General features: G+C 53.5%; 50 protein-coding genes and 3 pseudogenes. 34 read left to right on the forward strand and 19 right to left on the reverse strand.

What is annotated here, in order from left to right; all coding sequences use genetic code 11:
- The 4 genes from CNE01S_RS18480 to CNE01S_RS18495 form a co-directional block, all read left to right on the forward strand.
- Positions 1-313, forward strand: a 313-nt coding sequence (locus CNE01S_RS18480) for an SEN1982 family lipoprotein (RefSeq protein ID WP_500784345.1), incomplete at its 5' end; no start/stop codon positions are given.
- Positions 314-323: 10 nt separating this feature from the next.
- A complete protein-coding gene (locus CNE01S_RS18485) occupies positions 324-599 on the forward strand; it encodes a hypothetical protein (RefSeq protein ID WP_061277710.1) in 276 nt (91 codons plus the stop codon).
- A gap of 310 nt (positions 600-909) precedes the next feature.
- On the forward strand, positions 910-1,152 hold the full coding sequence (locus CNE01S_RS18490; RefSeq protein WP_061277711.1) for a hypothetical protein: 243 nt from the start codon (positions 910-912) through the stop codon (positions 1,150-1,152).
- A gap of 3 nt (positions 1,153-1,155) precedes the next feature.
- On the forward strand, positions 1,156-1,632 hold the full coding sequence (locus CNE01S_RS18495; RefSeq protein WP_439645713.1) for a RipA family octameric membrane protein: 477 nt from the start codon (positions 1,156-1,158) through the stop codon (positions 1,630-1,632).
- A 147-nt stretch (positions 1,633-1,779) separates the two neighbouring features.
- On the opposite strand, the gene mobQ is transcribed toward CNE01S_RS18495, so the two are convergent.
- Positions 1,780-3,195 (reverse strand): MobQ family relaxase, encoded by a 1,416-nt coding sequence (mobQ, locus tag CNE01S_RS18500; RefSeq protein WP_061277713.1) that lies wholly within the window; start codon positions 3,193-3,195, stop codon positions 1,780-1,782.
- Positions 3,196-3,930: 735 nt separating this feature from the next.
- Here mobQ and CNE01S_RS18505 point away from each other — a divergent pair.
- The 3 genes from CNE01S_RS18505 to CNE01S_RS18515 all read left to right on the forward strand — a co-directional run bounded on the left by CNE01S_RS18505 (position 3,931) and on the right by CNE01S_RS18515 (position 6,419).
- Positions 3,931-4,188, forward strand: a complete 258-nt coding sequence (locus CNE01S_RS18505) for a hypothetical protein (RefSeq protein WP_061277714.1) — start codon at positions 3,931-3,933, stop codon at positions 4,186-4,188.
- Positions 4,185-4,466, forward strand: a complete 282-nt coding sequence (locus CNE01S_RS18510) for a conjugal transfer protein TraD (RefSeq protein WP_061277715.1) — start codon at positions 4,185-4,187, stop codon at positions 4,464-4,466. Before CNE01S_RS18505 ends, CNE01S_RS18510 begins: the two co-directional genes overlap by 4 nt.
- 189 nt (positions 4,467-4,655) lie before the next feature.
- On the forward strand, positions 4,656-6,419 hold the full coding sequence (locus CNE01S_RS18515) for a type II secretion system protein (RefSeq protein WP_061277716.1): 1,764 nt from the start codon (positions 4,656-4,658) through the stop codon (positions 6,417-6,419).
- Positions 6,420-6,587: 168 nt separating this feature from the next.
- Here CNE01S_RS18515 and CNE01S_RS18520 read toward each other — a convergent pair whose 3' ends face one another.
- From CNE01S_RS18520 to CNE01S_RS18535, 5 genes are all read right to left on the reverse strand, one after another.
- Complete coding sequence (locus tag CNE01S_RS18520) at positions 6,588-7,397, reverse strand: trypsin-like peptidase domain-containing protein (RefSeq protein WP_061277717.1); 810 nt, start codon at positions 7,395-7,397, stop codon at positions 6,588-6,590.
- Positions 7,398-7,572: 175 nt separating this feature from the next.
- Positions 7,573-8,811, reverse strand: a complete 1,239-nt coding sequence (locus tag CNE01S_RS18525) for a tyrosine-type recombinase/integrase (protein WP_061277718.1) — start codon at positions 8,809-8,811, stop codon at positions 7,573-7,575.
- Positions 8,812-9,069: 258 nt separating this feature from the next.
- Positions 9,070-9,408 (reverse strand): DNA-binding transcriptional regulator RamA, encoded by a 339-nt coding sequence (locus CNE01S_RS18530; protein WP_061277747.1) that lies wholly within the window; start codon positions 9,406-9,408, stop codon positions 9,070-9,072.
- Between the two features lie 359 nt (positions 9,409-9,767).
- Positions 9,768-9,875, reverse strand: a complete 108-nt coding sequence (locus CNE01S_RS26015) for a MipA/OmpV family protein (RefSeq protein WP_281258523.1) — start codon at positions 9,873-9,875, stop codon at positions 9,768-9,770.
- Entirely contained in the window at positions 9,868-10,557 is a 690-nt protein-coding gene (locus CNE01S_RS18535; RefSeq protein ID WP_255212430.1) for a MipA/OmpV family protein, read from the reverse strand. The genes CNE01S_RS26015 and CNE01S_RS18535 overlap by 8 nt, the downstream gene beginning before the upstream one ends.
- Before the next feature lie 125 nt (positions 10,558-10,682).
- Here CNE01S_RS18535 and CNE01S_RS18540 point away from each other — a divergent pair, with 125 nt between their 5' ends.
- Both CNE01S_RS18540 and CNE01S_RS18545 read left to right on the forward strand, forming a co-directional pair.
- Positions 10,683-11,381: a response regulator gene (locus CNE01S_RS18540; RefSeq protein ID WP_061277719.1), complete on the forward strand. Its 699-nt coding sequence runs from the start codon at positions 10,683-10,685 to the stop codon at positions 11,379-11,381.
- Positions 11,378-12,565 carry a sensor histidine kinase gene (locus tag CNE01S_RS18545; protein WP_061277720.1) on the forward strand — a complete coding sequence of 396 codons (1,188 nt, stop codon included), beginning with the start codon at positions 11,378-11,380 and terminating at the stop codon, positions 12,563-12,565. The genes CNE01S_RS18540 and CNE01S_RS18545 overlap by 4 nt, the downstream gene beginning before the upstream one ends.
- Before the next feature lies 1 nt (position 12,566).
- Here CNE01S_RS18545 and attM read toward each other — a convergent pair whose 3' ends face one another.
- A complete protein-coding gene (gene attM / locus CNE01S_RS18550) occupies positions 12,567-13,349 on the reverse strand; it encodes an AttM family quorum-quenching N-acyl homoserine lactonase (protein WP_061277721.1) in 783 nt (260 codons plus the stop codon).
- 152 nt (positions 13,350-13,501) lie between these two features.
- On the opposite strand from attM, the gene CNE01S_RS18555 reads away from it, so the two are divergent.
- Complete coding sequence (locus tag CNE01S_RS18555; RefSeq protein ID WP_061277722.1) at positions 13,502-14,389, forward strand: LysR family transcriptional regulator; 888 nt, start codon at positions 13,502-13,504, stop codon at positions 14,387-14,389.
- A 4-nt stretch (positions 14,390-14,393) separates the two neighbouring features.
- Here the strand turns inward: CNE01S_RS18555 and CNE01S_RS18560 are convergent, their stop codons facing one another.
- Positions 14,394-16,700: a molybdopterin-dependent oxidoreductase gene (locus CNE01S_RS18560; protein ID WP_061277723.1), complete on the reverse strand. Its 2,307-nt coding sequence runs from the start codon at positions 16,698-16,700 to the stop codon at positions 14,394-14,396.
- Between the two features lie 421 nt (positions 16,701-17,121).
- Here CNE01S_RS18560 and CNE01S_RS18565 point away from each other — a divergent pair, with 421 nt between their 5' ends.
- From CNE01S_RS18565 to CNE01S_RS18585, 5 genes are read left to right on the forward strand one after another with little or no spacing between them, the layout of a single operon-like run.
- Positions 17,122-18,102 (forward strand): sugar ABC transporter substrate-binding protein, encoded by a 981-nt coding sequence (locus CNE01S_RS18565; RefSeq protein WP_061277724.1) that lies wholly within the window; start codon positions 17,122-17,124, stop codon positions 18,100-18,102.
- Between the two features lie 32 nt (positions 18,103-18,134).
- Positions 18,135-19,640, forward strand: a complete 1,506-nt coding sequence (locus CNE01S_RS18570) for a sugar ABC transporter ATP-binding protein (protein WP_061277748.1) — start codon at positions 18,135-18,137, stop codon at positions 19,638-19,640.
- The gene (locus CNE01S_RS18575; RefSeq protein WP_061277725.1) at positions 19,637-20,626 is read left to right on the forward strand and encodes an ABC transporter permease; all 990 of its coding nucleotides are present in this window, start codon (positions 19,637-19,639) and stop codon (positions 20,624-20,626) included. The genes CNE01S_RS18570 and CNE01S_RS18575 overlap by 4 nt, the downstream gene beginning before the upstream one ends.
- On the forward strand, positions 20,626-21,633 hold the full coding sequence (locus CNE01S_RS18580) for an ABC transporter permease (RefSeq protein WP_061277726.1): 1,008 nt from the start codon (positions 20,626-20,628) through the stop codon (positions 21,631-21,633). The genes CNE01S_RS18575 and CNE01S_RS18580 overlap by 1 nt, the downstream gene beginning before the upstream one ends.
- Before the next feature lie 7 nt (positions 21,634-21,640).
- Positions 21,641-22,585 carry a carbohydrate kinase family protein gene (locus tag CNE01S_RS18585; protein ID WP_061277727.1) on the forward strand — a complete coding sequence of 315 codons (945 nt, stop codon included), beginning with the start codon at positions 21,641-21,643 and terminating at the stop codon, positions 22,583-22,585.
- A 32-nt stretch (positions 22,586-22,617) separates the two neighbouring features.
- Here CNE01S_RS18585 and CNE01S_RS18590 read toward each other — a convergent pair whose 3' ends face one another.
- From CNE01S_RS18590 to CNE01S_RS18600, 3 genes are read right to left on the reverse strand one after another with little or no spacing between them, the layout of a single operon-like run.
- Positions 22,618-23,646, reverse strand: a complete 1,029-nt coding sequence (locus tag CNE01S_RS18590) for a 2-hydroxyacid dehydrogenase (RefSeq protein WP_061277728.1) — start codon at positions 23,644-23,646, stop codon at positions 22,618-22,620.
- Complete coding sequence (locus CNE01S_RS18595) at positions 23,643-25,139, reverse strand: FGGY-family carbohydrate kinase (protein WP_061277729.1); 1,497 nt, start codon at positions 25,137-25,139, stop codon at positions 23,643-23,645. The genes CNE01S_RS18590 and CNE01S_RS18595 overlap by 4 nt, the downstream gene beginning before the upstream one ends.
- Positions 25,140-25,182: 43 nt before the next feature.
- Complete coding sequence (locus tag CNE01S_RS18600) at positions 25,183-25,794, reverse strand: methylthioribulose 1-phosphate dehydratase (RefSeq protein WP_061277730.1); 612 nt, start codon at positions 25,792-25,794, stop codon at positions 25,183-25,185.
- 248 nt (positions 25,795-26,042) lie between these two features.
- Here CNE01S_RS18600 and folE2 point away from each other — a divergent pair, with 248 nt between their 5' ends.
- Genes folE2 through CNE01S_RS18630 form a run of 6 tightly spaced genes read left to right on the forward strand, consistent with a single transcriptional unit; the run spans position 26,043 to position 31,665 of the window.
- On the forward strand, positions 26,043-26,972 hold the full coding sequence (gene folE2, locus CNE01S_RS18605) for a GTP cyclohydrolase FolE2 (protein ID WP_061277749.1): 930 nt from the start codon (positions 26,043-26,045) through the stop codon (positions 26,970-26,972).
- Positions 26,962-27,522: an LbetaH domain-containing protein gene (locus tag CNE01S_RS18610; RefSeq protein ID WP_039301689.1), complete on the forward strand. Its 561-nt coding sequence runs from the start codon at positions 26,962-26,964 to the stop codon at positions 27,520-27,522. The genes folE2 and CNE01S_RS18610 overlap by 11 nt, the downstream gene beginning before the upstream one ends.
- A 2-nt stretch (positions 27,523-27,524) precedes the next feature.
- On the forward strand, positions 27,525-28,316 hold the full coding sequence (locus CNE01S_RS18615; protein ID WP_061277731.1) for an ABC transporter ATP-binding protein: 792 nt from the start codon (positions 27,525-27,527) through the stop codon (positions 28,314-28,316).
- 19 nt (positions 28,317-28,335) lie between these two features.
- Positions 28,336-29,286 (forward strand): ABC transporter substrate-binding protein, encoded by a 951-nt coding sequence (locus tag CNE01S_RS18620; RefSeq protein ID WP_061277750.1) that lies wholly within the window; start codon positions 28,336-28,338, stop codon positions 29,284-29,286.
- Entirely contained in the window at positions 29,286-30,284 is a 999-nt protein-coding gene (locus CNE01S_RS18625) for a FecCD family ABC transporter permease (RefSeq protein ID WP_061277732.1), read from the forward strand. The genes CNE01S_RS18620 and CNE01S_RS18625 overlap by 1 nt, the downstream gene beginning before the upstream one ends.
- A 31-nt stretch (positions 30,285-30,315) precedes the next feature.
- On the forward strand, positions 30,316-31,665 hold the full coding sequence (locus CNE01S_RS18630) for a dihydroorotase (RefSeq protein WP_061277733.1): 1,350 nt from the start codon (positions 30,316-30,318) through the stop codon (positions 31,663-31,665).
- Here the strand turns inward: CNE01S_RS18630 and CNE01S_RS25380 are convergent.
- The 4 genes from CNE01S_RS25380 to CNE01S_RS18645 all read right to left on the reverse strand — a co-directional run bounded on the left by CNE01S_RS25380 (position 31,662) and on the right by CNE01S_RS18645 (position 34,290).
- A complete protein-coding gene (locus tag CNE01S_RS25380) occupies positions 31,662-31,811 on the reverse strand; it encodes a hypothetical protein (RefSeq protein WP_156479839.1) in 150 nt (49 codons plus the stop codon). The genes CNE01S_RS18630 and CNE01S_RS25380 overlap by 4 nt on opposite strands.
- 99 nt (positions 31,812-31,910) lie before the next feature.
- Positions 31,911-32,699 carry an SDR family NAD(P)-dependent oxidoreductase gene (locus tag CNE01S_RS18635; protein ID WP_061277734.1) on the reverse strand — a complete coding sequence of 263 codons (789 nt, stop codon included), beginning with the start codon at positions 32,697-32,699 and terminating at the stop codon, positions 31,911-31,913.
- 172 nt (positions 32,700-32,871) lie between these two features.
- On the reverse strand, positions 32,872-33,321 hold the full coding sequence (locus CNE01S_RS18640; RefSeq protein ID WP_061277735.1) for a winged helix-turn-helix transcriptional regulator: 450 nt from the start codon (positions 33,319-33,321) through the stop codon (positions 32,872-32,874).
- Positions 33,322-33,387: 66 nt separating this feature from the next.
- The gene (locus tag CNE01S_RS18645; RefSeq protein WP_061277751.1) at positions 33,388-34,290 is read right to left on the reverse strand and encodes a LysR family transcriptional regulator; all 903 of its coding nucleotides are present in this window, start codon (positions 34,288-34,290) and stop codon (positions 33,388-33,390) included.
- 74 nt (positions 34,291-34,364) lie between these two features.
- Between CNE01S_RS18645 and CNE01S_RS18650 the strand changes: the two genes are divergently transcribed.
- Together CNE01S_RS18650 and agp are read left to right on the forward strand one after the other, a co-directional pair.
- Positions 34,365-35,246: an HARLDQ motif MBL-fold protein gene (locus CNE01S_RS18650; protein WP_061277736.1), complete on the forward strand. Its 882-nt coding sequence runs from the start codon at positions 34,365-34,367 to the stop codon at positions 35,244-35,246.
- 95 nt (positions 35,247-35,341) lie between these two features.
- On the forward strand, positions 35,342-36,586 hold the full coding sequence (gene agp, locus CNE01S_RS18655; RefSeq protein ID WP_061277737.1) for a bifunctional glucose-1-phosphatase/inositol phosphatase: 1,245 nt from the start codon (positions 35,342-35,344) through the stop codon (positions 36,584-36,586).
- A 35-nt stretch (positions 36,587-36,621) separates the two neighbouring features.
- Here the strand turns inward: agp and CNE01S_RS18660 are convergent, their stop codons facing one another.
- Both CNE01S_RS18660 and wrbA read right to left on the reverse strand, forming a co-directional pair.
- The gene (locus CNE01S_RS18660) at positions 36,622-36,849 is read right to left on the reverse strand and encodes a YccJ family protein (RefSeq protein WP_008455653.1); all 228 of its coding nucleotides are present in this window, start codon (positions 36,847-36,849) and stop codon (positions 36,622-36,624) included.
- 10 nt (positions 36,850-36,859) lie between these two features.
- Entirely contained in the window at positions 36,860-37,456 is a 597-nt protein-coding gene (gene wrbA, locus CNE01S_RS18665) for an NAD(P)H:quinone oxidoreductase (RefSeq protein ID WP_061277738.1), read from the reverse strand.
- A 377-nt stretch (positions 37,457-37,833) separates the two neighbouring features.
- On the opposite strand from wrbA, the gene CNE01S_RS18670 reads away from it, so the two are divergent.
- From CNE01S_RS18670 to rutR, 7 genes and pseudogenes are all read left to right on the forward strand, one after another.
- Positions 37,834-38,007: a con-10 family general stress protein gene (locus CNE01S_RS18670; protein WP_061277739.1), complete on the forward strand. Its 174-nt coding sequence runs from the start codon at positions 37,834-37,836 to the stop codon at positions 38,005-38,007.
- A 225-nt stretch (positions 38,008-38,232) separates the two neighbouring features.
- A pseudogene (locus tag CNE01S_RS24655) lies at positions 38,233-38,322 on the forward strand (type VI secretion system tube protein Hcp); the annotation flags it as partial.
- A 41-nt stretch (positions 38,323-38,363) separates the two neighbouring features.
- Positions 38,364-38,432 (forward strand): annotated as a pseudogene (locus CNE01S_RS25845) (STM2901 family protein); the annotation flags it as partial.
- Positions 38,432-38,763: pseudogene (locus tag CNE01S_RS18675) on the forward strand (DUF1493 family protein). The pseudogenes CNE01S_RS25845 and CNE01S_RS18675, both read left to right, overlap by 1 nt.
- A gap of 82 nt (positions 38,764-38,845) precedes the next feature.
- On the forward strand, positions 38,846-39,178 hold the full coding sequence (locus CNE01S_RS18680; RefSeq protein WP_061277740.1) for a DUF1493 family protein: 333 nt from the start codon (positions 38,846-38,848) through the stop codon (positions 39,176-39,178).
- 105 nt (positions 39,179-39,283) lie between these two features.
- Positions 39,284-40,219 (forward strand): DMT family transporter, encoded by a 936-nt coding sequence (locus CNE01S_RS18685; protein WP_061277752.1) that lies wholly within the window; start codon positions 39,284-39,286, stop codon positions 40,217-40,219.
- A 37-nt stretch (positions 40,220-40,256) separates the two neighbouring features.
- A complete protein-coding gene (gene rutR / locus CNE01S_RS18690) occupies positions 40,257-40,898 on the forward strand; it encodes an HTH-type transcriptional regulator RutR (RefSeq protein ID WP_061277741.1) in 642 nt (213 codons plus the stop codon).
- A gap of 6 nt (positions 40,899-40,904) precedes the next feature.
- Here rutR and CNE01S_RS18695 read toward each other — a convergent pair whose 3' ends face one another.
- Complete coding sequence (locus tag CNE01S_RS18695; protein WP_061277742.1) at positions 40,905-41,297, reverse strand: lysozyme inhibitor LprI family protein; 393 nt, start codon at positions 41,295-41,297, stop codon at positions 40,905-40,907.
- Positions 41,298-41,358: 61 nt separating this feature from the next.
- A complete protein-coding gene (putA, locus tag CNE01S_RS18700) occupies positions 41,359-45,321 on the reverse strand; it encodes a trifunctional transcriptional regulator/proline dehydrogenase/L-glutamate gamma-semialdehyde dehydrogenase (protein ID WP_061277743.1) in 3,963 nt (1,320 codons plus the stop codon).
- Positions 45,322-45,747: 426 nt separating this feature from the next.
- On the opposite strand from putA, the gene putP reads away from it, so the two are divergent.
- The 4 genes from putP (at position 45,748) to efeB (ending at position 50,738) form a co-directional block, all read left to right on the forward strand.
- Positions 45,748-47,256, forward strand: coding sequence for a sodium/proline symporter PutP (putP, locus tag CNE01S_RS18705; protein ID WP_038473827.1), 1,509 nt, complete (start codon positions 45,748-45,750; stop codon positions 47,254-47,256).
- Between the two features lie 167 nt (positions 47,257-47,423).
- The gene (efeU, locus tag CNE01S_RS18710; RefSeq protein WP_061277744.1) at positions 47,424-48,257 is read left to right on the forward strand and encodes an iron uptake transporter permease EfeU; all 834 of its coding nucleotides are present in this window, start codon (positions 47,424-47,426) and stop codon (positions 48,255-48,257) included.
- A gap of 64 nt (positions 48,258-48,321) precedes the next feature.
- Positions 48,322-49,446, forward strand: a complete 1,125-nt coding sequence (gene efeO, locus CNE01S_RS18715; protein WP_061277745.1) for an iron uptake system protein EfeO — start codon at positions 48,322-48,324, stop codon at positions 49,444-49,446.
- A gap of 5 nt (positions 49,447-49,451) precedes the next feature.
- Complete coding sequence (gene efeB, locus CNE01S_RS18720; RefSeq protein ID WP_061277746.1) at positions 49,452-50,738, forward strand: iron uptake transporter deferrochelatase/peroxidase subunit; 1,287 nt, start codon at positions 49,452-49,454, stop codon at positions 50,736-50,738.
- Positions 50,739-50,805: the final 67 nt, after the last annotated feature.

A 50,805-nucleotide genomic window follows, 5' to 3' on the forward strand; every position in this document is an offset into this window, starting at 1 on the left:
ACAGGGCCTGATGGCCTTTGTTAAAGGCTGGGATAACAACACGCTTGGGATAACAGATGAAGGCAAACAAGCCAAAATCTGGGATGCCAAAGAAGGTGTTTGTATTGGTCGCCGGGTTGTTGATGAAGTTAAAGAATGGACTGAACCGGGTAAAGGAAACCAGCAGGTTGTCCGGGTATCCTACTCATGGAAACTGGTTGATGTGCCGGGCTGGGTCGATAAAGAGGCGTTTTCCAGCGTCAAGGGGATGAATGAACCTGCTGATGGTGCCATGACGCTTGTTAAAACCAATAACGGCTGGAAAGCTAACTAAGGATACGATCATGGAAAACAGTGCCATTCAGTGTCCTTTCTGTTTCAAAGAAAGCCAGCGTGGTGTTCATGTCTGTACGGGGTGTCAGGCTTCTGTTTTATATGGAGCCTTTCCACAATGGTATGCTGTTGTAGTTATCTTCCTGTCTTTTGCATTATCGGTCCTGATAGGGATGTCTGCAGGAATGGCTGGCGCTACTATCAGCCTACCGATAATTGCAGTTGTGGGTTTTGTGGCTGGGAAGGTGATTTTCTCTGATAATGTTGTTTTCAGACGAAGAATGTAATCAGCCTTACTACAGAAAACCATACTTTTGATTTATCAGGGTATGGTTTTTTTGTGGGTAAGGGGAAAAGAAAATCTGAAATCGATATTGAGCTGACACTTTTGTAACTCAGGACAATGTTTTACCTTACCGAGAGCTAGATGCCAGCAACGGACATAGGTAAAACCATATAATCAATAGCTTAGCCCATATTTACTTTATGGCATGATTGAATCAAAATCTTTTGAGGTAATGATTAGATACTTTATTTCTTTTCTGCAAACCGATGTTGTAGAATAACATTTCTTAGTCAATTACATGGAAATTTCCTATGGAATCTTCTCCGGGCAACGTTAGAGAACCTGTAGATAGTAGAGGCATTTCACAAAATTTAGTCGTGCATTTTAATCTATATCGAGATTATTTCAATAAGCTTTTAAATAAAGACTTCAATAGCACTAATACTTTCTTTACGGTAGAGGATAAAGAAAAAATAAAAGAAGCTTACGAAAAAGCTCATCACATCAGGGAGTACGAAATAAACCTTTATTGGTCCCGATTAAATTATCTATAAGCTATTACAGCAGTTCTCTTCACTGGTTGGGGAGTGATGCTAAATAGTATGATTAATCCTGAAGAAGGTCATTTAATCAATGGGTTACAATATTTTACTTTATTTTTCATTTCGATTTTTGGTGTGGCATTGACAACAGTTTCAAGGTTGATTACAAAAGCGGGCAAGCATTGGCAACAGGTATGGGAATATCATTTAATGGCTTTAGAACCTTTTCAATCGGGTAGCCTTTACAGATTAAAATTCAAGAGTTATCGAATCGACTTGCCTTCGATCAGTCAATCTGTCAGCCTCTTTCATGTTTTTTTGTTGCTTATGTGGTGCGGTTCAGCATTGCTATCAGCTATTATTCCATTTTTTAAAGATGACCATGCTTTCCTTATTGTTGAAGTCGTAGTGCTCATATTAATATATCAGATATATAAACGTATTAATAAATACGTTTTGAAATCATCTAATATTGATCTTACATTAATGTAGTACTTTAGGTTTTTTTAAAAACATTCTGGCCCCAGCACATCAATTTCTCATTGAGTGCTGCTGGTGTCGCTTTTGTTACTGATGTTTTTAGCCATAGCGTGTGTTATCTCTGAGATTAAGTCTGAGCCAATGCTCATAAACACAGTGTCATTCATAATCACGATTATGACGATAACCCGGTGGCCTCAACTTGGGAGCACGATTTTTTCCTGCATATTCTGGTGGCATTGATGGCGTGAAAGACATACTGTTATCAGCATCAGTTTTATCTTTCTCTGGACGACTTGGGAAACGCCTGACCTCATCAGGTGTTGGACTATAAGTGTCACTGTTAAACCTTGCACGTCTTTCATGCTCTGCGCGTGAAACATAGATCCCCTGAACCTCATCAAAGACATAGTTCTCAGCGATACGCTTATCGTGTTCAATATCAGGAGCAACAGCAACAGGCTTCTTCTTGGCCCAGACAAACTTCTCTCTAACATATTCGACTACCAGAAGGGTAAAGCGCTTAAAGATGCCATCCTTACGAGGTTTAACATATTTCCTTTTAGATTTAACTGGAGCGCGTTTACCCGCTCTGGCTGTTGAAGATACAGGCGCTTTCAGTTTAGTGCGTGTATGAGGTGCAGGAGCAACCAGAACAGGTTTTTGGTTTTCTGACGACGAAGACTGTGAACCTGTTTCAGGTAATACAATTTCAACGGGTTCAGGAAGCTCTGTCACGGTGAAACTTCTGAGGTCAACAACGATCTGAAGATCCAAATCTTTAAAGACACCATATGTGGCCTGTGCTTCAAGTTTCATCTCATCACGAAGTGCCTGCTCTGCTGCGCGTTGCTCCTGAGCATCCTGATTTTTCCATTTACCACGATGGATACGTGCCATTGGCCGGCGACTGGTTAATGTTGCCTTGGCAAGCCATAATGCTTTTTCTTCTGTATCTAAGGTAATAGCGGCGTTTTCAATCGCTTCATTATATTGGGTATCAATGGAGCGGTGATCGATACGTTCCGGCACCCCTGACGTTTCAAGATAACGATTGGCAAGCGTAGCCCATGATTCACGCCACTGGATCGCATTTTTTTTATCGTTCCAGCTTCTTTCTTTTTTGCCAAAGCCATCAGCAGTGATCGGTTTTAATGTCAACATCACATGAGCGTGAGGGTTTCTACCATCAAGATCATGAAAAACGATATCAGCAATCATGCCTTTATCAACGAAATTGTTCTGGCAGTATTCAGCTACCAGTTTGATTTTCTCCTCATGATTAAGCTCACAGGGAATAGCAACATCAAAATAACGAGCTGTTTGACCGTCTTTCTGACGCTCAACTTTTTCTACTTCATTCCATAAGGCGGCAGAACTTTCAATAATATGAGCAGGAGCGGAAACAGGCGATAATATCATATGGTGAAATAAATCTTTTCTGTGGCTGAAATCATAGGTATTACCTGTGCGGTCATCTGTTATTCTGCAACGCGCATGATAAGCTGCCTTCCCACAGGAAGACATACCCTCAGAACGTTTCACAATTTTAAACTCCAGATGAAATATCGCCATTAATACACATAATCTCAAATATAAAATATAACTATGCTGCCTTTAGTTTTTCGTAAAAAAAACTTTGTGGTTGACGTTGACTTTGTTTTCCAGAGGAAAACGGTTCTGGTTTTAGCCTGCGGCAGCAACCGTCGGTAGACCCCACACGCTCACGAAGTGAGTGTATAAGTGGGCATTGTTTTTTAAACAATGTAAAAACCGCTTACTTAATTAATACGAAATATATTAATGCCTGTAAAATTAACAACAAACAAAACGCCAAATTAAGCGGCGCTATCTGGATGAAAGGGCGAAGTGTCCCGCGATATTACATGAATGGGTTTTGATAGTGTCCGAAGGACAGAAAAAGTATTAATTTATCCCGCCGTAAGGCGGGGAAGTGCTAAAGCAAGAAAATAGGTGAGCTTATCGGTAGTTTTCCCTGTTGCACAATTCACAGGTTAGGACATGAAATGCAATATCAAATCTAACAGATAAAATGAAAACCACTAAAAGACAAAAATAAGTAACGCGGAGAGGTCGGGGTTCTAAAGGGAGGGGTATTTTTGATACTCCGTTTGTAATTTTCATTTTTAACCTATTGTTATCTTCTTAATGATAATTTCATGGTTTGTTTTGTAATTTTGGGGATCACTGTTGACCTGATGAGTTTATATTTAATAAAATATCTTTATTGTCTTGATAATTATCTAAAATATGGTAAAGGATAATTGTTAACAACAGTAAGGAGGTGTGATGTATAAAAACAACGATGAGGCTATTGACTGGGAAACGAAGAGACTTCTTGATGAAGGAGTCTATACCGATACAGAACAAGCCTATTTGGAAGCGGAAAAAATAGTAAACCGGATAAGGGAACAGGCAAAGCAACGACAGATTAAGCAGCAGTTTAGATTGAAGGTTAGATCAATTAAGAAACAACTGAATAATGGTTATGATTATGCAAATATCCCTTACGCTAAAAATAAAAAACATTGGGGGGATGACATATGACAACAAAAACAATCAAACAACAAATTGCTTCCGCACAGGAACGTTTATATTTTTTGGAAGCTAAAAAGAAACAACAAACTAAAAAAGAAAATACACGTCAGAAAATTATTTTCGGCGCAGAGGTTGCCAAAGTCTTGAGGTGTGATATTGATTATGTAGATAAGGAACTGGTCTTTGGGGTTCTACTTGATATCCCTAATCTACATGAGAGTGATATCGAAGCTTACAGAGCACGAGGCCAAGTCTATATCGACACAGTTATAAATAAATCCAAATAATAAATTTCCTTTTTCACGTCCGAACGGTGAGCCGATCTGAAACTTGTTTTCAGGTCGGTGAACTGTTTATCAAGCCTGAAGGCGCGATAGTCAATTTTTATCTTCTTTGCCTTATTTTTCATGTTTCCAGTTGACTACTTTTTTATTCTTGTTAATTGATGATTACGTGAAATAAAAAGGACAAGAAAAATGATTAAACATAATAAAGGGTTTTCCCTGTTAGAACTGATACTGGTTTTAGGTGTCGGTACGGCAATAGCTTTCATTAAATTTCAGGATATGAAAGGTGAACAGGAAAACATGACTGCCAGTGCTGTTGGTTCACAAATTAAACAGGTAGGGGAAGCGGTTAACCGTTATATTAGTATTCGCTTTGATAAGCTTTCAACACTTTCTACAAGCAGCAATCAGAGCAGCGATCCGGGGCCAAGAAACTGCTCAACTGCCAATAATAGCTGTACTATTACCTACCAGACACTGATAAATGAAGGCTTATTACCAGCATCGTACAATGGCATAAATGTCAATCGCTCCGCTTATTCGATTGTTCTCAGACGCTCTGGCAATGCGCCAGATTATGTTATTAATGGGTTAGTTATGACCACCGAACAATGGAAGGAAGGAGATAGGATACGTTATGATTTATTGGGTAAGTCTATGCAGACTGCTGGTATTGACAGTGGCGTAAGTAAGTTGACCTCGACGGTCTCCGGGTATGGAGGACAATGGTCAGAAAAAGCTTCTGATTATAACAACATTACGTCAACTGGTTTGCTGGCGTATCGTGTGGGTTATAACAGTGCTATGTATTCAGTTTATCTTCGCCGTGACGGAACCCTGCCAATGACAGGTGATCTGAATATGGGAACTAAAAATATTTATAATGCGGATAACATAACAGCATCAGGAAAAGGAACTTTTGGTGGTGAGGTGGAAGCAGGTGCTTGGGTTCATGCCAGAAATGGATACGGGGATTTACTGAGTATTGGTGGTGATGCATTAGCCAATGATTATGAAATAAGAATGGACGCAGATAAACCGTTAGGTATCCATATGAAAAGCAACCGATCTGATATTACAGTATTAAAAATTACAGGTGGTGTGGAGGTTGTCGGAGAGCTTAATACAACAGGGAATATTACATCGGGTAGAAATATAGCGGCTGGAAACTGGCTTATTGCTCATAATGGTGGTGGAAACACTATGTATATCGGTGGTGATGCTTCTGGAGTGGTTAACGGGACTGCTGGTAATGATTATGAGATAAAAATGGATACAGCTAAACCTTTAACTATATGGAATACTGCAATGTCAGACAGAACTCAAAATATGTTAGAGGTCTGGGGAACGCAGCAAATAACGGGTAATTTATCAGTGGCAGCTTCTGGTGATGCTAATGGTACCATTACCGCGTCTGGAAATATCACATCTAATAATACTGTTTACGGTAAATACCTTAGTCCAACAGAAAACGTAGCCGTTGGTGATAGCTGTGCGGAAAATGGACTTATTGGTAAAACTTCGGCAGGTAGAACGGTATCATGTATAAATAATATCTGGAAAAACCAAATAAGTATTATTGATTATCAAGAAATAAATGCTGTGAATGTAGCGGATAGGCCTGCATATGCTGGATGTGCAACTGCAATTGTTAATGCTTCTAAAGTATATACTACTACAATTAATACGACGACAGAGGAAATTTTTTCAACCTCTTTAAATGGTGGCGGTGCGGACAAAACGCTTAATCCTGATAGTAAAAATAATTTGGCTCTCTGTGTTTTTGTTAATAATGCATTATGCTCAGCTGATACAAATATAAAAGGATATGCATCTGGTAATGCAAGTTGTATAAAAAAATTAAATAAAGGCACTAACACTATCACATGGGTTGTAGGGCATACATATGGGCTTTCCCGATTTTTAATCCAATACACAAGGTTTCAGTATTAAAAAATATAGTGTTTTTATGATTTCTGAAAAGGTGTGCCTTGTATTGTTCCACTTTCAATCAAGATCAAAAGCCCGGAAGTAAGGGTTATAAATGGTGATTATCTTTGAATGGTGCTTAATTAGATACTTTTACGGTGCAAACTCAGATTGTCTGACCAAACTTTACTATTAGCTGTGTGATTCAATCAGCGCATTGACCTCATCTGCAAAATCAATAAAGGTTGCTCCTACTAGGTAATTTCCTCTTTTCGCTCGGTGCTCTTTAAATATACCAGCAGCCAGAAGGGAGAACTCACCGCTCGTGCGGTGCATAACGATCTGAGCAATAACACCTCCACTCATACCCGCCAGTGAAGGTATGGATGTAGTACTGCTTATTGGTTCAAAAGTGATATTTTTATTTTTTCCATCAGGTACAAAATGGAAGAAAATATCTTCGGTTTTCCGCTCATAGTAGAAATGGTGGAAGGTTAAGTTAAAAGGAGTCAGCCCCTTCTCTGGACGCAGTAAGTGTAGTTTATTGAGCTTTGCGGGATAACCAATGATAACAAAAGATGATGTTTTTATTTCGCAATCATCATGAACTGAAGTGAATACTTTGCTGTAGGGGATATCCATAGCAATTTTTCTCGGCAGCGGAATTACTGCATAGTCTTGCTCATCATTGAAAAATATTTCGAGTTTTCCAAACGGGAATTTAACGCCATCGATTGAGATAAAAGGTGAAACACTTTTACGCATCTCAGTAATGACATGTGATGCCGTCACAATGCAGGGCATCTTCCCATCGCATAAATAAAGAAATCCACTACCGACCAGAAAAGCTTCTTGGGGGTTGAACTCTTTTCTAACAAAAAATGATACCAGTGCGCTACGCCAGTCCAGTGCAAGCGCCGATGTCTTATTTTTTTCTATCCAGTTCGGAACAAAGACACTAACAGGCAGAAAAGGATATATTAGAGTGGAATCAGACAGCATGCTATCCCTTGAAAATTACTTGAATGAAAATTATAAAAATATTAATTAAAAGAAAGTTCAATTCAACCAAAAATTTTACTCGCGGCACTTTCTCTCTGCTCTTTACCAACTGTCAGATTTAATCGTGCTTTAACATCGACACTGCCAGATCAAGTCTGAACTAATACAATTCACGCTACACCTCTGAAACGCTCTCACCCACACAATACCCCGCCCAATCCCTCATGAGAGCCACACGCTTTGGCCATAGCGTTCCCCGCTGGTAGGCTGCTTCAGCTTTATCAGCCAACTGGTGAGCCAGCGCATGTTCGATAACTTCCCTCTGGTGTGATGTAGTTTCACCCGCCCATTCGCGGAAGGTTGATCGAAAGCCATGCTGTGTTAATCCTGAGTGGTTCATTCGCTTTAATACTGCCAGCAAAGACATATCTGATAGCTGTCCACCACGTGGGGCAGGGAACACAAGGTTATTGTCCTTGAAACGTGGTAAAGCCTTTAACAAAGCTACTGCCGCTTCTGATAGCGGAACACGATGCTCTTTACCGGCTTTCATTCGGTTGCCGGGGATTGTCCATGTTTTTTCTTTCAAATCCATTTCATTCCATTCAGCGCCGCGGACCTCACCAGAACGAGCAACGGTTAGGATTGAAAACTCAAGTGCTCGTGCTGAAATGCCAGCTCGTTTGCGTAGATCGGACATGAACGAACCGATTTCACTATAGGGCAGTGCAGCGTGATGTTTTTGTTTCTGAACCTTACTTGGCATTGGCAGGAGGGGCTTGAGCATCCCTTTCCATGCCGCTGGGTTATCACCTTCAAAATATTCTCTGGCTTTGGCGTAATCAATGATGGTTTCGATACGTCCACGCAGGCGGCTGGCGGTTTCGTTTTTTGTTAACCAGATAGGTTCAAGGATGGTTAGCAGATCGGCTCTGGTGATTTCACTGACAGCTTTTTGACCAATAACCGGGTAGGCATAGGTTTCCAGAGTGGAACGCCACTGCGCGATATGTTTCTGATTCTTTAGTTCCTTGGACTTAATTTCGATGACATCTTCAGCACAATCAGCAAACGTTTTTTTCTTATGTGCCTGCTTCTCCTGATGCGCTTTATGGATGTGTTTTTCTTCCAGCGGATCGATACCATTACGGATCTGCTTACGTAGCGCACGAGCTTTGTCACGCGCTTCTGCTAAAGAAACTTCAGGGTAGGGGCCAAGACCTAAGTTTAAGCGTCTGGGAACGGTTCTTCCTTGTCCGTTAACTCTGACTCCCATCGCTACGCAAAGGATCCATGAACGGGATTGCCCTCTGTTACGCAGATATAAGCCATCAACCCCACCAACTGCAAAAGAACCTTCTTTTTTTAGTTTTGATACGGCAAGTCCTGAGAGTTCTTTGGCTTTCTTTGGCATATGTTAAATCCTGTCGTACAAACCGCCATGCATAAGGTACTGCATAAAATGTCAGATTTTTCCGCGCCTCGCAATACCTCTCCGAACAAAGGGTTTTGACAACATATTGTTTATTAATAGAAAAAATATACTTTCCCTGACGATTTCGGACATTATTATGGCGGACTGCGCTTCCGCCAACATTCGAAGGGGTTGCCGAAAGGCAGCCCCTTTTGCTTTGGTCCAGACGCGGCATGTCGAATGTGCAGATTTTGTACATCATCCCTGCGTACCTTTAGCCTTCCTGTAAGTTCCTGGCGACATCTTAAAGCTGCGGGTAAACAGCCGGTTAAAACTCTGCTGTGAATCAAAACCGTACTTTACCGAAATATCTACGATTCGTTCCTGGGTATTTTTGAGATCTTGTGCCGCCAGCTGTAATTTCCTGATTCTGATGTAGCGGCCTATACTTTCGCCTTTGTGATATAAAAAAATCCTCTGGAAGTGCCATTTGGAATAACCAGAATAGCGAGCAATATCCTCTATTCGTAATCGTCGGTGAATATTGTTATCGATCCACCCGGTGATGGTTTCAATAACTTTGGCGGAAATTTTCATGCTTTTATCTCTCTGTGTTAGCAAACGCTTATTTACGCATTGAACGCTGCAGAAGTGACTTAATGAAATGTCGAAGGTGGCAAGATAAAAAATAATGATCGAGATCTTTGGTTTTATCTGTATGACAACGCTTGATGTTGTTTTTATATAAGGGTGGTTTCGTATGGTGTGTTGAATGTATGTTTTTAACGTATGTATTATTGCAGACGTTAAAATCACCCTTTTCGTACAGGCATGCTTTAAAATCATGGACTCCCGTTGAGGAGGGAGGTGCCGCGAAGATAAAAACCAGACTAAGAGCGATCTTCATCACTGAGCTTCGGCCTGCTGTTTTAATCAACACGCGATGGCATAAGAAATCAGAAGGTATAATTGACGGCAAGCATGCCGGTTGTGCCGTCTTTTCTCATGACGATGGGGCTGTTGGATGCCTTCTTATTAAGCCAGGCGTAGCCCAGGCTAAACAAGCCTCCCCCAGTGTTCGCTGAACTGATGGGTCAGCGTCAGGCTGGTGTCCGTGCCGTAAAACCCACCGGCGCTGCTGTAGCGCGAGAAACCGGAACGGCTGTGCTGCTGCTCATTGACCCCATACCAGGTATTCATATAACGGGCATCGCCGAACAACGCGCTGGTCTGAAATGTCAGCGTATTATCCTCGTTCATAATAGGAATATAATTAATTGATGTGGAATAAGACACGCCCTGGCCATCATTCAGCGGTAGCGTTGTTTTTCCTTCGAATACCAGCCACGGGGCCAGTGCCCAGCCGAGTGCAATACCCGAATTAACCGTAGATGAAATATCGCCCATGCCTTTAAGTTTATCGGAGCCTTTGCGCCAGCCTGAATTTTTATCCGTGCGGCCGGAGTCATAACCTAGTGTGGGTTCTATATATAAACCATTATCGCTTTGAAGATGTATGCCAAGCCCATTCATCGAATCAAAGAAAATATTGTCTTTCTGGATGTGAATCAGCGGAATAATAGTGGAACTCTGCTCATTGGCGCCGCTATAGCGCGGAGAAGACATGGCGCCCAGACCAAAAGTAATAGTGGTTTCATCAGCATTAAATTCACTTGCATACGCAGATGAAATACCGGAGATTAGCAGCGGTGCGATTAGGTATTTTATGCTTTTCTTCGTTAACATTATGATTCTCATCGTCAGGTGTTTATATTTTTGTGCATACTTAACTCAGTAAGTAAAAGGATTATGCTGGGGGCTTATCAATGAACAACCAGGGATTTGTGAAGAAACTGTCAAGGTAACATTAAATGAAAAATAAACGGGTCCTGGTGATTGAAGACGACGCTGATGCGGCAAATGTGTTAGAGGCCTATCTTAAACGCGAAGGCTATAGCGTTTCGGTGGCGGGCGATGGCCTGTCAGGCATGAACACGGTGGTAACCTGGAAACCCGATATTATTTTGCTGGATGTCATGCTTCCCGGGATGAACGGCACGGAAATCCTTGCTGCCGTCAGGCGAAAGGGCAATACCCCGGTCATCATGATCACCGCGATGGGCGAACCCTATGACAAGATCGGGGCTTTACGCTATGGCGCCGATGACTACGTGGTCAAGCCCTACAATCCCGGTGAGGTTATGGCCCGGGTGCAGGCCGTGCTCAGGCGCAGCCAGGCCAACCAACTCCCCGCAGAAGATATTTTACGCTGGGGTCCACTGGAAGTGGATGTCACCAATATGGTGGCACAGGCTTTGCCCGAGGGAGCTTCCCCGTTGCGCCTGGATTTAACGCTCACCGAGTTTTCTATTTTGAAAACGCTAATGCGCGCCCCGACGAGGCCGCTCAGCCGCCAGTTTTTGCTTGAAGAGTGCCTCCCGGAAAGCGACGCTCTGGAGCGAGTGGTCGACACGCATGTTTATAATTTAAGGAAAAAGCTTGAGGCGGCGGGAATTGATAATCTGATCCTGAACGTGCGTGGCATCGGCTACAGGTTCTGCAAACCATGAAAGATAAAAAGAGCAAATCTCTCCTGCTGTGGATATCGATTCGTATCATCGTGGTGGCCGTCAGCGTCCTGTTTTTCATTGTGCTGGCGATGTGGAGCATCTACGCGGTTCAGTATTACTGGGTTGTGCATCATATGTCGCCTGCCGCTTATCAGGAGTTCCTGACGCTGCGGGCGGATCCTGATTTAGACATTGTCCGTTTTCATCAAATTGTCGATGCCCGCTGGGGAATCGAATACAGCACGCCTTCCATTAGCTCACTTAACTGGGGCTGGCTGTTCATCTTTATTTCGATGGCGACCCCGTTTGTTATCGTCAGCTGTTTACGGGCCACACGCCCGCTTGCCGCACAATTTCGCAGCCTCACGGACGTCGCAGAGATTGTTGCTCAAGGGGATTTCAATCAGCAGGCGAAAAGGGTGGATGAATGTCCGGCTGAGGTGACTCGCTTTGCCAGCAACTTTAATAAAATGATCAGCCAACTGGCGCTGTACGAACGTGAACTTAAGGCTTCGCATGTGGCCGCCGCGCATGAGCTGCGTTCACCGTTAACCGCAGCAATGGGGCGGCTGCAGGGCATGATCGATAATGTGTTTCCGGCGGATGAAAAACAGCTGAACATGGTGATGACACAGCTGAAAAACCTCAGTCACCTCACCGATGATTTGCATCTCCTTTCCCTGGCGAGCGCGGGGCAATTATCGCTTCATTACAGCGTATTCGCGCTTTCTGAAGTCCTGAATGAGCGGGTCGCATGGCTAAAACCCCAGCTGGAAGCTGCCGGGATGTCCGTCCTGGTTGAGGCAGAAGATGAATTCTATTACTCAGGAGATGAAGCCCGCCTGGGGCAGGTCTTCACCATTATCATTGAGAATATGCTTCGCTATTGCAGCAGGGGCGATCGCATGTTCATTCGTTTTCGCCACCTTGAGCAGCACATTGCGATAACGTTTCAGGATACCGGGCCAGGCGTCTCGGAGGATTATTTGCCCCATATTTTCGAGCGCTTCACGCGTGGAGAACGCTCGCGGGCCAGAGACTCAGGCGGCAGCGGGCTGGGGCTTTCTATTGCCAGAGAAATCTGTCACGCGCACCAGGGAGATATCCGCGCCAGCCTGCCTGCTGAAGGCGGGTTGCTGATGACGATAAATTTGCCCGTGCCGCTCAGCGAAGATGAACCTTGACTTACTCGTACCATGCCGGTGCCAGCGAAAACTGCCGCCAGACGTCGGGATCGTGCCCGGGAATCAATTTCGCCGCGTGTTGCCCGGTTAGCGCCCGCAGTTTTGCCACCGAGCGTGCGGCGTCGCTGGCAGAAGTCATCAAGCCCGGAAGCGCACGGTCATAAAAATGATCCAGCGTATAGGCGGCATCAATCGCCAGCGTGAAGGCCTGGCCGCTGGCGAGCGTTACCAGGAATGACTGATGCCCTGGAGAGTGCCCCGGCGTTGAGACGCAGCGCAGCGTCCCGTCGCCGTACAGATCAAAGCCGTCCTCATCCAGCAATTTCCAGTTGAGGTTCGGGCGGGCAAAATCATTGCGGCAATAGGCGCCTGCGGTGAACCAGTCAGGCTGAAAGGCATAGTCGTATTCCTGCCTTTGGACGATATGCAAGGCGTTTGGGAAGCGTCCAATCGCGCCTGTGTGGTCAGAATGCAGATGAGAAAGTAATACATAGCGAATATCTTCTGGCTGAATGCCCAGCGCACCCAGCTGTGCCACGCATCCCTGTTCTTCGGTCATTAACGGCTGATAATGATCCACCGTATCTCCCCAGTATGCATGAGGATTGGCCAGCCCTTCGGCGGCAAGCCCCCCATCGATAATGACGTGGCCCCTGGGATGCGTCAGAAGGAACCAGGGAACGGGGATTTCGTAGCTGCTACCTTCCCCTTGATTCATCCTGATATCGTGATACTTGCAGCGTTGAGTACCGGACTGAAACAGATAAAGCCTGATCTCTGACATGATATTTCTCCTGATTAATAAGGGCTAAAAGCGCGCTATAAGCACCACCAGGTATCAGTTTTATCTAAATCGTACTGGCGCAGTAGGTCTCTGCCGCTGCTTTCATCTATCGGATAAACCGATATACTGAGCGAATGGATCTTTTGGCGGCAATGCGCATCTATGTGCGGGTGGTAGAGCGGGGCAGTATGTCCGCCGCCGCGCGCGATATTGGCATCGGACAGCCGGCGGTGAGTGAGAGGATAGAGCGGCTGGAGGCTCACCTTGGCACCCGTCTGCTGCGGCGAAACACGCGCCGAATGTCCCTGACCGACAGCGGCGCTTTATTCTATGAGCGCAGTAAAGTCGCGATTTCAGCGGCAGATCTTGCGCTGGCGGTCGTGGATGAGCGGGTGGCATTAAAAGGGCTGATTCGTATCGCGGCGCCCTATGGCGCGGGGGAGGAAGTCCTGATGCCCGCCTTGTTAAAGCTGAGAGCAAAATACCCTGAGCTAAATATTGAGCTGATCCTGAATGATCGTGTCATCGATCCGGTGACGGAAGGCGTCGATATTTCGTTGCGGCTTGGCGACCCCGGCGAGGGCGATTTTGTGGCGCATCCGCTGGGTGATGTGCGGCGGGTGCTGGTTGCTTCGCCAGATTATCTGATGCGAAACGGTACGCCAGCCTCTCCGGATGAACTTATCCATCACGCCTTTGCGCGAGTTTCCGGCCTGTTTAACGACGGCCGTCTGCCGCTTATTTCGCAAAATAACCAGATTGTTAGTGCCCGCCTGAACGTGGTGTTCAGCGCTAATCACTGGCGGCCGCTTTACACGATCCTGAGGGCAGGGGAAGCCATCGGCGTGCTGCAGTATCCGGTATGCCAACAAGCGCTGCAAAGCGGCCAGCTCGTCTCGCTGCTGCCGGAATACACCGTCCCGTCGTTCAGCGCCTTTTTACTTTATCCGCCGATCAACAAAGCCTCCCGCGAGGTCAGCGCCTGTGTTGCTTTCCTGAAAAGCGAGCTCGCAGAGACGTTGCAGGAGAATATTACCTAACCTCTCAGGCTACGAAAGCCGGTGGATCAAACGCGGTAATCGGCGGGAGTACTTCGCGCCAAAGCTCTATTTCCACCCGGCAGCTTTGGGCGCTACAGCCCTGACCTAGGCGCGAAGAACCGCGATCCTCGGTCAATACGTTCGGGTTACCGTGCTTGTCCAGCGAACCTGGCATGGAAGGATCCAGTGGGTCATACCAGGCGCCGGTCGAGATCTGAACCACGCCCGGCAGGATCTGGTCGCTGATATGGACGCCGGCCAGAATGGCCCCCCGACCATTGAAGACCTTTACCACCTCCCCTTCCTGAATGCCGCGTTTTTGCGCATCGGTTGGGTGCATCCACAGCGGCTCGCGCCCCTGAATTTTCGTGGCCCGGCTAACGCTGCCGTGGTCGTACTGACTGTGCAGTCGGGTGCGTGGCTGGCTGGAAAGCAGATGTAAAGGCCAGTGCTTAGCCTGCTGTTGCTGATAAGCCGCCTCTTCTTCATCCCAAAACGGAAAGCCCGGGCACTCCCGATAGCCGAACCCGGCCACGGTCGCTGAATAAAGCTCGATTTTTCCCGACGGCGTGGACAGCGGAAAGCGATCGGGATCGGCGCGAAAATCGGCCAGGAAGATTTGTGGCTCAGTGGGAGGCGTGAACTCCAGTTTGCCCTGTTCCCAGAAGGTGTCAAAAGAGGGAAGCTCCACGCCATCTTCCTGCGCTCTCTCCCGCGAAGATTCATACAGATGCGGCAACCAGTCAGCTGCGGTACGTCCTTCGCTGAAGGTTTCGTAAAAGCCCAGCCTTTTCGCCAGCCCGCAGAAAATGGTGTAGTCATCCTGAGCTTCAGCCAGCGCCGGTATTTGCTGGCGCATGGCAATCATAAAGCCGTCGTGGCTGCCGCTGCCGATATCGTCGCGCTCGAGGGAAGTGGTCACCGGCAGCACAATATCGGAAAACTTTGCCTGCGCCGTCCAGTACTGCTCGTGGGCAACGATGGTTTCCGGGCAGCGCCAGGCTTCAACCAGGCGGTTGAGATCCTGATGATGATGGAAAGCGTTGCCGCCCGCCCAGTAGACGAGGCGGATGTCGGGATAATGGCAAAGCTTGCCATCAAATTCATATTCACCGCCGGGATTCAGCAGCATGTCCGATAAGCGAGCTACAGGGATTGCCGTTTTTATCTTGTTCTCACCGGCAGGAAGGCGAGGGCCAGAGAAAGGCACCCGTGCAGCCCCGGCAAGGTTGGTACAGGCATAGCCGAAAGCCAAACCTCCCCCGGGCGTACCAATCTGGCCAAGCAGGGAAGTCAGCGCCACGGTTGCCCAGTACGCCTGTTCTCCCTGGCGGGCGCGCTGAATGGACCAGGAAATATTGATCATCGTGCGCTTGCCCGCCATGGTACGAGCCAGCGTTAAGATTTGTTCGGCATCAATGCCGGTAATGCCTGCCGCCCAGTCTGCGGTTTTAGGCACGCCGTCGTGTTCGCCGAAAAGATAACGGCGCAGCTGCTCGAAGCCGACGGTATGGCTGCTGATAAAGGCCATATCGTGTAGGGACTCTGCAATCAGCGTATGGCAAAGCGCCAGCAGCAGTGCTGTATCTGTGCCGGGGCGAATCGCCAGCCAGCGGGCGCTTTCTACTGCACTGAGATCGTTTTGTACCGGGCTGATGTTCACGAACTGCACGCCATTTTGCTCAAGACGTTCAAGCCAGTGCTTCAGCATGTGGTCGTTTGCGCCACCGCCGTTTACCTGAGCGTTTCTGAGCGGCAACCCGCCGATGGCCACGAACATCTCGCAATGTTCTGCCAGCACCGAGAAATGAGTGTGTTGCTTATGCAGCGGGCTTAACGGGCCAAGAATATGCGGAAGGATCCGTTCTCCGGCCGCGCTGCTGTAGGTATTTGTACTGGCGGTGTAGCCGCCAAAGCCTTTAAGAAAACGGTGCAGCTGGCTTTGGGCATGGTGAAAGCGCCCGGCGCTGGCCCAGCCGTAAGAGCCGCCAAAAATCGCCTCGTTGCCAAAGCGTTCCTGCACTGAACGGAGATCTCGCGCCAGCAGATCCAGCGCCTGCTCCCAGCTCACCTCGACAAACGGTTCTTTGCCCCGGCCTTCACGAGAAGCCGGGCCGTTTTGCAGATAGCCCAGGCGAACCGCCGGGCGGCGAATACGCGTATTGCCGGTGACAGCGTCCGCCAGAGACTGTCCGATACGGGAAGGATTTTTGTCCCAGGATACGGGAGAAATGGCGGCAATACGCTTGCCTTCGGTGGTGACCTGGTAGGTTCCCCAGTGCATTACCGCCAGCTGATGTTCCGCTTTCATGCTTATACCGCGCGTTATCGATAGGGCTAAAGCGGCATCATACGGGGAGGTGGGAGCAAAGAGGAAATTCATCTGGCGATGAAAAATCAGGTAAATGGGCAGAACTTTAGCGAATACTGTTTCATTTATATAGACTGGCAGGATTTATAATTAACCGGTGAGGATATATCGTCGTTTAATTTTATTTTAAGGTGTTTTTGTTGTGCTGAGAAATTAATTAACCCGCAAGTTTAATGTGGTTGAATTATTTTCTTGTTGTATGTTTTACATGTGTTTTTTTCATGTTCATCCACCTCATTCTAAAGTGACTTAATGCCATCGCTGTGAAAGTATAAGATATATCTATTTTTTATTTTGGCTTGATAAAGCTTGTTGTCATGCTGTCGCTTTAGTGAACGATGAATACAGGATAATTATAGCAATGAAGGTTCAAACAAAACTTTTATCTGCGGTTATTGGGCTGGTGTCACTGGCATCTGGCGCTGCTTTTGCCGCAGACACGCTTTCGTTACAGGGGAAAACAATCGGCGTTGCCGTGGTGGGCACTCAGCATTTTTGGGATCGTGAAGCCTACAAGGGCGCGACCGAAGAAGTGGAAAAGCTGGGCGGCAAGGTTATTGGCGTTGATGGCGGCAGAGACAACCAGGTTCATGCCAATAACCACGATATTCTGCTGTCCCGTAAGGTTGATGCGGTAATCAGTATTTTGGGCGACAGTGCCGTTGAGCCAAAATTCAAAGCATTGCGCGATGCAGGTATTCCGGTCTTTACCGTTGACCATGTTTCTCAGTATTCCGTGAATAATACCACGTCCGACAACTACACGTTGGGCTCAACCATTGGCCGTTATATGGCTGATGCGCTTGGCGGCAAAGGTAATGTTGCGGTATTTAATGCGTTCTCTAGTTCATTACGCATTTGCGGCATACGTTATGACCAATGGAAATATGTCCTGAAGGACTACCCGGATATTAAAATTATTCAGCCGGAGCTGGCAGAGCAATTTGCTAACTCACCGGAGGATGCGCGTAAGAAAACCCTCGAATTACTTAGTCAGTATCCGAAAGGCAAGCTGGATGCTATCCATGTTGCCTGCTGGGACCAGCCGGCTATCGGCATCGTTCAGGCACTGGAAGAGACCGGACGTGATAAAGACGTGAAGGTCACCGCTATCGACGCAGGCCCGGAAACGCTGGAAATCATGGCGGAAAAAGACAGCCCGCTGGTGGCCAACGTTGCCCAGCAGCCGCACCTGATTGGCCAGACTTCTGCCGAAAACGTGGCGCGCTACTTCGCAGGCCAGAAGCTGCCGATCCAGACCTTTATTCCGGTAATCCCGGTGAAAGGCCCGGATGAAGCCAAAGCGGTGTACAAAAAGCTGGGCTACGGTGAGCTGAAGTAGTGGACGCTGCAACACCGCAACGCGGTCTGGTGATGGACCGCATCAGTAAACGATTTGCCAATGTGACCGCGTTAAACGCGGTCACGCTGACGATAGGCCCCGGTGAAATTCACGGGCTTATCGGTGAAAACGGCGCGGGCAAATCCACCTTAATTAAAATTCTTGCCGGGGTTTATCAGGCCGATGGCGGCACGGCCACGCTCGACGGCGTCCCGCTTCCGCTTGGTAAGCCCTCGGCCATTGAGGCCCAGGGCATACGCGTTATTCACCAGGAACTCAATCTGATCCCACACTTTACCGTGGCCGAGTCGGTGTTTCTGGGGCAGGAATATCGCCGTGCCGGTGGGCTGCTGGACAGCCGCCGTATGCGGCAGGCCACAAAAGACTTTTTCCTGCGTACCTGGCAACTGGATCTCGACCCCGATCGCCTGATCCGGCAGTTGAGCCTGGCCGAACGCAAGCTGGTGCAAATTGCCAGAGCGCTGATCGACGGCGCGGCTAAGCTGGTGGTTTTTGATGAACCTACGGCCCCGCTTGAAGCCCACGAGGCAAGCCTGGTGTCCGATGCGATACTACGGCTCAAAGAGCAGGGCATCGCCATTCTGTACATCTCCCACTATCTCAACGAAATCGCCGCGCTGTGCGATGCGGGCACCGTGCTGCGCAACGGAGAAGTGGTGGGCTATCCGGATCGCGAAGTGTTGCAGAATACCGATGCCGTCATCCACATGATGGTGGGCAGAGAAATCGACCGGCTTTACGCCCCTCGTGAACATGAGGCTGATACCCCGGCCGACGAAACACCGCTGCTTGCCGTTCGCTCGCTTTCTGACGGGCAGCAGCTGCAGAACATCAGCTTCGAAATTCGCAAAGGCGAAATTGTTGGCGTGGCGGGGCTGCTGGGCGCGGGCCGGGACGTGCTGGTGGATACGCTTTACGGGCTGAATACGGCGAAAAAGGGCGAGATTGTTATAGAAGGGCGTTCGCGCCGAATCCGCTCGCCGCGACAGGCTATCCGGGCCGGTATGGCGCTGGTGCCGCGTGATCGCCGCCATCAGGGGCTGATCCTGCCGTTTTCGGCTACCGATAACATTAACCTTGCGTCGCTGCCGGACACGGCAACGTTTGGCTGGGAACACCGTTCCCGGGCGCTGCAAAAAGCCCGCGACTGGATAGAGCGGCTGAGCATTCGTCCTGCGCTCCCGGCGCTGCCGGTGCGCTTTATGAGCGGGGGAAATCAGCAAAAGGTGATTCTTGCCCGCTGGCTGGGGACCGACGCCCGACTGTTTATTCTCGATGAACCTACGCTCGGCGTCGACATTGGCGCACGTAGCGACATTTATCAGCGCACCCGCCAGCTTGCTGAACAGGGGCGTTCGGTGCTGGTTTCTTCCAGCGACGCGACCGAACTGCTTGGCCTGTGCGACCGCATTCTGGTGATGTGGCGTGGTGCGCTGGTGGCGAATTTGCCGACCCAGGGCCTGACGCTTGATGCGCTGCTGGCGACGATTAACGGTGGGCAGGAAAATCCGCTATGAGGACTGAAATTCGCCGTTTTGCGGCATACCGCTCCGTTGCTTTGTTTGAAAAATTCCCGCTGCTGCTGTTTGTTGGCCTGCTGGTCTGGCTAAGCATTCAGTCGCCGTGGTTCCTTAGCTGGCAGAACATCAGCCTGATGTTGGTGCAAAGCGTTCCGCTGGCTATTCTCAGCTTCGGCCTTGTTTGCGTGATTGCAGCAGGGGGAGATGACGTCGTCTCCGGCGGCATAGATCTTTCGCTCCCGGCCATTGCCGTGTTCGGCGTGGCGCTGCTCAGCCTGGGTATGACCGAATGGTTAACGCCGTGGCCGCTGCTATTGCTGCTGGTGGCGGCCCTGAGTCTGCTGTGCGGAGGCATCAACGCGTTGCTGGTGCTGGTTGCCGGGCTGCCGCCGCTGCTGGCCACGCTCTCAACCTCGGTGGCCTTTACCGGCCTGACCGATCTGCTTACCGGGCAGCGTCGGATTAGCGTCAGCGACCCACTGATGGTGGCCTTTCGTGACGGCAGCGTGCTGGGCATTCCCTATGCGCTGGTATATCTGCTGCTGGTGTTCATTGGCTTTCAGCTTCTGCTGCATCACACCCGCTTTGGCCAGCACTTGCAGGCGACGGGCGGTAGCAAAGACATGGCGCAGATGTCCGGGCTTAATGTGCGCCGTCTTATCCTCTCGTCCTGGCTTATTGCCGCCGTTGCGGCCGGGCTGGCGGTCTTCCCGCTGCTGGCTCAGGGGTCGGGCAGCTCCAGCGGAACCGCGACGCCTTTACTGATGGAGACGGTGCTGGCGACCTTCCTTGGCGCAGCCTTCTCGCGCCGCCGCGTGGTCACCGTTTGGGGAGCATTGCTGGGGGCTATCCTGGTTAACGCCTTGTCTAACGGCCTGGGGCTGCTGGGGGTAAATATCTTCTGGGTGGGCGCAATTAAAGGCGGACTGATTCTCGTGGTGCTGGCGGCTTCTGCCCTGCAGCAGAAAGGGGCCAATAAATAATGAAAGTTTTTTCTGCTCTGGCGGCAACGCTTCCGGCCGGTGAGTCCGGGAGAAAACCACTGGCCTGGCTGTCGCGCGCGGGCTTTGCGCTGGTCACGCTGTTTTTTATCGTCCTGTTCAGTTGGTCTAATCCGGTCTTCCTGACGCTGGATAACTGGAGCAACCTGCTTCAGGGCAGTGCCATTCTGCTGATTGTGGCGCTGGCGATGACGCTGATTGTCAGCGCTGGCGCGATCGATCTTTCCGTCGGTGTGGCTATCGACTTTGGCGCCATGCTGGCGCTGATTGCCCTCAAAACCTGGCAGCTTCCCTGGCAGGTGGCGGTGCTGTGCGCCCTGCTGGGCGGCGTGATGATAGGCCTGGTCAACGCTTTTCTTATCCTTGCCTGCCGCATCAAGCCGTTTCTGGCCACGCTCGGCACCTGGTTCATTGCCAGCAGCGCCGAACGTATTTATACCGACGGCGGCGGGGCGATTTCCTGGCGGCGCATGGCTCCTGAGTATCATGATTTAGCCGTGGGCAATGTTTGGGGGATCCCCACGCCGGTGCTTATCGTGTTGGTGGTCTGGCTCGCCGCCTGGCTGCTGACCGAACGAACGCTGTTTGGTAAGCGGGTACGTGCGATTGGTCAAAACAGCGAAGCCGCGCGTATCGCCGGGATAGCCGATAAACGTACGCTCTTCTGGGTGCTGATTGCTGCCTCGGCAATGTGCGCCGTCGGCGGCATTATTTTGTCCGCCAACCTGCGCCAGTTTACGCCGCTTGCCGGGCAGTCTTACCTGATGGATGCCATTGCCGCCGTGTTTATCGGCACCGCATTCCAGCGGCAGGGGCGCGTCAGCATGGGCGGCACGCTTGGCGGCGTGCTGTTCCTGGCGATTATTGATAACGGCCTGAACCTGATGGGGCTGAACTACCTGGTAAAAGACGCGCTGGTGGGCGTGATTCTGGTGGTGGCGCTGGCCGTTTCCTTCTGGCAGGCTCGCCTGCGTCAGGAGCACCGGTGAGGGCGCTATGAGCAAATTTGATGCCGTTTTCGTGGGGCTGACCATCCTTGATATTGCTGGTCGCCCTGTAGTGGAGATCCCCCCGGGCGGCGGCGTGCAGTTTATCGAGCAAATTCGCCTGAACCCGGCGGGGACAGCGGCCGGGGCCTTGGTAAACGCCGCTAAACTGGGGATCCGTACTTCAACCGTGGCCTGCCTGGGCGAGGACGAAAAAGCCGAATTTATTCTGGGCAACTATCGCCGCCTGGGCATTGACTGTTCGCTCATTCAGCGCACGTCACACATAGAGACGTCGGCGACGATTCTGCCCATTCGCCCCAACGGCGAGCGGCCCGCGCTGCATTGCCGGGGCGCGTCAGACGAGCTGTTCGTCGCCGAGGCCGATTTCGATAAGGTGCTGGACACTCTTTATCTGCACCACGGCGGCACCGGGCTGCTGGCGGCCATGGACTCTGGCCAGAGCGTCCGTTTGCTGGCCGCGGCGAAAGCGCGAGGAGTCATCACCAGTTTTGATTTAATCGCCCCTGATGAAAATACGCTGGCGCTATTACGCCCGCTGTTGCCGCATGTGGATTATTTTATGCCCGCGCTCGAAGAAGCGGCGTTTATCTCCGGGCTTGTGGAGCCAGCAGAAATTGCTGATTTCTTCCTCTCGCTGGGCGCGAGATGCTGCATTTTTAAAGACGGAGTGCGCGGCTCCTGGCTGTTCAGCCGGGAGGAAAAACACCATATCCCGGCCTATAGCGTCACGGCGAGCGACACAACCGGCTGCGGCGACGGCTACTGCGGTGGGTTTATCGCTGCGCTCGCGCGGGGGCTTTCCGTAAAAGAGGCCTGCAGGGTCGCTTCCGCAACCGCCGCGCTGGTAGCGACCGGATTAGGCTCCGACGCTGGCGTGGTGAACTGGGAACATCTGCAGGATTTTATGGCGACCACGCCTTTGCTGGCGTAATAAAAAACAGGCCTTAAGGCCTGTTTTTTTGGTTAGTGCCAGGCGTATAGCAGCGGCTCTCCGGCAACAAAGCGCTGGAGATCGGCGGCAATCATCGCGGTGTGCTTCTGGATGCTTTCGCGGGTGGCGCCGGCGATGTGCGGCGTAATAATGACGTTATCCAGCTCGCTGATAAACGGGTGATTACGCCACAGCGGTTCCTGGTGGTAAACGTCCAGCGCCGCGCCGCCGAGTGGCCCATGGCGTAAGGCTTCGATGAGGTCGGTTTCCACAACCACGGAGGCGCGGGAGGTGTTGATTAACTTCGCGCCCGGCTTCATGCTTTGCAGCAGAGAGGCATTGACCAGGCCCTCGCTGTGCGGCCCGCTGCTCAGGTGCAGACTAACAATATCTGACTCGCGGAACAGCGCTTCCAGCGTGGTTTTATGCAGACCTGGCTCGTCGATATCTTCGGCGGCGACAAACGGATCTACCACCAAAATATTCATCCCGAAAGCGCGGGCAATACGCGCCACGCGGCGGCCAATATTGCCGTAGCCAATCAGCCCCAGCGTTTTATTCCGTAATTCTCCGCCCTTAAAAACTTCGTACGGACTTTCCGGGCTAACGTCCCACACCACATCTTTGCGCAGGCCGGACTGGGTTTGCTGCTCGCTTTGGTTTTCACGGGTAAACTCCCCGCGCTTAAGGGCCGCATGCGACTGCGGAATGTGGCGCATCAGGCCGAGCATCAGGCCCAGCGTGAGTTCTGCTGCAGCATCGGCGTTGCGTCCTGGCGTGTAAAGCACGGTGATGTTACGTGCCCGAGCAGCCTGAACGTCAATGTTGACCGGGTTAGCGCGGGTGCAGGCGATAACCTTCAGGTTAGGGCAGCTGTTTATTACTTCGGCGGTAATGTCGTCATAGCTGGTAACAATCACCCCAGCGTCGTGGGCCAGGTCGATAATCTCTGATGCCTGAAGCTTAGGTTTGCCGATGGCCCAGCCCTCGACAACCAGTTCGCCAAGCTGGCTAAAGGGTTCAAGGCTGCCTGCATACTCGGCGGTAAAGACGATTTTCATTGTGCATTATCCTGAGAGAGACTTTGTAAGGCCTGGTGCCTGGCCTGCCATACCGGCTGGAGCTGTTCGCGCAGCAGGCGGAATACCGGGAACAGTGCCCGATAGGCGGCATGGGCCTGAGGCTGGGGCAGATAGCGGGTTTGTTCGATTGCCGGATAGCGTTCCAGCGCATCAACGCTGCGGGCGGCAAGCAGCGCCGCGCCTCGGGCGCTGAGTTCGTTAAAGTGGCTGGCGATGACCGTGCGTCCGGTGCAGTCGGCGATAATTTGCAGCCAGGTGGCGGAAGCTGCTCCGCCGCCGGTGAGATACAGGTCGCCTTCGCTGGCATAGCCCGTCAGCGAATCCACAATGGCATAGGCCAGCCCTTCAAAAACGGCGCGTTGAAGCGCCGCGCGGGACGTGTGCTGGTCAACGCCAAAAAAACCTGCGCGGGCGGTGGGGCTGTAAAACGGGGCGCGTTCGCCGTTCAGGTAAGGCTGCCAGAAAACGCCGCCGCTGCCCGGCGGAATAGCGGCAATCTCTTGTTCCAGCGCCACTAAGTCCGGCGTCAGGGAAATATGCTGCTGCAGCCAGTCGATATTTGGCGTTCCGGCCTGCATCGGGAACAGGTTAATAAAGCTGCCTCGTTCGGTATGGGTCACAAAACGGGTGCCGCTGCTGACGGTTTCTCGCCCGTGGCAAACGACGCCTGTGCAGCAGGTGGTGCCGAGAATGGTGTAAATATCGCCGTCATGAATCGCGCCACAGCCTAGCGCGGCGCTGCATACGTCCAGCGCACCTGCGGCAACCGGTGTCTCAGGCGGCAGGCCACAAAGCAGGGCGGCGGCTTCGCTTAAGCTACCTGCCTGGGCGTCAGGGCGAAGCAGGGGCGGAAAACGGTTTTTCAGAAAATCAATACCCAGAGCCTGCAGGGCGAAATCGGAAATCTCGCCGGTTGACTGGTTCAGCAGCGAAGCGCTGGTATCCGTCAGCTCAAGAGCGGCGACCTGGGTCAGGCGAAAGCGAATCCAGTCCTTGGCGAAGAAAATATAGTCGGCGGCGGCCAGGCGTTCGGGCTGATTTCGCTTGAGCCAGCAGAGCTGCAGGCTGGTGTTACAAGGCTGCAGCTGAGAGCCTGTTTCATCGAACAGGGCTTTGTCCAGATCCGGGGACTGCAGAAGTTCGTCCATCAGCGCCCGGCTGCGGGTGTCGCTCCAGAGTATGCCCGGGCCAACCGGATTACCGTTTTTGTCGCTTAGCCAGACGCCTTCGCCCTGGCCCGCCAGACCGATTGCTTTGAGTTTGCCCTGTTGGAGTGCCGGGCAGTCGGCCACTTCCCGCAGCGTGCGCACGACCGACTGCCAAAGCTGCTCCATGTCCTGCTCGGCGTAGCCCTGAGGGGAAAGGGTTGGCGAGGTGTTTTCCGCCGCGCTGGCCACCGCATGGAAATTGCTGTCAAACAGCACGGCTTTTACCCGCGACGTGCCGATATCAATACCCAGGAAATACTCCATACCTCAAGCCTCACGCTAGCGAACAGAAACAGGAATACGACGGTTAATCACGCTCGTACAGGCGGCGCTGCATTTCGCATTCAAACAGGAATTCAAGCCCTTCGAGCTGGCGGCGCGCCTCTGCAACGTCTTTGCCCCAGCAGGTCAGGCCGTGACCGCGCAGCAGGAAACCGTAGTTTAGGGGCGTCTGTTTGGCATGCTGTTCAATGCGTTTTGCCAGCGCGTCGATGTCCTGATCGTTATCGAAGATGGCAATCGGCACCGTGTTGAGGTGCGTCTGCTGGCCGGTAAGGGTTTTTTGCATTTCATAGCCGCTGATGTTCAGGGCAGGGCCTTTCTCAATCCGCGACAGGACGGTGGCGTTCACGGTGTGAACGTGAAGCACCACGTTTGCCTCCGGAAAGAGACGATAAACCAGCGTGTGCAGCCCGGTTTCGGCAGAAGGTTTACGCCCGGATGGGGCTTGATTAGTGGCAATGTCTACCTGAAGGAAATCCTCGCTGGTCAGGCTGCCTTTGTCGCGGCCGGATTCACTCAGCCAGCACCACTCGGCATCCTGACGAATAGACATATTGCCGCCCGTCGCCGGAGCCCAGCCTTTAGCGCCAATCCAATGACAGGTGGTGACCAATTGCGCGAGTCTTTCTTGCCACATACGGTATTCCTCAATGCTTTTTAGTTTAACTGTCTAGCCGTCTAAATGGCTGTTTACATGATGCTATCATTGTGTGAACACACGGGCAACACTTGCCGGGTTATAAGATATATCGAGCAAATCAGCGGTTTTTCACCGAGTTTTCTCCTGTGACTGGGCGGTTTCGCTTTACAGTCGAAACGTCGCTTTGCATACATTGGTTTTGTTATGTTATAACGTAACAAATTAACGGTAAGACGATGCGTGCTATGACGGTCACCTCAATGTTATGCCCTAAAACGCTGCCTGATATTCAGTCACTCAGAAGCCACGAATTCGACACGGCCCTGTCCTGGGTCGGCATGGAACAGATCGATCTTCCGGTTGAGATTGCCGGACGCCCGCTGACGGCCAAAGTTAGCGCAGGCATTAATCTGCTCAGCACGCCGGAAGCCGAGAAGGGGATCCACATGTCCCGACTTTATCTGCTGCTGGACGAGCTAACCCAGGGCGAGGTTACGCCTGCCGCGCTGCGCAATTTGCTGGGTAAATTTCTGGTTTCTCACCAGCGCAGCAGCAACCGCGCGAGCGTTGAAATTGCGGGCGAGCTGCTGCTGTCCCGCCGATCTTTAACCTCTAATCACTTTGGCTGGAAGGCTTATCCCATCCGCGTGCAGGCAGAGCGTGGAGAAACGTTTACCGTCACGCTGCGAGTGGGGATGCCTTATTCATCTACCTGTCCCGCATCGGCGGCGCTCAGCCGTAATCTCGCCCAGCAGCAGTTTCAGCGGGACTTTGCCGGGCGAAGCGACAACATCTCTGTTGAAGAAATGATGGCCTGGCTGGGCGAAAAGGGGATGCCGGGCACGCCCCACAGCCAGAGAAGCTGGGCATGGATTGGCTGCCAGTTGAAGCCGGATGTTGCCACGCTGCCTTTCGAGGAGCTTATCGACCGCGGCGAGGCCGCGCTTGGAACGGCGGTGCAGACGGTGGTTAAGCGCGGCGACGAACAGGCTTTCGCCCTGGCCAACGGACAAAATTTGATGTTTTGCGAAGACGCCGCTCGCCGCCTGAACAAGGCGATGCTGGACGCGCCTTTCAGCGCCGCTTTTACCCTCCGCGTTGAGCATCAGGAAAGCCTCCATGCGCACAATGCGGTGGCTCATATTCACTGGACAGGAAATCACCATGTTGCGTAAAAATCCCTCCGGCCACCTGCCACAGGTCTCTCCCAAAGCGTATATCGACCCTACGGCGGTCATTTGTGGCCGGGTCATTATTCATGACTATGTGTATGTCGGGCCTTATGCGGTGATCCGCGCCGACGAACTGAACGCCGAAGGGGATATGGATCCTATCGTTATCCATTCCCATTCGAATATTCAGGACGGCGTAGTGATTCACTCTAAAAGTGGTGCCCCGGTCACTATTGGCAGCGGCACGTCAATTGCTCACCGGGCAATTGTCCACGGCCCTTGTCGGGTCGATGAGCGCGTATTTATCGGCTTCAACAGCGTGCTGTTCAACTGCCACGTACAAACCGGCTGCGTCATTCGCTATAACGCCGTGGTGGATGGCGTCACGCTGCCGAAGCAAACCTATATTCCGTCCACCGAACGCGTGGGGCCGGACTCTGATTTAACCCAATATTCACGCGTTGACCCTGCCTCGGTGCAGTTTTCAGAAGAGGTGGCGAACACCAACGTCAAGCTGGTGGAAGGTTACCAGCTGCTGCGCAATGAGTTCTGAGTATGCATCTTTCATCCGCAGAGCCAGAGCTGAGCGTTTCCCTGCGATCGATTGCCCGTCCGCAGGGCGAGTCCTGGCCGGTAGCGATAAATTTTCAGCTGCTTAAAGGCGAGCGGCTCACGGTGATTGGGCCCAACGGTAGCGGCAAAACGTCGCTGCTGCGGGCGCTGAGTCAGGAGCTAAAGATTGAAGGGGAGATAACGCTTGCGGGCCGCCCCTTAAATAAGCTCAACCCGCTGCTGCGGGCGAAGCTCGTGGCGGTGATGTCGCAAAACGATCTCCCTGATTTGCGCCTGTCCATCGAAGATTATGTCGCACTTGGGCGGCTGCCTTTTGCCCGGGATATGCCTGAGCCAGAACATCGCTGCATTGTCTGTGGGGCGATGAAAGAGGTGGGTGTGCTTGGGATGCGGCATAAATCGCTGGCCTGCCTGTCCGGCGGTGAACGGCAGCGGGCGATTCTGGCGCGAACGCTGGCGCAAACTTCACGGCTGCTGTTGTTGGATGAACCGACCAACCACCTTGACCTGGCGGCGCGGGAAGAACTGCTGATGCTGGTGAAAGCTCGTGGTACCACGGTTATTGCCGTCTTGCACGATCTCAACTTAATCGAAGGGTTTGCCGACAAGGTTCTTATTTTGTCTGCGGGGCAACAGCGGGCTTTTAACGTGCCTGACGCTGCCCTGAGTACCGAAACCCTTCGCCCCGTTTTCGGCCTCGACAGCTTTACCGTCGACCATCCTGGCCAACAAGGCAGACGAGTCCGTTTTTTTGAACCTTCACGCCCACGGTAACTTTTCAGGGATCGTTATGATGTTAAAAATCGCTACCGGCTTTTTGCTTGCTTTTACCTCCTTTACAGCGCTTGCCTCCGGCTTCCCGGTGACCATTACTAGCTGCGGCAAACCCGTGGTGTTTAACGCGGCGCCTAAGCGTGCGGTAATAAATGACCTGAACATGTCAGAAATGGCTTTCGCCCTCCATTTGCAACCGCAGATTGTGGGTCTGACGGGCATCTCAGGCTGGTACAAAATGACGCCAGAATTTAAGCAGCAAATGGGGACGATCCCTGAGCTTGCGCCCAAATATCCCTCGCTTGAAACGCTGCTGGCCGCCGAACCAGACTTCTTCTTTGCCGGCTGGAATTACGGCATGAAGGTGGGGGGCGATGTAACTCCCCAAAGCCTGGCGAAATACGGCATCAAAACATTTGTGCTCAGCGAAAGCTGCGCCATTTCCGGCGAAAGCAAAACCAAAGCGACCCTGGATCTGCTCTATAACGATGAGCTTACGCTGGGCAAAATATTTGGTAAGGCAGAGGCTGCTCAAAAGCTGGTTGATGGCTGGAAGGCGCGGCTGGCTGCCCTCCCCAAAGCGCAGCCAGGCGCAGTGCCGCCGAAAGTCTTTGTTTATGACTCCGGGGAAGACAAGCCGTTTACTAGCGGAAAATATGCCATGCCGCAGGCCATTATCGAGGCCGCAGGTGGCAAAAACGCAATGGAAGGGCTGGACACCAGCTGGGGCACAACATCCTGGGAAAGCGTTGCGGCGACTGAGCCGGACGTGATTATCCTGCTGGATTACCAAAACGGCGGTGGGGCTGATTCGCTGCGCCTGTTCCTTGAGCGCCACCCGCTGATGAAGCTCACCCCGGCGGTTAAACAGCACCGTTACCTGAAGCTGCAGTACGCCGAATTGACGCCCGGCCCGGCAAATATCGCCGCGGTTGAGAAGCTCGCTCACGTTCTGTTCGCGGCACAGTGATGTTTATAGTTTCCCGTTACTGCCGGGCCGCGTGCCTGGCCGTGTTTCTGATCGTACTTTTTGCGGCGCTTAGTCTGACTGAGGGCGCTGTCCGGCTGTGTCTGCATCAGGTGGCAAGCGCGCTGCAGCCCACTGCGACGGACGTTTCACCGATGATTCGCGGCATTGTGCTGGATATCCGGCTCCCAAGAACACTGCTGGCCCTGATGACCGGGGCGGGGCTTGCCGTGGTCGGCGCTTTGCTGCAAACCGCCACGCGCAATGAGCTGGCGGATCCTTTTTTGTTCGGGCTTTCTTCGGGCGCCTCCGCCGGTGCGGTGCTGGTTTTTACCCGTTTTGGCGACTTCTTCGGCGGCTGGACGCTGCCGGTGGCGGCCTTTTGCGGCGGGCTGCTTTCTTCCCTTGCGGTGCTGTCCTTGTTCCAACTCAAGCGCGAGCGGGGAGCGGAAACGCTGATCATCTGTGGGCTGGCCATCTCCTTTTTGTTCGGGGCATTAACCAGCTACCTGATATTTGCCGGTGACCAGCGCACCGCCAGCTCGGTATTGTTTTGGTCGCTCGGCGGCCTGGGGCTGGCTCGGTGGGATAACCTGGGATTTGCACTGGGCGGCTTGCTGCTGTTAGCCACATTTTGCCTGCTGAGATGGCGGTCGCTGGATGGATTACTCGCGGGCGATCGCACGGCATTTTCGCTCGGTATCAACGTCAACCGCCTGCGCACCGAAATCTTTCTGTGCTGCGCATTTTCTACCGCCATTTTCGTGGCGCTGACCGGCGTGATTGGCTTTGTCGGGCTGATGGTGCCGCATCTCTGCCGACATTTTTCCGCCATTAAGCATGCCAGACTGCTGCCTTTGTGCGCCCTGGCCGGGGCCTGTTTATTGTGCGGCGGCGATTTGGTTAGCCGTGTGCTGGTTGCGCCGCAGGAGCTGCCCATCGGCATTATTACCGCCGGAATTGGCGGGCTGTTTATCGTTGTGATGGTTGCCCGACGCTAGCGCAGCCTTTTTAAGCCGGAGAAAACGACTAATGAAACCTCTGTTACTGACCAACGCGCTGATGATGAATGAGGATCGGCGTTACCAGGGCGATTTACTCATCGTGGATGGGCGAATTGAAAAAATAGCCGCTGCGATTACGGCTCGCTCAACGTGGAGCGTGCTCGATCTTGCCGGGAAATGGCTGCTGCCGGGCATGATTGACGATCAGGTGCATTTTCGCGAACCGGGGTTGATGCATAAGGGCACGATAGCCAGTGAGTCACGCGCGGCGGTGATGGGCGGGATCACCAGCTATATGGAAATGCCCAACGTTTCGCCGCCAACCACCACAAGACAGGCGCTGGAAGGCAAATTTCAGCGGGCATCCGCATGCTCACTGGCGAATTACAGTTTCTATTTTGGCGCCACTAACGACAATCTTGAAGAACTTAAGGCGCTGTCAGCCGATGCGGCCTGCGGCGTGAAAGTATTTATGGGGGCCTCCACCGGCAACATGCTGGTGGATGATGAACGTATCCTGGAGGCCATTTTCCAGCATGCGCCAGGGCTGGTGGCCACGCATTGCGAAGATACGCCGACCATTAAACGTAATGAGGCGCTGTGGCGAGAGCGATATGGGGAGCAGATCCCGGCTGCAGAACATGCGGCCATTCGCTCGGTAGAGGCCTGCCTGTTGTCTTCGTCCCGGGCGGTTGCGCTGGCTAAAAAACACGGCACGCGGCTTCATGTGCTGCATGTCACCACGGCCGATGAGCTGGCGCTGTTTGAGCCCGCGCCCACGCTTGAAGCCTTACGCAGAAAAACGATTACGGCGGAAGCCTGTATCCATCACCTCTATTTTAATCAGGATGATTACACGGCGCTGGGGCACAGGCTGAAGTGCAACCCGTCGGTGAAGGGCCAGGAACACCAGCGGGCGCTATGGCAGGCGGTTAAGGCGGGCGTGATTGATATTATTGCGACCGATCATGCGCCGCATTTACTGGCGGAAAAGCAGAATGATTATTTCTCTGCACCTTCGGGATTGCCGCTGGTGCAGCATGCGCTGCCCGCGTTGCTGGATATGTGTGCCAGAGGGATCTTTACACCTGAACTTATCGTCAGAAAAACCAGTCATGCGGTGGCCGAGCGCTTTCAGATTAAGGATCGCGGTTATATCCGGGAAGGTTACTGGGCCGATCTGGCGGTGATCAACCCGTGGAAACGAATCAGCATTGAGAGCGGCAACATTGCCTACAAATGCGGCTGGTCACCCTTCGAAGGGCACACCTTGCAGGGCGGCGCGGTTGAAAGCACGTTGGTGAACGGGCGGCTTGTCTGGGATGGCGAGTCCGTTGCCGAGGGAATTTACGGTCATGCGCTGGCGTTTAACCGCTAACGTTCGCGAGGGTTGAACAGATCTTCGATGTAATGCATTAGCTCAGACATTTGTTGCAGGATATTGGCGCTGTCCACGATCAGCGCTCCCCAGAGCACAATCAGCGCGGCAACCATTCCGGCGGCTGAATAGTAAAACAGTTTCATCACAGCATCATATTGGCAGGAATTTGCCCCATTATAGCGAGACATTACGGCCTGTCAGTAAATGATGGGCAGATGCCGCCGGACATCTGCCCTGGTAAACTAGCGGGCGTAGCGAGGGGCGGGTGTGCCTACACCTGCTGCATCAAACATGGCCTGCGCCGTAGTGGCATAGGTTTCCCACAGGCTGAGATCGTGTAATGGCGGGATGGTGACCGCTTCACCGCTATCCAGCCCCGCCAGCGCAGAATCCACCAAATCATCCACTTTCATCACCGCACCTTCCGGCAGCGAGTCCACCGACACGCCAGCGCGATCCCAAATTTCCGTTGCCGTGGCCGCCGGCAGCACCGCCTGAATACGAATGCCGGTACCGGCCGCTTCGGCCTGCAGAACTTTCGTCAGGTTCAAAACATAGCCTTTTGTGCCGCTGTATACCGCGCTACCCACCCAGCTCTGTACTGCCAGAATCGACGAGATATTGATCAGTGTGCCGCTGTTCTTTTGCTGGAAATTAAGCAGGGCGGCATGGCTCAGGCGAGTTAACGCCGTGATGTTCAGCGTGATAAGTGCCTGATGCTGTTCCACGCTGGCGGCGGTAAACGCTGCGCTGTGGGCGGTGCCTGCGTTGTTAACCAGCACGCTGATGCGTGGATCTTTAAGCGCCTCCTCAACGGCAGCGATGTCCTGGTCGTTAACCAGATCGGCTTTTAGCGTAGTCACGGCTATGCCGTGGCGGGCTTCAAGCTTTGCGGCCAGATCGCGCAGGCGATCTTCGCGCCGGGCAACCAGCAGTAAATCAAAACCACGGGCCGCGAAACGATCGGCATAAACCGCACCAATACCGGAAGACGCGCCGGTAATTACCGCGACAGAACGGGAGTTAGCCATAAAACACCTCACAAGAAGTCGAATAACATTGGTTTGGTTTCATAATGAAACCATGAGGTGAATGTAAATATGTTGGTTTTATTATGCAACCAAATTGAGGTGATTTTTTTGTTATGCGCAGGAATTGATAAAGAGGAAATCAGTAAGCACCTGAATAACAGATGCTTAGTGGTCAGGAGGAAGGGCGTGCCTGAGTGACGATTTCGCCCGACTGCAGCTCGCGGCCGTCTTCGGCCTGTAAGGTCAGCTTGCGGATGGGGCGATGCTGCTGGCTGTCTACCAGCACGCTGCGCGTCTCGTCTTTAGCATACAGATTTTCGCAGCCCCACTGGGAAAGGGCGGCCAGCACGGTTTGCAGCGCCCGGCCTTTCTCCGTCAGCACGTACTCGCTCCAGGCGCTGCCGTCCGAGGCCGGGCGAAGCTCAAAAATGCCGTTGTCGACGAGCTGTTTGAGGCGAACAGTCAGCATATTTTTGGCGATGCCGAGGTTCTTTTGGAATTCACCGAAGCGAGACATGCCGTTCAGCGCATCGCGCACGATAAGCAGTGACCACCAGTCGCCGATCACGTCCAGCGTGCGGGCAACCGAACAGACGCTGTCTTCAAGGCTTTTGCGTTTCATCATTCCTCCCGATGGGCTTGTCAGGTTCTATTATAAAACTTTTTGTTGAGAGGCTGAGCGGTAATTTCAATGATACCAGGCGGCCAGCGTGCGGCGCAGGCCGTCTATCAGACGCTGCTTCCATTCCACGGTGGACGTCCGGTACTGCAAAAACAGGCTGCCGATGGCCTGTTCTCCGGAAAGCGGCAGCGTAAAAAGCTGGGCTTTGTCATTCAGGGTATCAAACCACGGGGCAGGCACAATAGCCATCAGCGGGGCGTTACGCAAGGCCGGAGCAAGCTGGCCATAGTCGCTACAGATAAATGCCAGGCGGCGCCCAAACCCGGCACGCGCCTGCTGGCGATCGAGTTCGTTAATGTCCTGCGGCCAGGGGTGACAATAAAAATGTTCAAATTGCGCCAGCTCGTCAAAGGCCAGGGTTTCCCGCCCGCTGAGTCTGGAGCACAGCGGCTGGCCGAAAACGGCGATCAGCCGCGTGCTGCCTATACGTTCATAATGCAGGGCGCTGACGCGTTTTTGATGATCGCCGACGGCAAGCAGCAAATCTATTTTGCCTTCCAGCAGCTCATCCCGCCACGCCCGCCGTTCAAACGTCAGGCATTCAATCATAGCCCCGGCCTGATGCCCTTTGCGGGCGAGTTCAGGGGTGAGTAATACGTTAAGCGCCGGGGGCAGGACAAGACGAAAACGGCGCTCCTCCGTGTGTTCTTCACCAAATAACTCTTCATTGAGGGAGACAAAGAGCGGGATGAGACGCTCTTTTATGCCGAGTGCATAAGGCGTGGGAACCTGGGTATTTCCCTCCCGGCGAAAGAGCGGATCGCCCAGCGCGTCACGCAGGCGGGCAAGAGCATGGCTGACTGCGGACGGGCTAAGAGCCAGCTTCTGTGCCGTTCGGCTGGTTGAGCCAGTGGTTAACATCACGTACAGCACCTTCAGCAGGTTCATGTCTAATTGCAGGATATTCACGATATGAATTCTCAATTGCATCGGACTAAATTGCCCGGCAGTATACTGCGCCTCCTGACAAAAAGGAGCCACCCGTGAACCGTTATAGCCTGTTGTTTATCTGCATGATTTCGACCTTCTCTGCCGGCAGCATTGCGGCACTAAACCCAACGCAACCGCTGTCCGCCGCGCCGCCTTATTCGCTTTTTGAGGGTTGGGCCAAACCGGTTAAACCATTCCGCATGGCAGAAAATGTCTGGTATGTCGGCACCGAAAACCTCTCGTCCATTCTGATTACCACGCCTGAGGGCCATATCCTGGTGGACGGCGCGCTGGATGCCAGCGCCAGCGGCATCAAAGAGAATATGACTTCTCTGGGTTTTGATATTCGCGACGTGAGGTACATCCTCAATAGTCACGCCCGGCTCGATCAGGCCGGAGGGATAGCCAAACTGAAGCGGTGGAGCGGGGCGAAACTGGTTGCCAGTAAGGCGAATGCAGAGCAAATGGCGCGAGGAGGAAAAGAGGACTTTGCGCTTGGGGACGCGCTGCCGTTTCCGCCGGTAAGTACGGATAAAATTATTCACGATCGCGAGACGCTGACGCTCGGCGGTGTGACCGCGACGGCGCTGCTGACGCCGGGGCACCTGCCGGGCAGTACTTCATGGTTGTTTACTCTGCCCGGCGGCAGCAGGCTTATCTACGCCGACAGCCTGGCTACGCCGGACTACTATCTGGTGGCGAATAAAAACTATCCGACGCTGGTGGGCGATATTCGCCATAGCTTTGCCACACTTGCCGCGCAGAAGGTCGACATTTTTGTGGCGAATAAAGGAGAGCGCTTCGGCCTGGCGGAGAAACAGGCCCGGCTTGCCGCCGGAGATAGCAACGCGTTTATCGACAGGGACGGTTTACAACGCTATGTGGATCTCTCCCGGCAGCGCTTTGAAGCGCAGCTGAAACAACAAACGGAATAATAGGGCTTTTTGCGATCCGCCAGGCAGGTCGGCTGTCATTTTTCTGTCACAATATATTCTTCACATTTTATTAATCACTCCCTGAGGAATAAGTAATGAAGAAAAAAATTGTTGCCTCATTGCTGGCTGCCGCCTGTTTTGCCCCAGGCCTGGCGAAAGCGGACACCGTGCCGGACGGCTATCAGCTGCAGCAAGTCTTGCTGATGAGTCGTCACAACCTGCGTGCGCCGCTGGCCAACAACGGCAGCGTGCTTGAGCAATCTACCGCTCAGGCATGGCCGGAGTGGGATGTGCCGGGCGGGCAGCTCACCACCAAAGGCGGCGTGCTGGAAGTGTATATGGGGCATTACATGCGTGAATGGCTGGCGAGTCAGAATCTGGTAACCAGCGGCGAATGCCCGGCGCCGGATAGCGTTTATGCCTACGCCAACAGCCTCCAACGCACCGTCGCTACTGCGCAGTTCTTCATTACCGGCGCTTTCCCAGGCTGCGATGTGCCGGTACATCATCAGGAAAAAATGGGCACCATGGATCCGGTGTTCAACCCGGTTATCACCAACGACTCGCCAGAGTTTAAAGCCAAAGCCGTTCAGGCGATGGAAAAACAGCGCACCGAATACAAGCTGGCCGACAGCTACAAACTGCTGGAGCACATCGTCGGCTATAAAAACTCGCCAACCTGCAAAGAGAAGCAACAGTGTGAGCTGAACGGGCCAAAAGATGTCTTTAGCGCCAATGCAACTCAGGAGCCCGGCGTTAACGGTTCCCTGAAGGTAGGCAATGCCCTGGTCGATGCGTTCACGCTGCAGTACTACGAAGGCTTTCCGATGGATCAGGTGGCATGGGGAAAAATCAAAACGGCTGAACAGTGGCGAGTACTTTCCCAACTGAAAAACAGCTACCAGGACACCCTGTTTACTTCCCCGGAAGTGGCCCGTAACGTCGCGGCTCCGTTGGTGAAATACATTCAGAATGCGTTAACGTCCAAAGAGGCGGCTTCCGGGCCGAAAGTGACGCTAATGGTGGGGCATGACTCTAACATTGCTTCGCTGCTGACCGCGCTGCAGTTCAAGCCCTATCAGCTGCCGGGTCAGTATGAGCGCACCCCGATTGGCGGCAATATCCTGTTCCAGCGTTGGCACGATAAGAACAGCAACCGTGACCTGCTCAAAGTGGAATATGTTTACCAGAGCGCCGAACAGCTGCGCAATGGCGATGTATTAACCCTGAAGCATCCGCCAAAACGCGTCACGCTGCAGCTGGAAGGTTGCCCGACGGACGCTAACGGTTACTGCTCGTGGGATAAGTTTAGCGAAGTGCTGAATGAAGCCGTGAAGTAAGAAGAGGCTGCCCCCTTCCGGGGGCAGCGGAGAGTTTAAACGTTTTTGCGCTCGATGGTTTGTTCGCCCCAGAAGAGCGAGTCCTTATCCGTTTTAGCAAAGGCGAGCGGTAAAACCTCATCGCTCCCTTCTTCCCAAATTTTTTCGGCCAGCTTTTCGTCGTATTTCGCCAGCTCAAAAATGGCTTCTGCAATTTCTGGTGAGGTGTTGCGTAGACTTGCCCATTCGCCAACGTGATGGGCTTTTGCTTGCGATGTGGTCATCACTCCTCCGTTAACCTTTCAGTTTAACTGCCAGGCCCGCGACGTGCTCTCCCTGGTAACGGGCGATTGCCAACTCTTCCTGACTTGGCTGGCGTGAACCGTCGCCGCCGGCAATGGTTGTTGCGCCGTAAGGCGTGCCTCCGCGAACTTGAGAAACATCAAACAACTCCTGCGCCGCATAGCCGATAGGGACAATCACCATTCCGTGGTGGGCGAGCGTGGTCCAGGTGGAGGTGATGGTCTGCTCCTGGCCGCCGCCGGTGCCGGTAGAGCTAAATACGCTGCCCAGTTTGCCGTAAAGCGCGCCGGAAGCCCAAAGGCCGCCCGTCTGATCGAGGAAAGTACGCATTTGTCCGGCCATATTGCCGAAGCGGGTAGGAGTCCCAAAGATGATTGCGTCGTAATCGGCCAGTTCCTGCGGCGTGGCGACCGGCGCAGTGTGGGTTTTGCCGCCGGCTTTAGCAAAGGCTTCCGGGGCCATGGTTTCGGGCACGCGCTTTATCGTCACTTCCGCCCCATCGACCTTTTGTGCACCTTCTGCCACGGCCTTAGCCATGGTTTCGATGTGTCCATACATTGAATAATAAAGCACCAGTACTTTAGCCATCTTGCTTCACTCCTCAGTTGAACTGCAGTTTTGCTGCACTCCTTTAAAGATATGATCTGTGGCGCAGAGTGCAAACCTGAGTGTCCTTTCCTTGATACATCACAAGCGCAGGCGAAAATTTGACCCTGTAGCATTAGCTAACATTTTACTGGCTGTTTTTTGACCATGCATAAGAGCGACTTATGACGCCACGTTTGAAGGATAAAAGGAGAAGCTCACCGGCATGTTTCTGGATATGTCTGAATAGAAGCCAGAGTGTGCGGGTGCACTAAGCTTAGACCCACGCGGTAACGTTGACGGCAAGCTCGTCTGGCCGCGCAATAAAAGACTTCTCTTTTATTGAATGCAAGATGATGTCCTAAATCCGGAGGTTAGAAATGGCAAACCATCGTGGTGGTGCAGGTAATTTCGCTGAAGACCGAGAAAGAGCATCAGAAGCAGGCCGTAAAGGTGGCCAGCACAGCGGCGGTAATTTCAAAAACGATCCGCAGCGCGCCTCAGAAGCTGGTCAAAAAGGGGGTAAAAACAGCCACGGCAGCAAGAATAAATAGCCGTGGCTTTGTGAAGCGCACGGCGAATTAACGCTTGCGCCGAAAGCCCCCCAACCGCCGGTTTATCCGGCGGTTTTTTTATCCTCAAAATGCGAAGCCTGAATTTCTTAATTTTATTATTTTGTTTTAATTTAAATAATTAGGTGGCTGTTGTGATTCATGAATGCACTCGATGTGTTTACACTTGCCGTCAATTAATACTGGAAACTATAAGGAATTAGGAAAATGGCGATACCGGGTAATATGTGGCTATACGACGACGGCGGTGCGCTGATTAAAGGTGGCTGCGATGTAGAGAACAGGGAGTTCAGTATCGTTAATCGCAATCGTTGATTATTACTATCCAGCTTGCAGCAAAACGAACGCGTGACAAATACAACCTGATTGCACGACCGAAAGATCGTATACGGTGGACTTCATTCTGATGGACAAGATTGCAACTAATGTTCTGGATATGTTCAACGATGAAATCTCACGTGATCTGGACGATAACGGGAAAGAAATTCTACTTGGACTCGACTCTGATTTGTTTGAAGCTCCGGGTGATGATCTCCACGATGCCCTGAACCGTTACGAGAGGGAATTCAATGTTGATTTATCGTCTGTTAACTGGGCTTTATATTTTCATGGCAAAACACTCCGCTGCTAAGCCGATGGTTTAAGGCCAAAAGGGAAGAGGTGGAGTCTACTCGCTTACCGCTGACGGTTAGAATGTTTGCAGAATCAGCCCAGGCAGGTAAGTGGCTGTTTGACTAAAACATTACCCTCATAGGTTACGCTCGTGGCTATTCACTCAGGGAGTGGGTTAGAGATCAATGGATATGGAACAGCGCAAGTTATGGTGACCGATAATGATGTGATCGCCTGGTACAATGAGCGTTTTAATAAACCGGGATTGTTTTCCGGTAAACGCTGGCCTGTTACGATTGATACCAGTTTGACCACAGGACGCTATTCTTGGGTCTGGGAAACTGGCGAGGAAATCCTCGATGAGTATTTCAAGACTTTCAATGTTGACCCGGCTGATTTTGACTTCCTGAAATACTGGCCTGACGAAGAATCCTTTCTGTGTGCGCTGTTCAGTTGTGGAGGTGATGATGAGGAACCCAAACCCTTAACACTTCGTATGCTTGCAGAATCAGCCCGGGCAGGTAAATGGCTATTCGACTAAGCAAAGCCGCCTTTAAAGGCGGTATTCTATTTTCCCATTGCAACAAAATGTGACTGGAAGCACTATAGACCCTCGACTTTCACCCTGATGTTTCCGGTCTCCCTCATGTCTGCGCCATTAAGCCGTTATAAATTCTCCGTTAAGCCGCAGGAAGCGCTGCTTATCCTCATTACGATGTTCTGGGGCGGTACGTTCCTGGCCGTGCAGTACGCCATGACGATGAGTGACCCGTTCTTCTTCGTTGGCCTGCGCTTTGCGACCGCCGCCGTGGCCGTGGGGCTGCTGTCGCTGAAATCGCTGCGTGGATTAACCTGGCTTGAAATCAAGGCGGGGGTAATGATTGGCGTGGCTATCGCCATCGGCTACAGCATGCAGACCTGGGGGCTGCAAACCATCCCCAGCAGTAAATCCGCCTTTATTACCGCGATGTACGTTCCCGTTGTGCCGCTTTTGCAGTGGATCTGCCTTGGCCGTATGCCGGGCCTGATGTCCTGGATAGGGGTGATTCTGGCATTTGTTGGTCTTATTTTTCTTGCCGGGCCGGAAGGCACCAGCCTGTCACTGGGCGCAGGGGAAATCATCACGCTCATCGGCGCGGTGGCGATTGCCGCTGAGATAATCCTGATCAGCGCCTGGGCGGGAAAAGTGGACATCAAGCGCGTCACTGTGGTGCAGCTGGCGACGGCTTCGCTGGTGTCGTTTGCGGCGATGGTGCCCGCCGGGGAAAGCGTGCCGCATTTCAGCCCCGGACTGGTGATGATTGCCCTGGGCCTGGGGATTTTCAGCGCCATTATTCAGGTGACGATGAACTGGGCGCAGCGCAGCGTGTCGCCGACCCGCGCGACGGTGATTTATACCGGTGAGCCGGTGTGGGCGGGGATCTTTGGCCGCATGGCGGGGGAGCGGCTTCCCGTACTTGCGCTGCTGGGTGGGGCGTTGATCGTGCTCGGAGTGCTGGTTAGCGAGCTGAAGCTCAAGCGCAAGAAAGCAGCGAACGCGGAGCGCGACTGGCAGGAAGATACCGAAGGCGAGGGTGCCTGAGCTATACTTCGGGCCAGCGTAAAAAAGGAGATCTCGCATGGCCGCCGCAACTGACATAAAAACCCCTGGACGCCGCTCGAAAGCCGTCGCCGCCAAAAAACAGGCCATTCTTGACGCTGCGCTGGCGTTTTTTTCGCAATACGGCATCCACGGCACCAGTCTGGAGCAGGTAGCCGAGCGGGCCGAAGTGTCAAAAACCAACCTGCTTTATTACTACCCTTCCAAAGAAGCGCTCTACATCTCGGTGCTTAAGCAGATCCTGGATATCTGGCTGGCGCCGCTGCGTGCCTTTCGGGAGGATTTGCAGCCGCTGGTGGCGATTGGGGAGTACATTCGGCTCAAGCTGGAGGTTTCGCGCGATTATCCGCAGGCATCTAAGCTGTTCTGCCTGGAAATGCTGCAGGGCGCGCCCCTGCTGAAAGGCGAGCTGACGGGCGACCTTAAAGCGCTGGTTGACGAGAAGTCGGCGATTATTGCGGGGTGGGTAGCCAGCGGCAAACTGGCGGCGATAGATCCGCATCATCTGATTTTTATGCTCTGGGCCACGACCCAGCACTATGCGGATTTTGCCAGTCAGGTTGAGGCCGTGACCGGTAATACGCTGCAGGACGAAGATTTCTTCCGCCGCACGGTGGAAAACGTGCAGCGGATGATTATTGAGGGGATTCGGGTGAGGTAATCGCGCTTACTTAGGGGGCAGGACGCAGCTCACGTCGCCCTCTTCGCACTCCAGCGTACCTTTCAGCAGCTCGGTACGTTCCAGCGTTTTATCCGCCAGGCAGTTGGCGCGCACCATAGGGTAAACCGAGCCCTGTTCCGCGCCTGAACTCATAAAATCACAGTCTGCATCGCGGAAGGCAATCCACGCGTTTTGCGCCTTTTTAAGCAGAACTTTTTGCTTGTCGGTTGCCCGGGACATGACTTCTTTATAGGTTTTGTTCAGCCGCTCGTCCTGCTTTTTATACTCTGCGGCATAGCACTGGTTCATATCGGCCTGGTTGGCGGCGGAATCACAGCCATCGGCCATTGCGGCTCCGCTCAGCAGTAGCCCACCAACAAGTAAACATATGCGTTTCATATCGCTGTCCTCAAATAAAAAAAGGGCCCTCAGATGAGAGCCCTCGTATCCTGGCAGACTGTTAACCGATTGTCATCAGGCTGGCGTTGCCGCCTGCGGCTGCGGTGTTCACGCTCAGGGAGCGCTCCACATAAAGACGCTCAAGCAGGATATTGCTTTCGCCACGGGCAAAGCCCTGGACGGAAACAATCGCGCCCGTGCGGGCGGCTACGGCTTCGCAGAGTTTGCGCAACTGGTCGGAGTCGCCGTGGTAAATCACCGCGTCGAACGGCTGTTTCAGCAGCTCCTCCTGCTTCGCAAAATCAATCTGCTGCTGCACGGCTTTCGGCAATTGCTTAGCCAGCTCGCGGTGCAGGCTGTCATCCGCCCACAGTGCACGGGTGCCCACGCTGGTGACCGCCGCAAGCTGCACTAACGCATCGCGTTCGTCGTCGGCAACGCACAGAATGCGTTCACGCGGCAGCAGGGCGTAGGTATTGCGCTCCCCGGTTGGGCCAGGCAGCACGCGCAGCGTCCCGCTTTGCGCCAGTTCGCCAAACTGCTGGCAAACTGCTTGCAGCTCTTCGCGGTTGGTCGCCCACTCGCTCAGCGCCTGATGGGCAACCTGCAGATCGCTCTTCAGGGACGCATCCACCGGAGTTTCCGCATCATGGCGGTTAAAGGTTGTTTGCAGTGCATTTTCCGGACGGCTGGCCAGCAGGCGGTACAGATACAGCGGGCCGCCTGCTTTAGGGCCGGTGCCGGACAGGCCTTCACCGCCGAACGGCTGAACCCCGACCACGGCGCCGACCATATTGCGGTTAACGTACATGTTGCCGACGTGGGCGGAGCCGGTGACCTGGGCAATCGTTTCGTCGATACGGGTATGCACGCCGAGCGTCAGGCCATAACCTGCGGCATTGATCTGCTTGATTAAGGATTCAAGATTGTTGCGGTTGTAGCGCACTACGTGCAGTACAGGACCGAACACCTCTTTCTTCATCTCGTCGAAGCTTTCCAGTTCGATAAGGGTTGGAGCCACAAAGGTGCCGGACTGCCATTCGCGCGCGTCCAGGCTGTTTTCACGCACGGCCTGGAAGACGGTACGGCCTTTGGCGCGCATCGCCTGGATGTGCTTCTCAATATTTTGCTGTGCTTCGGCGTCAATCACCGGCCCGATGTCGGTAGTCAGGCGGCCTGGGTTACCCATGCGGCATTCCGCCATCGCGCCACGGAGCATTTGCAGCGTGTGGTCAGCCACGTCTTCCTGCAGGCAGAGTACGCGCAGGGCGGAGCAGCGCTGGCCTGCGCTGTCGAACGCAGAGGAGACCACGTCCACCACAACCTGCTCGGTCAGCGCGGAGGAGTCAACGATCATCGCGTTGAGGCCGCCGGTTTCCGCAATCAGCGGCGTTGGGCGCCCTTGCGGATCCAGTCGGTCGGCGATGTTGCGCTGCAGCAGGGAAGCTACTTCGGTTGAGCCGGTGAACATCACGCCGCGCACGCGCGGGTCGCCCGTCAGCTGCGCGCCGACGGTTTCACCGCGGCCAGGCAACAGCTGCAGCACGCCCGCAGGCACGCCAGCTTCCAGCAGGATCGCCACGCCCTGGGCGGCAATCAGCGGCGTTTGTTCCGCAGGTTTCGCCAGCACGCTGTTACCGGCGGCAAGCGCGGCGGCAATCTGGCCGGTAAAGATAGCCAGCGGGAAGTTCCACGGGCTGATACACACGACGGGGCCAAGAGGGCGGTGAGTTTCATTGTCGAAGTCGTCACGTACCTGGCCTGCGTAATAGTGCAGGAAGTCCACCGCCTCGCGAACTTCGGCGATGGCGTTGCTGAAGGTTTTACCCGCTTCGCGGACCAGGATGCCGATCAGCTGCTGCATACGGCTTTCCATCATCACGGCGGCACGCTCAAGAATAGCGGCACGTTCCTGCGGCGGGGTGGCAAACCAGATCGGCGCGTGGTTGACGGCGTTCTCAAGGGCGAGGGAAACTTCTTCGCTCGTTGCTTCGCGGGTGTAGCCCACAACGTCCGTTGGTTCAGCCGGGTTTTTCACCGGCGTTAATTCGCCTTCAACAACCGGCTGCTCCAGTACAGGTATGGCCTGCCACTTCTGCGCGGCGCTGTTCAGCAGGGCGGAAGAAAGCGATGCCAGGCGGTGTTCGTTCGCCAAATCCAGGCCGCTGGAGTTGCTGCGTTCTGTACCGTACAGCTCTTTCGGCAGGGCGATTTTAGGATGAGGTAACCCAGGCTGGCCTTCTTTAACGGCCATAGCTTCAACCGCGCTGACCGGGTCGGCAACCAGCTCGTCCAGCGGCAGGGTTGCGTCGGCGATGCGGTTGACGAAGGAGGTGTTGGCGCCGTTTTCCAGCAGGCGACGCACCAGGTACGCCAGCAGCGTTTCGTGGGTGCCGACCGGGGCGTAGATGCGGCAAGGGCGGTTCAGCTTGCCGTCGGCCACTTTCCCGACCACCTGCTCATAAAGCGGTTCGCCCATACCGTGCAGGCACTGGAATTCGTACTGGCCAGGATAATAGTTCTGGCCAGCAAGGTTATAAATCGCTGCCAGCGTGTGGGCGTTGTGGGTCGCAAACTGCGGGTAGATAAGGTTTGGCACTGCCAGCAGCTTTTTGGCGCACGCGAGGTAGGAGATGTCGGTGTACACCTTGCGGGTATAAACCGGGTAACCCTCCAGGCCATCAACCTGAGCGCGTTTAATTTCGCTGTCCCAGTAAGCGCCTTTTACCAGGCGAATCATCAGGCGACGACGGCTGCGGGTGGCCAGGTCGACCAGGTAATCAATCACAAACGGGCAGCGCTTCTGGTAAGCCTGGATAACAAAGCCGATGCCGTTCCAGCCCGCCAGTTCAGGTTCAAAGCACAGTTTTTCCAGCAGATCGAGGGAGATCTCCAGGCGATCGGCTTCTTCGGCGTCAATGTTAATGCCGACGTCATACTGGCGCGCCAGTAGCGTCAGGGATTTCAGGCGTGGGTACAGCTCTTCCATTACGCGGTCGTACTGCGCGCGGCTGTAGCGTGGGTGCAGGGCGGAAAGCTTGATGGAGATGCCCGGGCCTTCATAAATGCCGCGGCCGTTGGAAGCTTTACCGATGGCGTGGATCGCCTGCTGATAAGAGACCATATAGGCCTGAGCGTCGGCGGCGGTCAGCGCGGCTTCGCCCAGCATGTCGTAAGAGTAGCGGAAGCCTTTTTCTTCCAGCTTGCGGGCGTTAGCCAGCGCTTCGGCGATGGTTTCGCCGGTCACGAACTGCTCGCCCATCAGGCGCATGGCCATGTCCACGCCTTTACGCACCAGCGGTTCGCCGCTTTTGCTGATGATGCGATTCAGGGAGCGGGAAAGGCTTGCCTCGTTATGGGTTGAAACCAGGCGGCCGGTAAACAGCAGGCCCCACGTCGCGGCGTTCACGAACAGCGAAGGGCTGCGGCCAATGTGCGAGTGCCAGTTCCCGTTGCTGATTTTGTCGCGGATCAGCGCGTCGCGGGTGGCTTTATCCGGGATACGCAGCAGCGCTTCCGCGAGACACATCAGCGCCACGCCTTCCTGAGAGGAAAGAGAAAACTCCTGCAGCAGGCTCTGAACCATGCCCGCGCGGCCGGAAGCTGTTTTCTGATTACGCAGCTTGTCGGCCAGCTGATAAGCCAGCTTTTGAGTCTGTTCGGCGATGGCCGGGGCCAGGCGAGCCTGCTCAAGGATCATCGGGACTGCGTCGGTTTCAGGGCGGCGCCACGCGGCGGTGATCGCAGCCCGGCTGACGGACTGCGGCAGGATTTGCTCGGCAAAGTCGAGGAACGGCTGCGCCACTTCTTCAGGCTGCGCCGGAGACTCTTCGCTCTCATTGGCCGCACCGGCCAGCAGGGCAGGAAGCTCAGGCAAATCGTCGCTGCTTTCCAGGCGTTCCAGGTAATTAAAGATGGCCTGCTTAATCAGCCAGTGTGGCGTGCGGTCAATACGCGAGGCGGCCTCTTTAATGCGGTCGCGCGTCGCTTCATCCAGTTTTACGCCCATCGTGGTGGTGCCCATACGACAGTCTCCAGGTTAAGGATTATTCGGGGTTGTACTTTGTTAGCCAGCAATATCCATGAAGTTGCAACTTTGTGCAACCTTGTTAAATCGAAGCCGATAATGGGCTCGCAAAAAAGGCGATTTGTTACCAGTAAGATAAGAAAATCGTCTGACAGGGAGGCAGGTGGAACGCTAGATTTATCGATGAAGTTAACACTTTTTAACGGTGCAACCGCGAAAAGTGTGAGCAAGTGCAACCTGGTGAAAAATGCTTACCTAAGGCAGATGCAAACGATGTAAATGCCGTGTTAAATCGTTTGTGAAAAATAAAGGGTTCCGGCAGGATGCATTCCCCATTACATCACGATAACAACACAGCGCCTCGTTCCGGCGCGAAGCAGCCTGGTCAGAGAGAGCAGGCGTAATAGCTATGGAGAAGTCTGAATGACAATAAGCACACCGATGCTGGTGACCTTTCTCGTTTATATCTTTGGCATGATTCTCATCGGTTTTATCGCCTGGCGGTCCACCCGCAGCTTTGACGACTATATTCTTGGCGGCCGCAGCCTCGGGAGCGTGGTTACCGCGCTGTCGGCGGGCGCCTCGGATATGAGCGGCTGGCTGCTAATGGGCCTACCGGGCGCGATTTTCATCTCCGGTATTTCTGAAAGCTGGATTGCCATCGGCCTGACCTTAGGGGCATGGGTTAACTGGAAGCTGGTTGCCGGGCGACTGCGCGTTCACACCGAAGTGAACAACAATGCACTGACGCTGCCGGATTATTTCACCGGGCGTTTTGAAGACTCCAGCCGCCTGCTGCGTATTATCTCCGCGCTGGTGATCCTGCTGTTCTTCACCATTTACTGTGCTTCCGGCATCGTGGCCGGGGCGCGCCTGTTTGAAAGCACCTTTGGCATGAGCTATGAAACGGCGCTGTGGGCCGGGGCGGCAGCGACCATCATCTACACCTTTGTAGGCGGGTTCCTTGCGGTTAGCTGGACGGATACCGTGCAGGCCAGCCTGATGATCTTCGCGCTGATTCTGACGCCAGTGATGGTGATTGCGGCGGTTGGCGGCCTCGATGATTCTCTGCTGGTGATTAAGCAGAAGAGCATCGAAAACGTCGACATGCTGAAAGGACTGAACTTTGTCGCCATCGTTTCCCTGATGGGCTGGGGCCTGGGCTACTTCGGCCAGCCGCATATCCTGGCGCGCTTTATGGCGGCAGACTCACACCACACCATCGTGAACGCACGTCGCATCAGCATGACCTGGATGATTCTTTGCCTGGCGGGTGCCTGCGCGGTGGGCTTCTTCGGGATTGCCTATTTTAATAACAACCCTGAGCAGGCCGGAGCGGTGACGCAGAACGGCGAGCGGGTGTTTATCGAGCTGGCGCAAATTCTGTTTAACCCGTGGATTGCCGGGGTGCTGCTCTCTGCGATTCTGGCAGCGGTAATGTCCACGCTGAGCTGCCAGCTGCTGGTATGTTCCAGCGCGATTACTGAAGATCTGTACAAAGCTTTCCTGCGTAAAGGCGCGAGCCAGAAGGAGCTGGTGTGGGTGGGGCGCATGATGGTACTGGTGGTGGCGCTGGTGGCGATTGCACTTGCCGCTAACCCGGAAAACCGCGTGCTGGGTCTGGTCAGCTACGCCTGGGCTGGATTTGGTGCCGCATTTGGCCCTGTGGTCCTGTTCTCTGTGATGTGGTCACGTATGACCCGCAACGGGGCGCTGGTGGGGATGATTGTTGGGGCTGCCACCGTGCTTATCTGGAAGCAGTTTGGCTGGCTTGGGCTGTACGAGATCATACCTGGCTTCGTGTTCGGGAGCCTGGCAATTGTGGTGGTAAGCCTGATGGGCAAAGCGCCGTCGGCCTCCATGCAGAAGCGTTTTGCCGAAGCGGATGCGGTTTATCACACTCCGCCTCCGGGCAAATTGCAGACCGACTAAAAGTATAACTTTTTGAAGGGCCGGATAATCCGGCCCTTTTTACATCTGGTCATAAATATGTCATCCCGGTCTCTTGTTTTTCTTATCAGCGCTAATGATAATCACAATCGTTATGGTTTACTTTTCTTTACGTCAATTGACTTGTATTCACATCTGAGGTGTCAGGCATGTTTGTTCCGTTTCTCATCATGTTACGCGAAGGGCTGGAGGCGGCGCTCATCGTCAGCCTGATTGCCAGCTACCTGAAGCGTACCCAGCGCGGCCAGTGGATAGCCGTGATGTGGATTGGCGTCTTCGCCGCCGCCGCGCTTTGCCTTGGCCTCGGTATCTTCATCAATGAAACCACCGGCGAGTTCCCGCAGAAAGAGCAGGAGCTGTTTGAGGGGATTGTGGCGGTGATTGCCGTATTTATCCTCACCTGGATGGTGTTCTGGATGCGTAAAGTGTCCCGCAACGTCAAAGTGCAGCTGGAGCAGGCGGTTGATAACGCGCTGCACAGCAAAGGCAACCACGGCTGGGCGCTGATCATGATGGTCTTTTTCGCCGTGGCGCGCGAAGGCCTGGAGTCAGTGTTCTTCCTGCTGGCGGCTTTCCAGCAGGACGTCGGCATTTGGCCACCGCTGGGCGCGATGCTTGGCCTGGCTACCGCGGTAGTGCTTGGGTTCCTGATTTATTGGGGCGGTATTCGTCTCAACCTTGGCGCATTCTTTAAATGGACCAGCCTGTTTATTCTGCTGGTGGCCGCCGGACTTGCCGCCGGTGCCGTCCGTGCATTCCACGAAGCCGGGCTGTGGAACCACTTCCAGGATATCGCATTCGATATGAGCAACACGCTCTCCACCCACTCGCTGACCGGCACGCTGCTGGAAGGGATTTTTGGCTACCAGGAAACCCCAACCGTGAGCGAAGTGGCGATGTATTTCATCTATCTGATTCCGGCGCTGGTGCTGTTCTTTATGCCGCCGCGCGTGAACCACCAGGCGACCAATACGGCTCGTTAATTGATTTCCGGCGGGCTGACCCGCCGTTTAGTGATAACTACTCATTGCTTAATAGGGATAGGTCATGACCAAACATTTTCGTCTGAAGGCACTGCACGTTGCGCTGCTCGCGCTTGTCTCTTCCTCGTTTGCCGCACAGGCGGCGGATATTCCCCAGGTAAAAGTCACCGTCACCGATAAACAGTGTGAGCCGATGAGCGTCACCGTGAATGCCGGGAAGACCCAGTTCATCATCCAGAACAACAGCCAGAAAGCGCTGGAATGGGAGATCCTGAAAGGGGTGATGGTGGTGGAAGAGCGTGAGAACATCGCGCCGGGCTTCTCCCAGAAGCTGACCGCCAACCTGCAGCCGGGTGAATACGACATGACCTGCGGCCTGCTGACCAACCCGAAAGGCAAGCTGGTGGTGAAAGCTTCCGGTAAGCAGGAAGCGCCTAAAACCGATCTGCTGGCGCTGACCGGCCCAATCACCGAATACAAAGCCTATGTGACCGCCGAAGTCGCCGAGCTCGTTAAAGGCACCAAAGCCTTTACCGACGCGGTGAAAGCCGGTGATTTAGAGAAAGCCAAAGCCCTGTATGCGTCAACCCGCCAGCATTACGAGCGTATTGAACCGATTGCCGAGCTGTTCTCTGACCTCGACAGCAGCATCGATGCCCGTGAAGACGACTTCGAGAAAAAAGCGGACGACCCGAAATTCACCGGCTTCCACCGTCTGGAGAAAATCCTCTTTGGCGATAACACCACCAAAGACGCCGCGCAGTTTGCCGACAAGCTGAACGCCGACGTGCTGGATCTGCAGACCCGAGTTTCCGAGCTGGCCTTCCCGCCGAGCAAAGTGGTTGGCGGCGCTGCCGGTCTGATAGAAGAAGTTGCGGCCACCAAAATCAGTGGGGAAGAAGATCGCTACAGCCACACTGACCTGTGGGACTTCCAGGCGAACGTTGACGGCGCGCAGAAAATCGTTGACCTGCTGCGTCCTCAGCTGACCAAAGAGAACCCGGCACTGCTGGCGAAAATAGACGCCAACTTCAAGAAAGTTGACGCCATTCTGGCGAAATACCGTACCAAAGATGGGTTTGAAACCTACGACAAGCTGACGGATAACGATCGCAAAGCGCTGAAAGGGCCAATCACCACGCTTGCGGAAGACCTGTCCCAGCTGCGTGGCGTGATGGGTCTGGACTGAGCATCATGAGTGATAAGGACAACACCGGCGCGCACCAACCGGCGCGCCGCCAGCTTCTGAAAACACTGGGCGCCCTTGGGGGCGCTTTTGCCGTGGGCGGCGGTTGCCCGATGGCGGCTCACGCGGCAAACTCTGCTTCTTCCCCCGGCACGCTGCCGCCGGACGGTCGCCTGGAAAACCAGCCGCTGTACGGTGAGCACCAGGCCGGTATTCTGACGCCTCAGCAGGCCGCCATGATGCTGGTGGCGTTTGACGTGCTGGCCAGCGACAAAGCCGAGCTTGAGCGCCTGTTTCGCCTGTTGACCGCCCGTTTTGACTTCCTGACCAGCGGTGGCCCGGCACCGGATACGCCAAATCCACGGCTGCCGCCGATGGACTCAGGCATTCTTGGGGCAGAAATCTACCCGGATAACCTGACGATCACGGTTTCCGTCGGCAGTTCGCTGTTTGATGAGCGTTTTGGCCTGCAAAAACAGATGCCGAAAAAGCTACAGCCAATGACCCGCTTCCCGAACGATTCGCTGGATGCTGGGCTGTGCCACGGCGATCTGCTGCTGCAGATTTGTGCCAACACCAACGACACGGTGATCCACGCGCTGCGCGACATCATCAAGCACACGCCCGATCTCCTCAGCGTGCGCTGGAGGAGGGAAGGGTTTATCTCCAACCATGCGGCACGTAGCCGCGGCAAAGAGACGCCGATTAACCTGCTTGGCTTCAAAGACGGCACGGCCAACCCGGACAGCCATGATAAGCCACTGATGGATGACGTGGTGTGGGTGACGAAGCAGCAGCAGGAGCCTGCCTGGGCTACCGGCGGCAGCTATCAGGCGGTGCGCATTATTCAGTTCCACGTTGAGTCCTGGGACCGCACGCCGCTGAAAGAGCAGCAGACTATCTTCGGGCGTGATAAACACAGCGGCGCGCCGCTGGGCATGAAGAATGAGCATGATGTGCCGGACTATGCCGCCGATCCTGACGGCAATGTGATTGCGCTGGATGCCCATATCCGCCTGGCAAACCCGAGAACCAAAGAGACGCAGTCGGGGCTAATGATGCGCCGGGGCTACAGCTATTCGCTCGGCGCCACCAAATCTGGCCAGCTGGATATGGGGCTGCTGTTCGTGTGTTATCAGCATGACCTCGAGAAAGGGTTCCTGACGGTGCAGGGCAGGCTGAACGGTGAGGCGCTGGAGGAGTACGTGAAGCCGATTGGCGGCGGGTATTTCTTCGCGCTGCCCGGCGTGCCGGATAAGCAGCATTATCTGGGGCAGGGGATGATGGAGGAGTAGTTATTGCTTTGGATCTTTTCTAAGGGAATATCTGTTGCTTACCAATTGTTCCGTTCACTCGTAGATT

The sequence above is a fragment of the Cedecea neteri NBRC 105707 = ATCC 33855 genome (genome assembly GCF_001571265.1).
Taxonomy (GTDB): Bacteria; Pseudomonadota; Gammaproteobacteria; order Enterobacterales; family Enterobacteriaceae; genus Cedecea; species Cedecea neteri.

Excerpts from the sequence above, each read along its gene's own strand:
- CNE01S_RS18485 (WP_061277710.1), top strand. The coding sequence starts at position 324 with ATGGAAAACAGTGCCATTCAGTGTCCTTTCTGTTTCAAAGAAAGCCAG.
- CNE01S_RS18490 (WP_061277711.1), top strand. The coding sequence starts at position 910 with ATGGAATCTTCTCCGGGCAACGTTAGAGAACCTGTAGATAGTAGAGGC.
- mobQ (WP_061277713.1), bottom strand. The coding sequence starts at position 3,195 with ATGGCGATATTTCATCTGGAGTTTAAAATTGTGAAACGTTCTGAGGGT.
- CNE01S_RS18505 (WP_061277714.1), top strand. The coding sequence starts at position 3,931 with ATGTATAAAAACAACGATGAGGCTATTGACTGGGAAACGAAGAGACTT.
- CNE01S_RS18510 (WP_061277715.1), top strand. The coding sequence starts at position 4,185 with ATGACAACAAAAACAATCAAACAACAAATTGCTTCCGCACAGGAACGT.
- CNE01S_RS18515 (WP_061277716.1), top strand. The coding sequence starts at position 4,656 with ATGATTAAACATAATAAAGGGTTTTCCCTGTTAGAACTGATACTGGTT.
- CNE01S_RS18520 (WP_061277717.1), bottom strand. The coding sequence starts at position 7,397 with ATGCTGTCTGATTCCACTCTAATATATCCTTTTCTGCCTGTTAGTGTC.
- CNE01S_RS18525 (WP_061277718.1), bottom strand. The coding sequence starts at position 8,811 with ATGCCAAAGAAAGCCAAAGAACTCTCAGGACTTGCCGTATCAAAACTA.
- CNE01S_RS18530 (WP_061277747.1), bottom strand. The coding sequence starts at position 9,408 with ATGAAAATTTCCGCCAAAGTTATTGAAACCATCACCGGGTGGATCGAT.
- CNE01S_RS18535 (WP_255212430.1), bottom strand. The coding sequence starts at position 10,557 with ATGTTAACGAAGAAAAGCATAAAATACCTAATCGCACCGCTGCTAATC.
- CNE01S_RS18540 (WP_061277719.1), top strand. The coding sequence starts at position 10,683 with ATGAAAAATAAACGGGTCCTGGTGATTGAAGACGACGCTGATGCGGCA.
- CNE01S_RS18545 (WP_061277720.1), top strand. The coding sequence starts at position 11,378 with ATGAAAGATAAAAAGAGCAAATCTCTCCTGCTGTGGATATCGATTCGT.
- attM (WP_061277721.1), bottom strand. The coding sequence starts at position 13,349 with ATGTCAGAGATCAGGCTTTATCTGTTTCAGTCCGGTACTCAACGCTGC.
- CNE01S_RS18555 (WP_061277722.1), top strand. The coding sequence starts at position 13,502 with ATGCGCATCTATGTGCGGGTGGTAGAGCGGGGCAGTATGTCCGCCGCC.
- CNE01S_RS18560 (WP_061277723.1), bottom strand. The coding sequence starts at position 16,700 with ATGAAAGCGGAACATCAGCTGGCGGTAATGCACTGGGGAACCTACCAG.
- CNE01S_RS18565 (WP_061277724.1), top strand. The coding sequence starts at position 17,122 with ATGAAGGTTCAAACAAAACTTTTATCTGCGGTTATTGGGCTGGTGTCA.
- CNE01S_RS18570 (WP_061277748.1), top strand. The coding sequence starts at position 18,135 with ATGGACCGCATCAGTAAACGATTTGCCAATGTGACCGCGTTAAACGCG.
- CNE01S_RS18575 (WP_061277725.1), top strand. The coding sequence starts at position 19,637 with ATGAGGACTGAAATTCGCCGTTTTGCGGCATACCGCTCCGTTGCTTTG.
- CNE01S_RS18580 (WP_061277726.1), top strand. The coding sequence starts at position 20,626 with ATGAAAGTTTTTTCTGCTCTGGCGGCAACGCTTCCGGCCGGTGAGTCC.
- CNE01S_RS18585 (WP_061277727.1), top strand. The coding sequence starts at position 21,641 with ATGAGCAAATTTGATGCCGTTTTCGTGGGGCTGACCATCCTTGATATT.
- CNE01S_RS18590 (WP_061277728.1), bottom strand. The coding sequence starts at position 23,646 with ATGAAAATCGTCTTTACCGCCGAGTATGCAGGCAGCCTTGAACCCTTT.
- CNE01S_RS18595 (WP_061277729.1), bottom strand. The coding sequence starts at position 25,139 with ATGGAGTATTTCCTGGGTATTGATATCGGCACGTCGCGGGTAAAAGCC.
- CNE01S_RS18600 (WP_061277730.1), bottom strand. The coding sequence starts at position 25,794 with ATGTGGCAAGAAAGACTCGCGCAATTGGTCACCACCTGTCATTGGATT.
- folE2 (WP_061277749.1), top strand. The coding sequence starts at position 26,043 with ATGACGGTCACCTCAATGTTATGCCCTAAAACGCTGCCTGATATTCAG.
- CNE01S_RS18610 (WP_039301689.1), top strand. The coding sequence starts at position 26,962 with ATGTTGCGTAAAAATCCCTCCGGCCACCTGCCACAGGTCTCTCCCAAA.
- CNE01S_RS18615 (WP_061277731.1), top strand. The coding sequence starts at position 27,525 with ATGCATCTTTCATCCGCAGAGCCAGAGCTGAGCGTTTCCCTGCGATCG.
- CNE01S_RS18620 (WP_061277750.1), top strand. The coding sequence starts at position 28,336 with ATGTTAAAAATCGCTACCGGCTTTTTGCTTGCTTTTACCTCCTTTACA.
- CNE01S_RS18625 (WP_061277732.1), top strand. The coding sequence starts at position 29,286 with ATGTTTATAGTTTCCCGTTACTGCCGGGCCGCGTGCCTGGCCGTGTTT.
- CNE01S_RS18630 (WP_061277733.1), top strand. The coding sequence starts at position 30,316 with ATGAAACCTCTGTTACTGACCAACGCGCTGATGATGAATGAGGATCGG.
- CNE01S_RS25380 (WP_156479839.1), bottom strand. The coding sequence starts at position 31,811 with ATGAAACTGTTTTACTATTCAGCCGCCGGAATGGTTGCCGCGCTGATT.
- CNE01S_RS18635 (WP_061277734.1), bottom strand. The coding sequence starts at position 32,699 with ATGGCTAACTCCCGTTCTGTCGCGGTAATTACCGGCGCGTCTTCCGGT.
- CNE01S_RS18640 (WP_061277735.1), bottom strand. The coding sequence starts at position 33,321 with ATGAAACGCAAAAGCCTTGAAGACAGCGTCTGTTCGGTTGCCCGCACG.
- agp (WP_061277737.1), top strand. The coding sequence starts at position 35,342 with ATGAAGAAAAAAATTGTTGCCTCATTGCTGGCTGCCGCCTGTTTTGCC.
- CNE01S_RS18660 (WP_008455653.1), bottom strand. The coding sequence starts at position 36,849 with ATGACCACATCGCAAGCAAAAGCCCATCACGTTGGCGAATGGGCAAGT.
- wrbA (WP_061277738.1), bottom strand. The coding sequence starts at position 37,456 with ATGGCTAAAGTACTGGTGCTTTATTATTCAATGTATGGACACATCGAA.
- CNE01S_RS18670 (WP_061277739.1), top strand. The coding sequence starts at position 37,834 with ATGGCAAACCATCGTGGTGGTGCAGGTAATTTCGCTGAAGACCGAGAA.
- CNE01S_RS18680 (WP_061277740.1), top strand. The coding sequence starts at position 38,846 with ATGGTGACCGATAATGATGTGATCGCCTGGTACAATGAGCGTTTTAAT.
- CNE01S_RS18685 (WP_061277752.1), top strand. The coding sequence starts at position 39,284 with ATGTCTGCGCCATTAAGCCGTTATAAATTCTCCGTTAAGCCGCAGGAA.
- rutR (WP_061277741.1), top strand. The coding sequence starts at position 40,257 with ATGGCCGCCGCAACTGACATAAAAACCCCTGGACGCCGCTCGAAAGCC.
- CNE01S_RS18695 (WP_061277742.1), bottom strand. The coding sequence starts at position 41,297 with ATGAAACGCATATGTTTACTTGTTGGTGGGCTACTGCTGAGCGGAGCC.
- putA (WP_061277743.1), bottom strand. The coding sequence starts at position 45,321 with ATGGGCACCACCACGATGGGCGTAAAACTGGATGAAGCGACGCGCGAC.
- putP (WP_038473827.1), top strand. The coding sequence starts at position 45,748 with ATGACAATAAGCACACCGATGCTGGTGACCTTTCTCGTTTATATCTTT.
- efeU (WP_061277744.1), top strand. The coding sequence starts at position 47,424 with ATGTTTGTTCCGTTTCTCATCATGTTACGCGAAGGGCTGGAGGCGGCG.
- efeO (WP_061277745.1), top strand. The coding sequence starts at position 48,322 with ATGACCAAACATTTTCGTCTGAAGGCACTGCACGTTGCGCTGCTCGCG.
- efeB (WP_061277746.1), top strand. The coding sequence starts at position 49,452 with ATGAGTGATAAGGACAACACCGGCGCGCACCAACCGGCGCGCCGCCAG.